Raw genomic sequence first — 57,671 nt, 5'->3', positions numbered from 1 at the left:
GATGGAAATGGGTCACGCCAGTGAGAACCCTGGTGTACTCCGAGATCCGCGAATATCACCGCCACTATCCCGAAAACCGCTTGCCTGACGAAGTGGCTGAGAAGCGTGACGCGGAAATCACCGCAAGGCTGGAAGCTATTGAGGCACGTTATCCGTGCGAGACTGATGGGGAGGCCCTCGCCAAATTGGAAGCGGAGTATGAAGCCCTCGAAAACGAGCGGGAAACGCTCACGGTGGAAGCCTTCTCAGACGAACAGATTGCTCAATCCGGTGTCTTCGTCACGATCAACCAGGCCGGGGAGCTTTTACTGGAGCGCGGGCTGGTTCGCCCTGAAGATCAGCCGGCCGGGCCAGAAGCCCCCTCCCCTGCTTCCACAGATAGTGAGGAAGCGTCTCGGAACGATGGACAGAACAAGGCTTATCGCCTTTCCAATCGTCTGGCTGAGGACATTGACCGGGCTCTGCAGGCGGGCATCCAGCACGCGATTATGGATGATCAGAAGACCGCGTTCCTGCTCTCCACGGCGCACCTGGCGAAAATCACCTTCCATCACTCACGCCGCACGATCACGATTTCCTCTGAAAGCCCTGGCAACAACGCCTCCACAATCGAGGTGATCACGTCCCGCAAAGCCTCTGACCAGTATGATGCCTGGTCGGACCGTCTGAAGAATGCCGAATGCCTGCTTGAAGAGCTGTCCAGCTGGCCTGAAGACGACATTCAGGCCCTTCACACGTTCTGTGCCGCACATCTCTATGTGCGTTCAACGTGCTGGGGCCGCAATAACAACCCCGAAAGCCACCAGACCCTGCGTACCCTTCTTGGCTTTAAGCCCGAGAACCATTTCTCCGCTGATGCGGCCTTCTTTGGCCACTTCACGAAGGGGCAGATCGCCGCGGCCTGCGGGGTCATGGATTCAACGATGACGCCCGCTTCGAACGCCAAGAAATCCGACATGATACCCGTAGCGGCCAAGCTGGCCGCCAAAAGCGGATGGCTCCCATCCGCTTTCACCGATGAAACGGGCTACGGGCTTATCGCTCCAACTCCAGCGTTAGAAGAGGCTTAGACGCTTCAAGTGCACCAGACAGGGCGGTTTGTGGTTCTCCTGGCGTGAACCGCCCTGCGTTGTGTTTGCAACTACACGCGACTCCAACTGATATGTGTGACGGTTGATAGTGTCCGATTGCCCGTTTACAAAGCACGCTAGCGGTAACAATGTTGCACATAGTCGCCTAAGTCGCCGTAGTACAACAGTGTTAATAGTGGCATTTGATGGTGACAATGTGCCCGGCGGTGTCATTGTGAAGCTGCGTTGCCAATGGCGTACAATCGCACCATTGTTGCCGTCGTGGCTAGTGTGCAACAACGTCGCTAATGTTAACTTAGGGGCGCATTGGTGCCGGTGTTACCTGTGGATCACGGTGTTAACGTTGCCATCCACTATCAACGCTGTTACCTTCCGTTAACGCTGGAATGTGATGTTACCAAGGTGTTACGGCGTAACCTGCGTACCACCATGTTTCCATGAAGGAGAGCGTCGAATGCCTCATAAGGTCATCAGTATCGCCACATCAAAGGGTGGCGCGGGCAAGACAACGCTTTGCATTAGTCTCGCTAGCGCCTTCGCCGAGCAGGGTGGGCGGATCGCGCTTGTCGATACCGATCCACAAGGCTCGCTGACGTCCTGGGCCGAGAAAGCCGATCTACCGGAATCCATTGCGGTTTTCTCGGAATCTACGGATGAAAACCGCGTCATCGATCTCATTGAGGCGGCGAGCCAAACTTATCATCTGACGATTGTAGATGTGCAGGGAACTGCCAACACGCTGGCTCATACTGCCATGGCCTTCTCCGATCTCGTCATCATCCCGATGAAGGCCTCGGAGTTCGATGCCAGAGCTGCTTTCGACACTCTGACAGCCGTTAGAGCAGTGTCACGCAGCCGGCGCAGCGAAATTGATTTCATGCCGGTGCTCAATTGCCTTTCACCCGCCATCGCTTCACGTACAGCTCAGGCTATTCGTGAAGGCTTCGAAGAAGCCGGTATTGCTGTCCAGACAGGGCTTTCGGAGAGAGAGGCTTTCAGGTGCATATCAGCTTATGGCGGCTCCCTGTTTCAGCTCTCTGATAGCCAGGCACCCGGTCTGACAAAGGCCAAAGCCGAAGCTCTCGATTTCGCCGGCCTGGTCGCTGACAGGCTGGGTATATCGCAGACACAAGCGGCGTAGGGGAGGGCAGTATGGTCGAGAAGCCCAAATTCACCTTTTTCGAGGACGCACCGGCTGATGCGAAAATCCCAGCCGCAAACAGGACACGCGAGGATGTCCTCGCTGCTACCCAGGTGATGAACAAGACACGCGGCATCACGCCAGTGAAGCCGCGTTCCAAATCCGGGCCCGTACCGAAAGAGCGGACCCGCACCGATCGCATCACGGCCCGCACCTATCCCGAGCATTCGGCTGTCGCAAAATACCTCTTTGACAAACACCGCGCGGCTGGGCCGGTGCTGGAAGCTGCCATTCTCCAGTTTGCACGGGAGGTGATCAAGCGAGGCAGCATCAATGACCAGCTCCTGTCCGAGCAGCAGATTGCTGATCTCCAGGCCCTTGTTGATCAGGCGGATGCCACAAATTGATCGGTTTAAAGTGCCATAAAATAGCCCATTAAAACAATGACATACAAAACGTACATTTAGCTTGTACTTAAATCAGCCGTGTGTTAGATCACTTGGCGTCAACGATGACGTTGACCATCCCACTTGGCCGGGCTGCTTGCCCATCCCCGCAAATCGGTGGCCCGGCCAATATCCTTTCCCGGTCCAGCCGTATCGATCGACCTCTTCACCGCCCGAAAGGGAAAAAGGGGAGGGGGCCTCCTGAAGCTTTTCAGGAGAAAGACGATGCACCAACAATCCTCGCTTACGCGGGCTGCCACATTGTTCGCTGGCACACCCATAGAGAGACCGCTATCGCGTGCCTCGATCAACGACATCATGGACGCCACCCATGAGTCTGGCAGGTGGGAATGGCGTGATGCTTACGACGCGATCGAAGCCGCCACCGTGCTGCGCATCCTTGCAAGCAATCCTGCCAGCTCCGTGGCTGAACTTCTGTCTATTGCCACCAGGCTCCAGCACTGGAAGCCCACGCAGACCATTCGTTCCATCGCCAGTCAGTCGCGCGAACTCTTTTCCACCCCTCCCATACTGGCAGCGGCGGCAACTGCTCTGCTTACTGCTCGCTCCGACATGCGTGTTATCGAACCTTCAGCCGGCAACGGCATGCTGGCAGCGTTTGCTGGCCTGAAAGGCGCCGCACTCACGCTCAACGAGCCTAATGCTCAGTCGCGTTCAATTCTCAAATTCCTTTTCCCCACAGCCGAAATAATGGCTGCTGATGCCGCCGTCCTTGACGCGTTGACCGCTCCGGACGGGCGGTATCACCGGGCCATCATCAACCCACCCTTCGCTCATGCCGAACGGCATCTGAAAACCCTGATCTCCTGCCTCGGTAACGAAGGTATTGCCGTCGCTCTGCTGCCAGCACGACTGACCGACGCCAGGGCATTGTCCGCCGTCCTGGGTGACCGGGCAGAGTGTGACGTTGTGATGTCTCTTGCTCCGAAGCTTTTCGCTCATGCAGGCGTTTCAACTGCTACCGCTCTGGTGCGCTTGACCAAACGCGCTCCGCGAAAGCTCCCCGATATTCAACCTATCGCCGACTATGACGCGATGAAATCTGCCATTCTGGACATCCTCCGCGCTTCCAATGCTCAACCAGGCGCGGCCCCTTCCAGCACCCCAGTTTCAGGACAACTTGGTCTGGATCTCGGCCAAGGCTCTGCCAACCGCCCGTCCAGAGTGCGGTCCTTCGGCACTTTCCGTCCTCCGCTTCCCGGAAAACCCCTGCACTATGGCACCACCGAACCTCAATCTGCCCAGCCGGCCGGAGACTCTGCCATCTTCGCGCGATACCGCCCCAGCCGTGTAGCTCTCGAAGATGCCAAGCCTCATATCACCCCGCTTGTCGAAACCTTCTCCATGGCATCCGTTCCGGCGCCCAAGCCTACCTACCAGCCGTGCCTTCCCGCCCGTGTAATCAAGTCTGGCATACTCACCGACGCCCAACTGGAATCCATCATCTACGCAGGTCAGGCCCACGAACGCTTCATTCCCGGAGCCTATCTGCCCAATGAAAGCGCTCTTGACGTCAATGAGCACCCTGAAGGCCACGCCTATCGCTATGGCTACTTCATCGCCGACGGCACCGGAGTAGGGAAGGGGCGTGAAATCGCCGGCATCCTGATGGACAATCTATGCCGCGGCCGCACCCGTCACCTCTGGATTTCAGAAAGCGCCACCTTGATCGAAGACGCCCGGCGAGACTGGACCGCCCTCGGTGGCCGTGCCCATGAGATCATCGATCTCAAAGCGATATCGGCCAACGACGATATCTCCAACGTCGAAGGGATCCTCTTTGCGACCTATGCAACACTGCGTATGGGCTCCACCCAGGCGCGCCGCGCCCGCATCGACCAGATCATCGAGGCGTTCGGTGCCGATTTCGACGGCTTGATCATCTTCGATGAGGCCCATGCCATGGGCTCTGCGATCCAGATCCAGGGCAAGATCGGTATGGGCAAGGCATCCCAGACCGGCCTTACTGGCCTGCGCCTGCAAAACATGCTCCCAGAGGCCCGCATCGTTTACGTCTCCGCCACCGGAGGCTCTCACGTCGAAAATCTGGCATACGCCACACGCCTCGGCCTGTGGGGTTGCTCCAAGACGCCCTTCGATACCCGTGAAGCCTGCCTTTCCAATCTCTCTGCTGGCGGTCCTGCAGCCCTTGAACTGCTGATGAGAGAGCTGAAGGGCAGGGGGCTCTACACCGCCCGTTCTCTCAGCTACGAGGGCGTCTCCTATGACCCTCTCACCCACGATTTCACACCAGACGATATCGCTCTGTGGGATGAATGGTCAGCCGCCTGGACCGTAATCCACTCCAATCTCCAGGCGGCCCTGGAATCCACCGGCATTGTTGATGAAACCAACGCCACCAATTCCAGATCAGCAAAAGCGGCCGCGCTCTCGGCCTTTGAATCCACAAAGCTCCGGTTCTTTGGCCACCTGCTTCAAACCATACAATCACCAGCTCTGATCCATGCCATTGAGGATGACATCGCCAATGGCCTAGCCCCGGTCGTGCAGGTCACATCCACCAATCAGTCCGTGCTCGAACGCCGGTTAAAGCATGCTGGCGAGATGGGCATCGAGAATATCGACATCACGCCCAAAGAGTATGTGATCGATTATCTTGAGAACGCCTTCCCTGTTGTGAAGCAACAGCCGATTTACGAAGACGGTGAAATCGTCGACACCACACCCCTGCTAGACGAGGACGGCAACCATGTCGTCTGTCCTGAAGCTGACGCAGCTCGTGAAGCCCTTTTGAACCGGCTTATCCTTCTCCCAGAGTGCCTGGGCGCGCTCGACCAGCTCGTTCTTCACTTCGGTCCTGATCGTCTGGCCGAGTGTACCGGCCGTTCCCGGCGTCTGGTCATGGCCAACGGATCCCGCACGCTTGTAACCCGCCCTGCCAGTTCAAACCCGGCCGAAGCAGCGCGCTTCATGGCAGGTGATGCCGATCTGCTCGTCTTCTCCGACGCTGGCGGCACGGGCCGCTCCTATCACGCCAGTCTCGACCACAAGAACCAGAAGCGTCGCAGCCATTACCTTATCGAACCAGGCTGGCGCGCTTCCAAAGCCATTCAGGGTCTTGGACGCTCGCACCGTTCAAATCAGGCGGTACCCCCGCGCTTCCGGCCGGTCTCTACAAATCTCGCCGGGCAGAAACGCTTCATTTCAACTATCGCGCGCCGTCTTGAAGTGCTTGGAGCCTTCACCAAAGCCGACCGACGTTCGGCTGGCGACCAGCTCTTCTCCGCACTGGACAATCTGGAAGGCCCATACGCCTTTGGCGCGTATCGCAACTGGGTTCATCAACTTGCCTCGGGCAAAGCGTGTATCTCTGCAGCCAAATTCGAGGAGCTGACTGGTCTCAAACTGACCGCTAACGCAGCCGCGATCTCTGACCTGCCTGCCATAACACGCTGGCTCAACAGGCTCCTGGCGCTGCCTTTTGCAACGCAGAACGCCATCTTTGCAGAATTCTTCGGCCTGCTGGAAGCTTCGCTCGAACAGGCAAAGTCACAAGGCATCCTCGATCACGAGATATCCATGATCACCGCCGATGAAATCCGTTTGCTTGAGCGCCATCAGCTCCCTGCCGACCCGGAAGGTTTCCTGCCCGGCTATGTCTCGGTCTATGAGACAACCGACATCCTCCATCCCCGCTCTCTGGATGCTCTCTCAATCGATCCGGACTTCATATCGGGCTATTTCAAGGACCGTAAAACGCATACGCCCATCCTCGCATCCATGCCCCGGCTGGCTGCAGGAGATAACGGCATTCCCTACACCGTCCTAACGCTCGACAGCCCCTCTTCACGCTGGCATCAGTCAGAAAACGCCCTCATCATGCGCTATGAGGAGATCGATCAGGAAGAGTTCACGCGCCTCTGGAAAGCCGCTCAATCCAAACCGGCTCAAATTCTGAAACGCCTGGTCCATATCCTCCACGGTGCCAGCCTCCACCTCTGGCGGTCTTTCGACTCCTCGGACATATCCGTCCGTCGCGTAATGGATGACAACGGCGATTCCGTTGTTGGCCGGCTGCTCACTGCCAACCAGGCCAAGATGCTGGCCGATATCGAAACCCGTCAGAAACCCGATCACCTAATCTCCCAGCTCAGAGAGGGCCGGTCCATAAGCCACACCGCTTCTCGCCTTCACCTTGTGCCCACTCGCTTCATGGACAAGCCCGTGATCGAGATTCGTGGCTGGAAAGCCGACGATCTTCCATTCTGGACCTCCCTTGGTGCCCAGGCGCAACGCCATGCCTACCAGATGCGCCTTACGGTGCCCGATCAGGAAGCCCTGGTCTTCCTTCAACGGCTTCAACAATCCCGGCCCGATCTCGTCTTGGCCGCCTGACACTGAACTCGCTGTGCGCAGCCCCGGCCTTGCCGCCGGGGCTCTCCAGCCTAACTCGCTGGTATATCGTTTACTCTTGCCCGATATATACGCCTGCTATAAACCGCCGACATGGCAAAACCTTCGTCCAAAATAAGCGTAAGGGTCGCTATCGCTGCCGCCCATCAGAAGCGGCACGAACAGTTTCTCTATTCCCTGTCCACGAAATACAACACTCCAATATATACCGCAGGCTCACTTCTCGTCACGCGCTGCACTAGCGTCGTTCTAGAAAGCATACCTCAGAATTTTTATGCGCCACCAAATGATAGCACCATTTATGTGATTTCAATCCCTCGTATTCTGCATACGCATGTTCAAGAAATCATAAACGTTTCCATTACGACATTCTTCTATCACACGATGCACCTGTTTTATACAGATTCACGTATTCAAACCGATGTCATGTATTCTCTCGCAGAATCGTTGGAAACTACCGTTTCTGAACTTTTCGCCTGTCTCCACGACAACACGCCGGTACCGCCCAGCGCGACCACCATGGGCAAAGTGTAGAAATCGCACAGCGGGACTGGCTGGCTTTGGCCAGAGGAAAAGGCCTCTGGAGCCTGCTCAGCGCTGCCGAGTTCGCGCGCCCGTCCTTCTATCGCACCTGCGCAGCCACAGAGATTAACCTGATGCTGACCCCTCCGGTGGCGACTTATGGGCGATGGAGAACAAGCGTAGCCCAACGCCCGGCATCGTTCGTGGCTTCCACCCAGCCATCGACAACCTCCGTCCCCTCGGCATTATCGTCTATCCGGATGCCAAGGCGTATCCGCTCCTGAGTTCCATCGAGGTGTCTCCTCTGCGCACAATCTCAGCGATGATCTCAGAGCTCTGACGGCTTCGAAGACGCTGGAACCAGGCGGTGCTGTCCGATGCCGCCAACAATTTCATGGCGGAGAGGAAAACGCGCCTCTGGTATCGTCGGATTAGTGTTCTACGACGTGATTTGGTCGCCTCGTCTTCCCATCGGCGCAATAAGAATGCATTGGTATAGCCTTAGGACGAACGAAGGAGATTGCCGCGCATGGCCGAAGGAAGCGAATACGATTTTTTCCGGCTTCGCAAACATGCCAAAACCTACATCTCGAAGGTCTTCACCTTCAATGAAAGGAACACCGAGCGGGTCCGCCAAGTGAAAATGGTGGTGGAGGGAAGCGACGAGCTTCATCTAGGCGAGATTGAAGGCGCGATGTGTCTTCGTCTGACGGGAAACACCCGCAAGACGCAGGTCACGGCTCTCGTCACACAAGACGACAAGCGCGTTAAGCGCCTCACGCTCCAAACATTCAAATCCCGCGCCGGCGATTGGTTCGAGGCGATGGAAAAGGAGGAGTTCACATTCCGACGCGAGGAGTTTACCCGGCTTCTCGACTTTCTCTCCCAAATCGAGTTCATCGACCTGTCGAATGAGGAGCGGTTTCCGATTGAGGACATTTCCACGAAGCCCGGACCGAAGGCGATCATCGATGCCTCAGATCGCAGGATAATCGATCAAATAAGATCGATGACAGACACTCAGCGAGACAGCCTTCTGCGCGGCTTGCATCAGTCGCTGACCGACGAAGAGATCAACATTCTGCTGGGCCGCCGGCAGGGGCTCGAAGCGTATGAAGAACATATGCGGCTGGGGGACTGGAGCGAGAGTCAGTGGCAAGACTTCTTCGACCGCGAAAAATGGGTCTTCGGGTACGGGCTGGACTATCGCGTCATGCGGCAGTTCGGACGGGAGATGACCGTGGGCGCAGGCGGCGCAGACAACCAGAACAAGCCCGTGATCGATTTCCTGATGACGTTCACCGATTATACGGTCCTGGTCGAAATCAAGAAGCCTGACACGCCGATATTTCGCACAAGCCGCGGCGGACGTGCGGGAACATGGGAGTTCAGTTCAGAGTTCATGAGCGCCGTTTCCCAAATTCTGGAACAGAAGGCGGAATGGCTCGCCTCGGCTGGCCATGGCGAGCATTTCAGCAAGGATGGGACCGAAACTCTCAAAGCCCGCACAAGAAATGCGAAGAGCATACTGGTCATCGGCTCAAGCCATGAGTTCACCAGCTCCGATAATCCTAGAGCGGCGATGTTGATGCGCGACACCTTCGAGCTGTTCCGCCGCGAGAACCGGAGCATAGATATCGTGACATTCGACGAATTGCTTGATCGGGCCCGCTTCATCACGCGCAGCGAATAATGGCGATGAATCATGACCTGAGGGTCTCAGGTCAAATGGCCGCTTGAGCATCTGCATTACCGCGTTCGCGCTATCGGCCTCGCAAACTCCTGTTTTCCCGATACTGCGCATATTCAGACCGGCCAACGGGTTTAGCACCCTGCCATCCCTGCACCGGCACCTTCTCCTCGCACAAGCGCGAGGGAGAGGCGCCTTCGGCGCTTTCAGCAAGGCTGAAAACCCACACGGGACCGCATAAGCACACCCATCAACACCTCCGTCACAAATCCATAAGCACCAATCTCAATCTATCGAATTGCCATCGCCCATACGTGCCAACCCGGATACGCATTTACCCCGGACGGTCCATCCCGCCCTCAAATTCAAAAAATGAGGGAATGAAGTTGAACCTGATGATCGAGAAGCAGTTGGCGATACGCGCCAGACGGTCACCAGGATCGACAGGAGAGACCAATATGAACCGCTTTGATATTACGGGTAATCTCGGCCAGAACGCTGTCATCCGCGAAATCGGCCGTGCCGACGGCTCATTCACCGAAGTCGCTTTCATCTCGATCGCTTCAAATGTCTATGGCGGCAAAGACCGGCAGGGCCAGCCGATCTACAATGTGAGCTGGTATGATGTGGCCACCTTCCGCAAGGATCTGATCAGCTTCCTGAAGAAGAACGGCAAGAAAGGCGCCATGCTGCAAATCAGCGGCGAGATGGACAGCGAACGCGTCCAGGCCGACGGCAAATACCTCACCGTCACCCGCTTCCGCGTTGGCCAGACCGGCTTCATGCAGCTTCTGCGCCCCGGTTCCGACGACAGCGCTGATGAGCGTCAGTCATCCACCGAGCAGCGTCCCGCATTCGCGTCCGATACGCTCGACGACGATCTTCCGTTTTAGCGATCACGCAGCCAGCGGCAGCGCCATCAGGCGCTGCCGCCCGCTTTCCCACATTACACAATCTGGAGGTTCGTCATGATGACGAATAGCGAGCGCGCCGAACGCGGCGAGGCTGCCGTTGACGGCTATCTGGCCTATGGCAGCGATCTGAGAGGCAGCTTCGACACCGAAGAACTGCTCCATGACGTTTTCACCGACCTGCATCACTGGGCGGTAGGGCAAGGCATGTCCCGGCGCGATGTCGAAACCACCTTCGGCAAAGCCGCCCAATCCTATCTCGACGAACTGGCTGAAGACGAAGAAGGCGGCTCCTAGCCGCCTTCATTCCTTCCTGGTTCCTCAATCCCTCAACCACACCTGCAGGGAGACCCGCCATGCAGACCGCCCTAGATCTCCAACACCCAGAATGCGGGTATGCGCCCCGGGACGCCGCAATCATCGCAGAGGCGCGCGCGGTGCTGCGCCGCTACATGACCCAGCGCCCCCAGATCACCAGCTTTGCCACGGCCAAGGATTATCTGCGTACCGCATTCGCCGGGAAGAAGCAGGAGGTGATCCGCGTGCTCTATCTCGATATCAAGAACAGACTCATCGAGGACCATCTTGCAGGCCGAGGCACAATAGCTCATGCGCCTGTCTATCCGCGCGAGATAATCCGCCGCGCGCTCGAAGTCGGCGCATCCGCCATGATCCTCGCGCATAACCATCCATCAGGTGAAATCTCGCCAAGCCAGGCCGATATCGAAATGACCCGCAAGATCCTCGATGTCGCTAAACCCTTCGATATCGCCGTCCATGACCACTTCATCGTGGCCGGTGACGCCGTAGGCTCCATGCGCTCTGCCGGCCTCATGTAGCACGGCGCGCCGCTCTCATCCTTCCTGCCCATCGCCGGACCACAAGCGCTGCGCTATCGCGCGCGCCCGGTCCTGCCCGAACTTGAAAGAGATCCGCACCATGCAATCGCTCAACCTCCCTGATGACCTGGTACACGACGCCCTGGAACGCCTGCGCTCTACCCTCGAACACACGTTCGAGGACATGCACGAAGACTGCACCCAGACAGAGAAAAGCCGGGCCGAATACGAGACGCTTATGCGCCGCTACTGGCCCTATCTGGGAATGACCGCGCCCCATCCTCTCTGGAATGACCAGTCTGTTCCGGCCTTCGAGCTTTCGCCCGAGGATCAGGAGATTCAGACTCAGATTGATGAGGCCAACGCCAATGAAGGCCCCATACGCCTCTGGTCAGCGCGCACCTATCGGCGCGAAATCATCATCGCGCGAGAGGACGTCCAGCTGCGTGCGCGTTCCGAACGCGAGGCACTCGAAATCATCCGGGATGGTGAGGTCCTGGCCGCCACCAATTTCGAAGTCAGCAATACGCTCGAAACCGAGCTGACCGAGATTTCGATGCTCTGTGAAGCCTAGCTGGCGCTTAAACGCTTTCAGCCTCAACAGTCGCCTCAATCGCGACACTTCCTCAACCCGTCCAAAAGGAAAACCGGGAAAGAATTCATGCTCATAAGGGCATGAAGTAAAGGCATGATGCCTGATCGGCCTCTTGGGCCCAAATAGGAGAGACCCATGAACAAGTTCATCATTTCCGGAAATCTCGGCGCCGATGCGGATATCCGCGAGCGCGAGCACAATGGCGAAACCCGCCACCATGCCTTCATCCGCGTCTGTTCGGAGACCTATACCGGCCAGAAGGAGGGCCAGCCCACCTACCGCAAAGACTGGTTCTCAATCGCCGTCTTCAATCAGGGCCTGGTCAGCTATCTTGAAAAGCACTGCAAGAAGGGCGCTTACGTCCTCGTGGAAGGCGAGATGGAATTGCGCCGTGTCGATGAAGCGCGTGACGCTGCCGTCGAGACGCTCTACCGCGTAACGCAGAGCAACGGCTCCATCGAGCTGGTGAACCGCGCCAACTAAGCTCGCCCTATCCCCCGGCCGGCATGAAAAGGGCGCTCCAGCGGAGCGCCCTTTTCTCTGGTACCGCGCCGCTCCGCATCAAAGTGAAAAATCAGACCGCCTCCATCGAACCTGCAATGGAGGAAGCCATGTCTGTCAACTTCGCCGCTATCAAAACCCGTCCCGCACAAGATCCTGAAACCGCTTATTGGTCCGACGCTGACCAGCTCTTCGAAGGCCGACGCCTGACTACCGGTAAAATCAAGCTGAGGAATGAATGGCGCTGCGCCCACTATGCCTTCGACGATATCGCCACCGATTTCGTAATTGATCGCAAGCGCTACACCGTCATCTTCAAAGGACCGCGCGGGGAAGCTTGCGCCGGCGGACTACGGCGCGCCATTACCGACTACCTGGTTGAGGCCTACGAGAAGACCGAGGATCCAGCCGTCTTCCGGACGTTCAAAATGCCGGTTCTCGTCACCGGCACCTGGAAGCCTCGCCACTGGCGCGATTCACGCGGCGTTTGGCGCCGCACGCACGAACTGATCGCCGCGAGCTGGTCCTATACCGATCCCAATACCGGCCAACACGTGGAAGAGGGGCGTAAGCCGCGCCTCTGACCGTTTCGGCAGCGAGAAGCGAAGCGCGGTGCCAGCCCGCGCGAGCCGTGGGAGATAGGCTCCCCGGTCTATGGCGATAAGCCTTCGCTGCTGAAGGGAGTGAAGCTGATGTGGTTTTTACCGTTTAGCTTCTCTCTGGACGTGAAAAAGACCCGGACGAGCTGGCGAGTTCGGATCCGGGTCTATCTCTTCACGTTCTAGAGAAACGGGGGTCGGGCGAAAGCTCGATCCCCACTCCCTCAATCTATCCCATCCCCAGCCTTTTGTGAACCCGCTCGCACGGGCGCGCCGCCATGCGCGCGCCCGTAGCGATGCTTCACCAGCGACAAGGATTCCCGTCATGGATCAGTCCGTCACCATTCCCGTATCGCCGCGCGATTTCGTCACGCTCGAATATGGCCCGCGCTTTGAATACGCAGCGACACACGGCCTCACCAGAGGTCATATCGGCCCGCCGCCTGCCGGCTTCCCGCCCCATTTCTGGGGCGTCTATATGCGCAGCGCTGATGGCCAAGCCGTCCATATCGACGACGTGGCCGATGAAGACATTGCCCGCGCCTATGGTCAGATCTCCGAAGATCTCCTGACCGACTCGGCCATGAGTCTCTGGGAAGCGGTCTGCACGGCCGAACCTGCATCCCGTCTCGCCAACCACGCCGATTCTGTCCGCTCCATCAATGGCACGGCCTATCTTCGCGATCGGGTAGGCGCGCTTGCCCGCGCCTGCCATATCGGCTGGATCGCCGCCCATAGGGGCGGCAATGGATATGATGACGCGTTCGACTGGGAGGTTCCTCCTGGAATGCTGCAGCTGGGACGACCACGCCGTCTCTCTCAAACCCGGCTGGCTGGATACCTGCCTCGCTCTCGGCCGCTTTGGCTGAGCGCGACAACGCACAACGCCTCCTCGATCTTCGAAGGTGTGTCTCATTTCTGGGATTCGGGCCGGGATGATAATTATCGCAATGGCTACGCCCATTCGAGACCGTCCGGCGGCAAGCCGGGAGCGGAAGCGAAGGGCAGGGGGCGCCGTCATCACAGGTGGCGGATCGATACCCCGCGCACTCTTTGAAGTGACCAGTAGTGAGAGGCCCCCTAATTTGCCCTTGGAGAGCCATACCGGCTCCGGGTGAGTCCCAGCAGCATCAATCCGCGCATACAGCGTCTGGCGGGCTTTATACGGGCCTTCCAGACCGGTTGGGTTTCTCTTCCGCCCAGTCTGGCTCCGTCATCCCTGCCTCTGCCGCCTTGATCAGACTTTCCCCATTGGGGCAGCTCTCGGGCTTTCCAGCTCTCAGCTCTCATCAGCTCAGACGGATAACGACAGCCATGGTCCCCCGATCAGGCCAATCATGCGTCCATCCTCATGGCAGTTCCCATAGCCCTTTCGATACCAGCGAGTGTGCATCGCGTCATAGATCCGGAGCCTGCAGCTTCGCGTTCCAGCCGGTGGCGTACCCGCCCATGCGTCCCGATCCTGTCCTGACCTCGCAGTGGCTCTGTCTATTGCCCTCCATCGGCGGTCCCATCATCGCCCGATCGCACTGATCAGGCCTCTGGCGTGGTTGAAGGCCATCCCCTGCCTGCAGCTCTGCGCGGGCGCACCTATGGCACCCATCCCGCGCGCGCCTCTTTGAAAGCCGGCATTTCCTCACAGAGCCAGCTTCAACCGCTGGCCGGCCATTCCGATGGCCGCTCGTCTGGCGGCGGCCAGGTGCGTAATCGCCAGCTTCGCGGGCAGGCGGGTTTCCTCTGTATCCCTCTCGAAACGTCATGCGGTGACGCAAGGGCTGCCGGACATTGGCTTGCCTTTTTCGATGCAGAACCGAACGGCCTCGAATGGGAAAAGGTCTGCCCGAAGGACGGCTTCGCCTCGACCGGCTAAGGCGCAACAGCGCCGGGCCGATTTTTTCCCCTGCCAGCGCTACGCGCTGTCATTCCTCGCGGAACAAAAAATAGTCCCTCTGCTGTCTAGCCGCTTCGCGGTGCGCCGCCGATCGCCTCCGGTCTCAAGACCACCCATCGAGGCCGCACGGTGCGCCTCAGACAGAAAAAGGAAAGAAGCCATGTACGACGCTCATGACACCATCACCGCCAATGACGGCTACTCACTCGTATCTGAAACCCGCGACATTCCCACCGAAGGCGCAATCGAGACGGCCTTTACCGCTATCGCCAACGAGCTGGCAGACCTTGGTGCCGGCAACGCGCTCGAACCCGTCATCGCCGAACTGCTGGCCCGCTTCACCGGTGCGCTCTACGGAACGGCCGAGAATTACGCCCGGCGCCATGGCGAGCTGCAATCGAAAATCGTTGACCTCATCCAGTGCCAGGACGGTTCTGAAGTGAAGTCGGTCGAACTGGAAGAGGCCCGCACTGAAGCTGAACGTCTAAACGAGCTGATCGACGCGGTGAACAACGCACAGGAGATCATGGCCCAGGGCTATGCCGCCCTGACCGGGGAACGCTGGAAGCCCGCGCGCGGCTCCATCTACTCCAGGCGCAAGCATGCCAATGCCGCCGTCATCGAGAGCCGCGAATACCTCGCCAATCGTGAGAAAGCCGAAGCGCTGCGCGCCGTGCCGGAGGGCGCCAAAGTGGCCGTCGTCGGCACCGCCAATTACACCGCTCACGAGCAGGCCTTCGAGAAGCTCGACGCCCTGCACGAAAAGGCCCCCGATATGGTCCTGATCACCGGCGGTCGAAAGACGGGTATCGACAGAATCGCCGCCATCTGGGCCGGTAATCGCGATGTCCCGGTTCTGGTCGTGCGCCCCGACTTCAAACGCCACGGCCAGGCCGCCGCCTTCAAGCGCGTCGATCACGTACTCGATACCTTCCAACCCGCCGCCGTCCTCGCCTTCCAGAAGCTCGATGACAAGGCAGGCCTCGCGCTCAACATGGTCCAGAAATCCGAAGAGCGCGGCATCTTCACCCGCCGCTTCACTCAGAAAGCCGGCTAGAAAGCCCAAGCCTTCCATCCGCCGCCCGGCTGCGCCGGGCGGCTTTTCTTATGGCTCGCGGGCGGACAAAGAATGAGACCGGCCAGCACAGCTGGCCGGTGTCTATTTTGCTTTTATCCCGGCCCGAAACCCTGACCCTATCCCTGTGGTGACTTACGATCGCGCATCATGCGTGAGCCCCGCTTATGGCCATGCTACCGGTTCCCGTTTCCACGCCAAACCTGCCTCCACTCTGATGGCCTCTTCCCGCATCGCCCAGAGCAGGAAATGAGACAGATAGGGTGATTGATCTTGGCGAAGATCAATCGGCTCCTTTCCCCTAAACTCCCGACCGCCCGTGGCTCACCAGCTCCGGGCGGTTTTTTTGCCATCCGGCCGAGCGCCCCTGTGTCCCGCTTTCGCGGTCTTTTCCGTCTTCGTTTCCCTTATCCATTTATCCCGAAAGCCCGGCCATGCCGGGCATTTTTTTGCGAAATGACCGAGCGCTTTCGCCTCTACGTTTCTCGCGCGAAGCGTGGGGCTTTCTGGTGCCGGTTCCGGCGCATTCTTCCTGTCACGGGTTTTCGGTTTGTCGAGCGCGACGACGCAGCCTCTTCTAGCTCGCGATCACCTTTCCGTCACGTCCGGTCATTTCGAGCTGGCGCATTCACATCCCGTAAGCGGGGTGTGATCCTCGCCCGTCCAGGCGGAGAGGTTGGTCGCTATGCGTACCGATCCAGTCTTCGCAACTGGCAGTATCGCGACAACGGTTCTGACGATGTGGCCCTGTTCCCCTTTGCGACTGTTAGCCGGTACGGGCGGCTGCGCCGCCCGCGCATCAGCGCATTGATTTTTTAACACACAGTATGCACGCCGTGCCGTCTGGCTGCGCAAGACGAAATACATCCATTAAACCAAATAGTTAGGAGCTGTGGACCATCTGGACCAAGGCGACAACGCCTTAAGGTCCGAATTGGACGCACTTCAAAATATACGCGAAATCAGAAGGTTAGCCACTGGCCATTGGCCTCAGCATAACTGGCCACTGGCCTTCCTCACCTGGCCACTGGCCTTTCCTCAAAACCTGCCCTCTTTCCTTGCAACGCGTGCTCGCAAATGGTGTAGTAATCAGGTCTCACTTCCTGGCGTCCTAATCTTCCGAGATTCAAGGACGTTCAAAATGGATAAGTTTCCAGAGTCAGGGCGCAGCCCTCAGCTTTGGCTTCGGCTCGAAACAGAGCTGCTCCAGCAAATCGATTATACCGTTCAGTCTGGCCAGGCCAGCAACCGAACAGAGCTGGTGCGTACGGCTATTCGCGAGCATCTCAAGGGCGCGTCCGAACGCCGGGAAATGCTCAAAACCTTGCGCTGGCTGAGCTTCGCGCTTATCGCCGCCCAGGTCGAAAACTGGCCCGATTCTCACAAGAAAGATGTGGTCCAGGCGGCCGTGAGAATGGGGGCCGATAACGTCCTCACGCCGCTCGAATTGTGTACCGCGATCAGCGCCCTCAATCCTGAAAAATGGATCGACGGGGAGGGCGCATAATGAGCCGTCACAACACCTCTCTTGGCAGCAATGCCGCTCATTCCTCGTTCCTGCGAGGCGGTCAGGTCTTTATCCACACAGCGCGCATGTCGCTCCAGATTCTGCGCCTCATGGCGGTGCTCTGCGTGATCACTACCATGGGCACCGCCTTCTACCTGATCACCCAGCGCGCAGATCCGGTCGACCAGCAAAACTGGATCACCGTCAACATGGCGCGCGTGAATACCGCCCTCGGCTCAACCCGCGAATATGCCGTCGCCCGTCATGACAGAACCCATGTGCGCATGCCCGCAGACCGCATCCTGGCCGACCCCTATACGCGCCAGTCCGCCGGCCGATTTGCCGCCTTCGCCAAGAGCTATATCTACAACGCCCTGGGCATAGGCGGTGCGCTCTTCCTCATAATGGCCGCCATCTTCATCGCGCACGGCCGGCGCCTCGGTTCCGATCGCACCATCCGCGGCGCGCTGCTCATTACCGCCAGGGAGCTCACCCGGCGCATCAAGGCCTTCAATCGCCAGCAAGCCAGGCTCTACAAGGTCCGCAAATACAAGCCCTACGAGATTGCCGGAGTGCCTTATCCCTTCCGGGCTGAGACCACCCATACGCTTCTGGCGGGCACTACCGGCTCGGGTAAAAGCCAGGTCATGCTTCGCCTGATGGAACAGATCCGCGAACGCGGAGACCGCGCCATCGTCTACGACAAAATGCGCACCTATGTGCCGCCATTCTACGATCCCGAACGCGGTGACCAGATCCTCAATCCACTCGATCAACGCTGCGCCAGCTGGTCGCCCTTCGCAGACGCCCGCTCACATGCCGACTTCCGCCAGATGGCCGCTGCCCTGATCCAGTCCAGAGGCAATGATTCCGATCCTGTCTGGGCTGAATGGGCGCGCCTCTTTTTCACCGAAACCGCCTACAAGCTCCATCGCATGAACAAGCGCTCAGTGAGCGATCTCATGTATCTCCTGCTGCGTGCGCCCTTACGCGACGTGGCTGATTTTCTAACCGATACCAATGCCGCCGCCACGATGGGGGCCGATACGCCCAAACAGTCTCAAGGCATCCGCGCAACGCTGCTCGCGAGCATGGCATCCATGCAGGCTCTGGCCGACAGCGAAGGCGATAAACCCGTCTTCTCCATCCGCAAATGGGTCGATGAAGACTCCCCCTCCTGCCTCTTCCTGACCTCGCGTTCTGACCAGCACGAAACGATCCGGCCGCTCATCACGACATGGATGGAAGTCGCCCTGTCCGCCATCATGGCGCAGACACGCGATCCCGACCGGACGATCTGGATCCTGCTTGATGAATTACCGAGCCTCAACCAGCTGCCCTCACTCCAGGGTGGCCTTGCCGAAGGCCGGCAGTTCGGAGCCGCTTTCGTGCTGGGCATTCAGCAGCTCTCGCAGCTGAAAAGCATCTACAAGGATGACATCGCCCATACGATCATGGGCCTTGCCCGCACCAAGATAATCCTGAACCTCCCGGATCCCGACACCGCCGAATACGCAGCCAGAACAATCGGCAAAACCGAAGTGCAACGCGCCCAACGCGGCGTTTCCTTTGGTGCTTCCAATGTGCGCGACGGGGCCTCCTATACCTTGCAGGACAAGCTCGACTTTCTGGTCCTGCCCGACCAGCTCATGCGCCTGCCCAACCTCTCTGGCTATATCGTCCCGGCCACAAACCTGCCCTCCGCTACGCTCTCGATCAAATACAAGGCGGCAAAGGAAAACCATCCCGGCTTCATCGAACGCCACGACGACACGAGCGAAATCGACTGGTCCACGGTGTTCATCAAGCGCCGCGCCAATACCACGCCCGGGGCAGGGGAGGATTCCACCAGTACGGACCCAAAATCTGCCGACCCATCCGCTTCAGGCTCAAGTTCGGCCGTCGCCCCGGCTCTGCTATCAGAAGACTCCCATCCGCCCGGTTCCACTGCTCAATCCAGCGACCCGCAGGCCGGTTCAGACGAATCCGAAGGCCGCGAAACACGTCAGGAAGCCGCGCCGGCCGCCCAACACGACGCGCAATACGCGAGCGCTTCAGCGGTACTCGGGCAGGACATGGAAGGAGCAGAACTCAACTCCCATTCTAAGTCCGATGCCCTGATCTATCAGCAGACGGCCGACCCGCTCGCCATGGTCATCCAGTCCGATGAGCCGGAGCGCTGATCCATGCTGTCCGGTTCCAAAGATGGAGGCGGCCTGTCTGCCGAATACTACAGCGCCGACAACTATTATGCGGCCGATGAGGGCACGGGTGAAAGCTCGCAGTGGTCCGGCAAAGGCGCCGATCGCCTCGGCCTGACCGGCAAGGTCGATAACGCCGCTTTCAATGGTCTGCGACAAGGCCAGCTTCCCGATGGAACACCCCTCGATCCGTCCAGCAAGCAGAACTCGGTCGAACACTCCCCGCAAACTGAAAAAGACGGCGCGGCCGGAAAGGAGCGCACGCCTGGCTGGGACATGACGTTCTCGGCGCCTAAGTCGGTCTCCCTCATGGCGCTCGTCGGTAAGGATGAGCGACTGATAAAAGCCGCTGAAAAGGCCGCCGCTACGGCCATGGCCTATATGGAGTCCAACGCCACAACCCGCGTGCGCGAGGGCAGGGTGGTCCGTGAAGTGAAGACCGCCAATCTGGTGACCTCACGCTTCACCCAGCACACATCGCGCAAAGGCGATCCCCAGCTCCATCTTCACAACTACATCCACAATCTCACCTGGAACCAGAACAAAGGCCAATGGCAGGCCGTTCATTCCCCGTCCCTGTTCGCAGCCAAGGAAGCAACCGACCGCATCTTCATGGCCAGTCTGCGCGAGGAAGCCCGTAAAGCCGGTTACGACGTCACACCCGTAGATCCACATGGAAACTGGGAAATCAAAGGCGTGCCCACGAAGGTCATGGAAGCCTTTTCCAAGAGGCGCGCCGATATCGAACAGGCTGCAAAAGCTACCAACGCACCCCTCAACCGCGCGACCATGGAACGCCTTGCTCTGATCACCCGCCCCACGAAGGATCAGAGCAAAATGCCCGGCAATAATACCGAGCGCTGGCGCGCCGAAGCCGGAGAGCGCAATACCCGCACCCTCGACGCGCTGGCCGGGCAGGCCCGGTTAAAAGCCACCACCATCAGCCCCCTGCTCAATTCCAGACCCCTGCAGGACGCCGGCAAGGCCGTCCACTCCATCATCAATCTGCTCGATCCGCGCCCGGCCTGGCAAAAACCCGCCCAGGGCATAGACGGGAAAACAGCCCTGCAGCGCGCCATATCCCACACGACCGAGAACTCGGCCGTCATGCACAATAGCGAGCTGATCACACGCGCCATCACCTTCTCCCATGGTGACACCCCACCCACCGAGATCCTGAAGGCCTTTAGCGACGCCCTGAAATCCGGCCAGCTGGTCGAAGCGGAGAAATACAAGCCCGGCCACGTCACCACGTCTGACATCCTGAAGGCCGAACGCGGCCTCATCAGCACCGTCAAGGACGCATCGCCCAGCTGGACAGCACTGGCGGGCCACGATGTGGCCGCACACGCTGAAGACCACGCACTGAGTAAAGACCAGAAGCAGGGCTTTCGCGCGATGCTGGACGGCACACAGCGCTACGCGCTCGTCCAGGGATTTGCCGGCACCGGCAAGAGCTACATGGTCCAGGCCGCCCACGCCACGCTCCAGAAGCTAAGCCCGGATACCAGGCTTCTCGTCCTGGCGCCCCTTCACCGCCAGGTGGAGGAGCTTCGCGACAAGGCCCATGCCACATTGTCACAGGATGGCAAACTACCCGCCAATTTCGAGGCGGCCACCATTGCCCGCTTCGTCACCGATATGCAGGCGCTGCAATCTGCCGGCAAAGAACTACCCGACATGTCCAACACCCATGTCGTCATCGATGAGGCCGGTCTCATGGGTAACAAAGACGCCCAGGCACTCGTCTCCATTCTCGAAAATGCCAATGCCGGCCGCGTCGTCATGATGGGCGACCCCAAGCAGAAATCCGCGCCCTCTGCAGGCGCGCCCTTTATTGCGATGCTCAAATCGGGCCTGAAATCAGCCCGGCTGGATTTTATCCAGCGCCAGAAAAGCGCCAATTACCTTCAGGCCGCACGCCTCGCCGCGACGGGAAAACCCGGACAGGCCCTCAAAGCTATCGGCTCGGCTCTGCTGGAAACCGGCAAGGACAGCATGGAGGCGCGCGCCGTGGCCGAGTGGAAATCCTTACCCGGCGCGCTGCGCTCCAACGCTCTCATAGTCACCACGACACGCGCCCGCCGTGACGAGATCAACAGTCTCATCCATGAAGCCCGCCTGAAAGACCTCTCCCTGACACCAGAAGAGCGCCTGAAAGGGGAGGGGGCCACCCACACCACACTCGTCTCGCTCAATCTCTCAGAAACCCAGCGCCGCCACGCTCTGGGGGTCCGCAAAAACCACGTCCTCGTCTTCAATCGCAATCTGCGCGCCATTGGCGTCACCAAAGGCGACCAGCTCAAAGTGCTCAAGGCAGATCCGCGGACTGGCCGGATGATCCTGCTCAAGGCCGATGGCACCAGGGTCCAGTATCAGGCGCCAGGCGATAAACACGCCCGTCCGCACTACGACGCCTTTCAGGAAAAATCCCTGTCCCTGCACGAAGGTGAAAAGCTCGTCTGGACGAAATCCTTTCCCAAGCACGGCGACATCAAAGCCAATACCGACACCACCATCGTGCGCATCGACCGCAGCCACATCACGCTTCGCGACGATAAGGGCATCGAGCAGACCTTCGAGCGTACCGATCCGCGCCTGGCCCATCTTAATTACGGCTATGCGCACACCTCAGTCGCCGCGCAGGGAACGACCGCCAATCCCGTCATCGCCGTCACCGGCGCAGCCGATCGATATGCCGGCGACCAGGCCCACAACTATGTCGCCTTAACCCGCGTTGGCGGCCCGGACGCCAAAAACGAACACCTCGTCTATGTCACCGACGACAAGGCAAAGCTAACCCAACGCCTCAATATGAACCGGCCAATCCCGGATTCCGCGCTCGCGCACCTCAAAGCCGAGCCTGCCAAAGAGACGCCCGCTGACGCGAAACAGCCGGAACCGGTCCTGCAATCCTCTCGCGACATGAACACGCCTTCGCGAGAACTCGATATGGGACGGGAGAAATAGCCATGACCGGTTTTCCAGAACCCATCACCATCATCGCGCTTGCCGCGCTGTTTCTGCTGACACTGGCCGGTGTCTGGCTCGTACTTCCAACAGCATGGCGCTTCCCACGGCCAGCCAGACCCGCTCCTGACCTGCAAAAGCCCTCACCTCTGCCCGACAGGGAAATTGAACCGGCTCACATATGGACACAGAACGCCGCGCCGCTCGTCGCACAGCTCATGGAATTACGCCCCGACCTCGCCTATCTCTGGGGGCCTCGCCTGGCCGATTTCCTTGGCGTCGAACCGCGCTATCGCGGCACCGGCAAAGCCATTGCGACAGATCTGCGCCTGCGTCAGACGCGTGTAGGCCTCGTGCTTATGGAGATCTCCACCATATCGCCCCTCGGAGTGCTCCTGATCGCCGGGCAGAATAACGAGCTTGCCATCTCACTTTTCAAGCATCTGAAGCTGCCCTATGCCGAGGTTCACCCGCGCGACCCGAATGCCGTTGCCAAGACTTTATCACTCTTCGGTCTTGAAGCGCCCATTACGCCTGCCACCCCACGACCTGCCCAGCCCTCCAAACCGCTATCTACACAGGCTATGCCCGCAAGTGCCGGCAGCCATGTTCCCGAGCCCAGAAAACCCGCACGGTCGAAATCGACACCAAAGAGCAATCAAGGGAGATCTTCCCAGACCGAGGCGGCTTCTCAAAAGCCAGCTTCAAAACCGATAGCAGAAAAGTCTGATCGTCCTGCTCCCGAAACCATTCCCTTGCCACTGCACACGCGAGGGGAGGAACCTGAAGACATGTTCGCTGCGCGGTCCGACGAGCCGGTGCCGCCAGATCCAACGTCCAGGCGCCCCTCATTACCAGCAGCCGCCAATCGGCCCGACATCGTTTAATCTTGCCATTTGGCGGGCATTGAGCTAGTTTGCGCCAAAGGGAGGTTTCGATGCTTGAAGAACTACGGCGCACCCGGGCGGCACCAGATCACCCGCGCATCACGGAAGACGAAGCTGGCGCACTCGCACGTGCGGCCGTCAAGCTGTTCCGCAAATGGGAGCTGAACGACGCTGAGGCCCGCGAAATTCTCGGCGGCATGTCACCACGTACCTATTCCCGCTGGAAGCAGGGCGAAACTGGCCGTATCGACCGCGATCTGGCTACGCGGCTCTCATTGCTCATGGGTATCCACAAGGGCTTGCGATACCTCTTTACTGATCCCGCACGAGGCTATGCCTGGGTGAAAAAACCCAATCAGGTCTTCGGGGAGCGCGCACCTGTCGAAATCATGGCGCAAGGCGACATCTTCTCACTCGCGCGCGTACGCGAGTATCTGGATGCCGAGCGCAGCGGCTGGTGATGGTGACGCTCGCCGAAGTGCCGGTGCATTGGCAGCACACATACCGCATCATTCGCTCGATCTACCCTCCGATTGACCTCTTCGAAGATATTGCCGACCCGGCCGACTGGGAGGCGCTAGCTTCAGCAGAATCCAAGACCAATCCCCGCATTTGGGAGCATATCGGCCGGTTGCAGCTGGTTCCGGCCAACCGAAGGGTAGGGGGGAACGGAGCCAGCTACCTCATGGCACCCTTCGTCCATGTCAGCACGGACCGGCCGGGACGCTTTACGGACGGCACCTATGGTGTCTACAGCGCGGCCAGCAGCGAGGAAGCGGCTATCCGGGAAGTCGCTCACTATCACGCTTTGACAATGGCCAGCAGCGCGGAAGAGCCCGGCTGGACATCACAGTTTCGCGCCCTGACAACCCCCCTGAATCTCGAATTGCATGACGCCCGCGCGCATCCGCAATTCCATGATCCAGAGGATTACCTGCCGTCGCAGGCACTCGCGCAGACTCTTCGCGCCAACGGCTCCAACGGAATCGTCTACAACAGCGCAAGGTGCCCTGGAGCTGAGTGTGCTGCCATCTTCTGGCCTGATCTGATGACCGTTCCCGTACAAGCCGATCATTACGATTATCACTGGGACGGCACGCGCGTCGACAAGGTGCGCAATTGCAGAACCAAACAGATTTTCGCCCTATGAGCAGATTCACGCCGGGATGATTGCTCGAAGTCCCTTACGGCCACTAAGATGGCCTGATTGGTTAACTCATGTAGGCGGTTTCTGACGATGAATTATTGGGGCGAGGGCAATCACCAGCAGCCGCCACCTACCGGCAAGGAAATGCGCCCATGGCTGCCAGGCGCGTTGTTTTATGGCGCGGCCGCTATCGCGATCATAGTAGCGCTTGCTTTAAGGTGGTTCTGGTAGGCCGCTGATCGTGGGCTAAAGGTGTACTTATCTTCGGTTTTCACTCAGCGCAAGTACATCGACTCCCATTTTTTGACCGTTAGTCATCCGCTAGACTAACGGTCGATCCCCCGCAGCAGTTGCATCACGAGGTGGCTAGCGTCGCGCTGGCGCAATGTGCGTTCTTCCCTTGTCTCGGCATCACCTCCCAGCTCGAATTTTGCGGCCGCAACCGGCCCGTCTTTCAGATAGCCCTCGGACCTTTCGTCATCAGCGAAACGTTTGCCTAGGATGTGCAGGGCAGTCCCGACGGCTTCCCTGTGCTTGCCTCCCAGCGCAGCTGCAAATGCCTTCGCGGCGGCCTCTGGCCCGCCCTCATAATGTTTGAGGCAGTAAACAAGATCATGCGCGTCCTTGCGCTCGTGCCGCTGGTCGAGCGCGAAGGCCTTTAGACAAACGAAGCTGACGATGTCCGCGTGCCGTATGGTTTCTGTCGCGTTGCCGTCATCTCCAAGCAATTCCGCGCTGATCTCCTTGGTTTCGTGATGGTCGAAGACCATGGAGGAATGAGGAATGTTGAGCGCGGAAATGTTTCCTTCGGTCGGCAGCGGCTGAACCTTGCCGCCAACCAGCTTCGGGTCATCGGCCAGCAGTTCCAAAATAGTTGTCGCCCCGCTCTCTGTGTTGGCCTGCCAACGCCAGGAGACCTTCTCACCTTTCAGATTCTCGCCACGCTCGAAACCGAGCTTTTTGAAGTTCTCCTCAAGCGAGTGATAGGCCTCGGTGTCGGCCAGCATTTGCAGCTCAACGACGATGTCGACATCGCCCGTTCCCGCGTGGGCAGGAACCTCCGGCGGCCTTGCCTTGATGAGATAGCGCGGTGTGAGACCGCCCACGAGGTAAACCGAATTTTTCCACGGGCCGAGGCCGCGCAGCAGCGTCACGAGAACCCGTTCGCAGTTCTCCGTGACCTCTTGTTTATAGCCGCTGGCCTGAGCGGGTTTGTTCATCAGAAGCCAATCCTTTCCTGCCGCAGGTGTTCGGCCATTTCCTTTCCGCGCCCGCCGCTGCGCAGCAGGTCGAGATAGACCTGCACGGGGCTTGCGAGCCAAAGATTTCCGACCCGTTCCCGGAACAGAAACTCTCCGCGCGAACGGGTCTCTATGACATCGAGATTCGCGCCTTCATTCACCGGCCTTGCTTCCAGGTCCGCATAGAGGTCGTTGGCCCGGCGGCCGGAGAGCAAACGGCAGGTCACGCGCGATACAGAGGTAAGGTACGGTGCATAGGCCTGTGCCGCGCTTTGCTCGGTCAGGACGTACTCAAGATCGAGGTGTTCGCAGGCATCGGCAAGCCGGCGGGCTATCGCCTCCGGATCGTGCGAGGGCAGGTAGAACCTACGGTAGCTTTGGCGCCGCGCCGCGAGCGTCTGTTTCTGCCACTCGTCCAGCAGTACGCCGGGATCGGTGAGCCTGCGTTCCTTGGAAGGGCCTTGCCCTTTCACGGTCAGCCACTCAAAGCGCTCAAGCGCCGTGAGCGTCTCGGAAACCGTCGCGGGCGACACTTCGGCCAGCTCCGATAGCTCCTTCACGCCGAACCAGTCGTTGTGTCGCATCAGCAGCGCGTGAAGAACCTGCGAGCGCTTCCCCCTGAACAGGCCGCGTACCGTTTTCTGAAGGGTCTTCGGAGGCGGCTTTTCGATATAGACATAAGCGCCGCGCGCAGGGATGAAGAGGCTTCCGCCCGTGTCAAAGAATCCGCAATTCTCGCTCTTGAGGAGGTCTTTGGCGCCGGGCGAGATCGATTCAGCAGCGAGCAGCGGAACCAGTTGTTTCTTGCGCTCGGTGTTACCCGCCGCCATATAGCGATCAAGCTGCCAAAGCACCTGCTGGGCATCCCGTGGATATACCGACCTTTTGATTTCGATGAGCAGGACGTATGTCTTGCCCCCTGTGCTGACTTCGATTTCGGCGTCTATCTGCCGGTCGCCCAAGGGCGCCGGCTGCATAACAGGAACGCTTACCTGCGCGTCCGGCAGCTTCCGAAGAGCCTCCAAAAGCCGTTCGGTCGTTTCCCTTTCAAATCTGTAGCCCTCAAAACCTGCCATTTCTGCCGTTTTCGCTGCTCAGTGAATATGCTAAAAATAGCGAATATTCGCCGAAGTGTCAATATTTGCTGTTCTGCGAAGATGGCGAATTGGCCGATCGACGCGCCTTGGGAGACCGCCCCTTGGTTTGTCGAACACAGCCTGCAATCGGAACAAAAAGAGTAAAGTGTAGCGTGTTGCGCAACACATGCTCCTGCGCTATGATGTCAGCAACATGGAGATGACGTTATGGCCAACTCACCCAAATATGCCGGACTCCACCCTGGCGAATTTGTTCGGCGAAGAGCCCTTGAGCCAAAAGGTCTCTCGGTCACTGAGGCGGCCAAACTCGTCGGCGTTGGCCGACCCGCGCTCTCAAATTTCTTAAATGGCAACGCCGACGTCACTCCAGAGATGGCGTCGCGGATTGAACGCGCATTTGGGGTCCCCACGCGGGAGCTTCTCGAACAACAAGCCGCATTTGATGCGTATGAGGCCGAGCAGAAAGGCGCGCCTACGACGGCGCGCCGCTACGTCCCTCCGTTTTTGGCGATCAAGGCTACTGAGATCGAAGACTGGGCGACCAATAATCACTCCGCGCGTACTAGATTGGCGGTCTTCATTCGGACGCTCGTTAACTCGACAGGCATTGACCTCACAGAGAGCGACTTTCCGGGGAACGAAGACGGCGAAAGACCTGGATGGGACGGGTGGACGCAAGCTTCACAAGGGACGCCTTGGGTTCCGGCGGGCAAGACCGGCTGGGAGTTTGGCGTAGATATGGAAGTTAAGGGTAAGGCGGACCGTGACTTTTCAAAGAGCTTGACCGCCTCCACGACTGCTGAGCGCGCCGAGACTACCTTTATTTTTGTCACCCCACGCAAATGGGCTGGCAAAGACAAGTGGGCAGAAGATCAGAGATTGAAGAAACTTTGGAAGGAGGTTCGCGCTTATGACCGAAGCGACCTCGAACAATGGTTGGAGCAATCAATACCTGGTCAAGCTTGGTTCGCGAACGAGACAGATCGCGCGAAGTCAGATGTTCGGTCACTGGATAAAGTCTGGGCAGATTGGGCTGAGGTATCAGATCCGCCGTTAACGCCGAGACTATTCGATACAGCGATCGACGCGGGCGAAAGGGCGATCTTAAAGTACCTCAAAGAGCCGCCGAAGCGCCCATTTGTTTTGGTAGCCGACTCCGTCGATGAAGCATTTGCGTTCTTGTCGGCACTTATCTCTCCTCACCATGAGACTCTTGGTCGCTACAGAGACCAGATCATCATTTTCGACAAGCCGGGCGCCTTCAAGAAGGTGGCTTCGTCCATAGCTGAGATAATAGCCGTCGCGAGTGATCACGACGTTCAACTCGAACTCGCACCTCATGTCACATCGATCCATACGATCATGGTCTACTCGCGTAATGCGGCGTCAAAGGATCCGGACGTCGTACTGGAGCCTCTCGGGAGCATCGCGTTCGAGCGAGCGCTATCAGAAATGGGAAAGGCACGCGACGAGATTCAAATGTTAGAGACTGAAAGCGGCCGGTCGCTTACTGTCCTCAGACGGCGGCTTTCTATGGTAGAGGCTGTACGAAAGCCCCGCTGGTCTGAAGATGCGGCGTTGGCAAAGGCGCTTGTCCCTTTGGCGCTCGTCGGCGCATGGGACTCCAAGACCTCATGGGATTGTGAGGCGATGTGCTTCATCGCGGGTGAGGGTTCATATGAGCGCCTGGAGCGCGATTGTCATGCTCTAAGCGCTCAGGACGACGCACCCATTTGGATGGTCGGGAGCTACCGCGGGCTGGTCTCTAAGATTGACGCCCTCTTTGCAGTAAGAAATTGGATCACGGCAAAGGACCTCGAGCGGTTCTTCGACATGGCGCGGTTGATCCTGGGTGAAGATGACCCGGCGCTCGACCTTCCCGAGGAAGACCGCTGGCTGGCATCAATGCGCGGAAAATCTAGAGATTTTTCGGGGGCCCTTAGGAGCGGTGTAGCAGAAAGTCTCGTGCTGCTCTCAGTACATGGTGAGAAGCTCTTCGGGGGGCGGCTGGGTATCGATTGTGGGCTGCAGGCCGTGCTCGTCGTGCGGGAACTGCTCACGAGCGACGGCAAGACCCTAGACCCAAGAAAACTTGAAGCGAACGAGCGTGACCTGCCCATCTATGCAGAAGCAGCGCCGGACGAATTTCTTGACATCTTGGAAAGAGATCTGCGGTCCCAGGCTTCAGCCACCCTCGGATTGATGCGGCCTGCAGTTGCCGGAATTTTCGGAGGCGGCTGTGCACGGACAGGGTTGCTTTGGGCGCTTGAAGGACTTGCTTGGAACGTGGAGACGTTCCCTAGAGCCGTATTCATTCTCGCTCGCTTGGCTGAAGTCGAGATCAACGACAACTGGGCGAACAAGCCCATAAATTCACTTCAATCAATATTCCGGTCGTGGATGCCGCAGACATCTGCGACGGTGGGGCAGCGAATAGAGATGGTCAAAGCCTTGGCCACTAGGCATCCGACGATCGCTTGGCAAATTGGCGTCGCCCAGTTCGAGAACTATTCACAGACAGGTAGCTATTCGCATAAGCCCACTTGGCGCCCGGATGGATTTGGACACGGTGAGCCGGAAAAGTCGTGGGAGCCAGTTCAGAAGTTTGTTCGGGCGATGGTCGATTTGGCACTGTCCTGGCCCTCGCATGACGGCGATACGCTTTCTGACCTCGTTGAGCGTATTGATGGTTTGACGAGCAAAGACCAAGAGCGTGTATGGGAGAGCATCCACGCTTGGGCTGAAGCGGGTGCCGGGGAAGAGGACAAGGCATGGTTGCGGGAACGCATACGTGTGACCGTGATGTCATGGAGGGCGGCGCGGAAGAACAAGCGGACTGATCACGAAAAAATACGGAGGGCGGCGCAGAAAGCGTACGAGGCTTTGGAACCAGAAGATCTGTTCGCGAAACATGGGTGGTTGTTCCGGACATCTTGGGTCGATGAGTCCGCGGAGGAAATTTACGATGAGAAACTGGACATTCGCGAGCGCGATGAGCGCATCTCAAGACTGCGCACAAATGCTTTGAACGAAATCCTGCAGGAACGCGGGACCGAGGGCATCATAGAATTCGCCTGCATGGGTGACGCAGCATGGGAAATCGGCTGGCTGATCTCAAAACGGATCCTCCAAGGAGACGAACTGGCTGACTTTCTCATAAAGCTGATCTCTGATGAGCACGGTGAGCTGCCGACGGCCAAACGAAACTTGGTTAGTGCAGTGCTACATTCGATGGAAGATGTAACAAAGCGTACATCGCTGATCAAAAGAGTCTTGAAGAAGGCGGGAGAGCGGCATCGAGTTGCGCTGCTGAAGCTGGCCCCATTTGATCGGGCAAATTGGCAATTCTTGGATGAATGCCCCTCTGCCGAACGCGACAAGTACTGGTTAAGTGTCATACCGAGCGGGCGCGCAAACGGCGCTGAATTGCAAGAAGGCGTTAAGCATTTAATGGATGCGGGCCGCCCCCGCGCTGCTTTCGCTTACTCAAGATTTCAACGCGATGAGCTGAACGTTAAGGTCTTGTTTGAGCTTCTTTCGGCTATGGCGCGCGAAGGGGGTAATGATCGCCCTGGCGAGTACCAGCTCTCACACTACGACATCGCGAGCGCGTTCGAGATAATTCAGGAGTCGCGTGATTACACGGTAGATCAGAAGGCGGAGCTCGAATTTGCTTACCTAGAGATACTCTCTGACAGGGGCGGATCACGAGGTCGCGGAATTCCGAATCTGGAAAAATATATTGAGGCCCATCCGGAATTCTTCGTCCAGGCGGTAGCTTGGGCTTTTCGCCGCGATGACGGGGGAGAAGACGAAGAGCCTTGGCGCATTGAGCCTGGCCGGGAACAATTCTTCGCTGAGCGAGGCTATCAGCTGATCGATAGGCTCAAGCGACTCCCTTGCCATGATGACGAAGGTAATCTTAGCTCCCAGAAGCTCATCAAGTGGGTCGAAACGGCGAGAAAGATCGGCGAAGAGATCAGTCGTTTGGAAATGACCGACCATTCCATTGGGCAGCTGCTATCTGCGTCACCGGACGGCGAGGACGGTGTATGGCCATGCGAAGCGGTAAGAGACGTTATGGAGCTCGTACAGTCCGAGGCCATGTGTAGTGGCTTCACAACCGGCAAATATAATCGCCGGGGTGTGACCTGGCGTGGGGAGGGTGGCCAACAAGAGCGGGAGTTGGCGACACGATATAAGGGCTGGGCCAATGCCATCCGTTACACTCATCCCTTTACCGCTACCCATGTCCTGGACCAAATGTCTGAGTCGTATACCCGTGACGCGAACTGGCATGATTCTGAGGCGGATATCCGCAAGCGTCTTCGATAGGCGCGCACCTGAGGACTGGGTCACGAGCGGAAGACGCCAGTCTCAGACGATCGAGTTTTTCGGGAGCAGAGCAGATCAACCGGGGACCTGCGCAACGGCCGGGTGAAAGCTGGGACCGTGTGGGGCAGTTTGCCTTGCCAACCGCAGTATCGGTGTGTTCCCTAGAAACCCTAAGTTTCAAGGGGGAAGGCGGTGACACATGTTCGAGACAGAGAGTGAAGCAGGCAATTTCGCAAAAGCATTTGTTGAGCAGTATATCGCGGTTGGTTTTGGCGCGCTAACAAAGCGCGAAATTGATCTCCTCGTGCTGAAACTACTTCACAAACACGCGAAAGATTTCAGCCATCTCACCGATTTCGATGTCGCTCGAAAATTGCGGACGACCAAAAGAAAAATCCGCAGCCTGCGGGATGAGCTATCGTTTCGCGAAGCCGGTGAGGACGTCGAACTTAGCAAACAGCTGCGTGAAGTGTTGAAGCATGCGGAAGTTCTTAAATCGGATAACAGCATGGTGATGGTCCAGGTCGATGATGCCGTTCTTAGAGGATATGCTGAGAGGATACTAAGATCGCAGTTTGCCATTGTGGACACGTCTTTCAATAGTGCGATATTGAGACTTTCAGGCGAAAAGTTCCTGAGATTGGCATTTGAAGTACTGGATGAGAATGAGCGCGAAGAAGCTAAGAAGACAATTGGGGGTTTGCAGTCCTATCCATCTGATAAAACACACAATAGCGAATTTAAAATATTTATAGACGCTTTTATTAAGGGAGCTGGCGATAAGGCGGGCAAGCTCTGCGTTTCTGGGGCGTTTGCGCTTTTAACCGGTGGTGCAACCCTCGTCGTGGAGGGGGCGGAGTATGCAAAAGGTACAGTCAAAGGTCTTGGTGAAGCATTGGGTTTTCTTCGCAAAAAACACTCGGGTTGAACTTAACACCGTAACGGCAATTCACAGGCTTCGTTAATCTAGCACCTAGGACAATCGACTGCCTCGCTGATGTGTTCAGTGTCTTAGCTGGGTCGCGACAGCTCACACTTTCTAGCCTTTACCGCGGATGCGGGGTCACTCCCGGAAACCGCTCACCCAGCTCAGCCAAGTATCATATGTACATGTCGCTCGCAGGCGCTGGCTCTCGTCCCTAGAGAGTTCGGTGAAGAAGGTTAGGCCGGTGACGGCTTTGATGTCCTCAACTGCCACAATGCATTCTGTTGGAAATCGTGATTGTTCAAGACTGCAGCCCCCCGGCACGTCGTTTTCGTGATCGAACAGGAAGCCGACCTGACCTGAGACCCTCGGGTCCCTCACCTATTTTGAGAGTCTGATCCTTTGATAGTGCATGGTTTGAGGGCTGGCGAGCGCGCCGGGAGCGCGGCCCCCAGCGAGCTTGAGGTCAATCGTATACGATTGACGGCGCGCTGCGGACGTGAGCCCGCCCCAGCGATGAGTGAGGCCGGCGTTATTGTAGTCGTGGCGCCAGCGTGCCAGCACCCGGCGGGCATAGGCGAGACTGTCGAAAGCCTCCTCAATGAGGCATTCGTCGCGGAGCCTGCCATTGAAGCTCTCGACGAAGCCGTTTTGCTGGGGTTTTCCCGGGGCGATGTAGTGCCAGGCGATCCCGGTCTGGTTCTGCCATTCCAGGATGGCCCGGCTGGTCAGTTCGGTCCCGTTGTCCAACACGATGGTGTCAGGCCTGCCGTATAGCCGGATGCAACGCTCCAGCTCGCGCACGACACGCGCGTCAGACAGCGACGTGTCGGCCACCAGGGCGAGACACTCGCGCGTGTAGTCATCGATCACGCACAGCATGCGGAACCGGCGGCGCTTCACCGACAGACCCTCGTCCCTGTACAGCCGTCTGAGCTTCTTGTGGTTCATCACGATCCCCTCGCGCTCAAGCAGCATGGAATACCCCTTGTGACCTTCACCGGGGTTTTTGATGTCAGAGCCTTTTCCAAACTTTCTTGGTACACGCATGTTGGGCGGCAGCGTGATCTGCTCATCATCCACGTCGACGCTGCCGCGAAGGTCGCGGCTGCGACACATGCGCCTTCGGCACTGAAAGAGAAAGGCGAGGGTGGATAGAGTAAGCCCTATCGGGTAGAGTCAAATCTAACCAAGGAGGTCATCATGTCTAGGCGCAACTCGGATGCCCCAATCAGCTCTGCAACCAATATGTATCCGCATGAGCAAGACCAATTTTTCGGCAAGCCAGATCCTAATGATCAACGCGCATTGCCGTTTATCCTTGCAGGCTTTGGCTTCATCGCACTTCTGTGGATAGTTGCTTTTGTCTTCCTATGATCGGCGGTAATTTCAGGCCGAAAAAGCCCCGGTGCTTACACCGGGGCTCTTTTTGCAGCACCTTCTATGTTCGAGGCACACGCATGGTGGGCGGTAGCGTGAACCGCTCATCATCCACATCAACGCTTCCAGGCGGCGCGCGGTTATCTGCAGGAGCCGCTAATCTCGGGCCTCCACCAGAACCTCCCCAGTTCACGCCTGGCCGAAAGCCAGCCTGCGCATCAATCAAATCACCCGGGCTGTTCCCGCCGCCACCTCCGGAATCACCGGACATGCCAGAGCTATTCAACTCCGCTCTGCGCTGCTGTTCGGCATAGAGCTCCTGAAGATTCGCATCACCATATCGGTTCTGGGGATCCCAACTGTCACTACCCGCATGACCAAGCTCATGGATACGGATCCCATAATTCACCTCCTGGTCACTCCAACCGCCATAAGGCGATCCTGAGTCCGTTCTCTGATCGCCATTATCCCAACCACCCATATCTCGCGAACCTTCACGGCTCGACTGGATCGGCTCCGGCATTTCCGGCGCTTCCCTTCTCGCCGTTAGTCCGGTTTCGTGAGCGGACGAAACACTCTCACCTGGATTTGGACCACTCCATCCAACGCCCCCGTCAGGCGCCAATGGAAGGTTCTCATAGCCGGCAGTCTCCCAGTGCGGATCGATCCGTTCCGGATTAATCCCCTCATTGATAGCGCTTTCAATCCGATCCCTGCCGCCCTGGATCGCTCCCATATCCCAAAACCCGGAATCCATCATGTCGCCCGCCCGGGCCATATCGCCGCCTATACCCGACTCTTGCGGCGCTAATCCGGCCTCCTGGGCCACCTGCTCGCGCATGAAGCCATCAGCGTAGTTCCCAAAAGCCGCCCGGTCCTGATGGAACAGCGCCATGACATCGTCATGCGATCCTATCGCTTGGCCGTTCACGCCTTCGCGTCCATTCATCCAGTTGAGGAACACATCATCAGAGGGCATGGAGTAGCTATGCTCGTTGCTCTCCATCTGTTCGGCCATACGCTCAAAACGCTGGCTGACTTCGCTCATACGGGCGGCCTGCTCGTTCTGGGAACGTGCCATGCGGAAGGCTTCGTTGATCGAATGGCCTTCGCTCGTCTGATCGGCTTGTGAGAAGCTGATATCGCCTCGCCGATGCGCTTCACTGACCCGGCTATAGATTTGAGATAGCTCTTCGCGCTGGCTTTCAGACAATGCATTGTAGACATCCCTCGCTTGCGAGTCCGACGCGCTCCATTGATGCTCTCCCGAGGCCCTCATCACCGCCTGGAAGAACGCCCCACCACCATTGCCTAAAAACTCCATTCCAGCGCTTCCGCGAACACCCGCTTCCGCGTTTGCTCCTAAAGTCACAGAGGCCCCACTACCGGACGATGATGTCTGTCCAGCTCTCTGCGCGGCATCCCTTATTATGCTATTTGCCCGCGACAGATCCTCTACTGACCGTTCGCCTTGCGCGCGGTTCACATTAATCGCACCGGACAGATCGTTCGAGCTGTTGGCCGCGCGCGTGTAAATCGCATCGAGTGCCTGGGCGGTATTGACCGCCGCCGATTGTGAGTAGCTCTCGCTCTGACTTTGTGCATCAGAGGCCATCGTCCTCGCGGTCTGGCCCCAGGCCTGCCGGTTCTGGAAGCCGAATGGCGTGCGCGATACACCGCCGCTCATATCGCTATAAACACCGCCATCCTCGTGGTGAGCCGTGCGCACACCGCCCCGGCCGACCACATTCCAGTGGCCCATATTCACATCGCCGCTGGTGCCGTGCTGATTGCCGAAGGTCTGGTTGAAGCGGTGCGTATCGAACGCCGTCGTCCCCAGATTCATATTGCCGACCGTCTGGTCGGCCGCCGCCTGCTGAGCGGCGCCGGATACCGAGTTCAGGAGCGAATTGCTCTGCATCGCCAGCCGATCGACACCGAAGGCCAGCATGGTGGCCATCACCGGGATCATCATGGTCATCCAGCCTGCGATCGAGGCCAGATCTCCGTTGATCCCCGCAACTCCGTCCATTGAAGCGAGGGTCACGCCGGCATAGCCCTCATTCGCGTCATAACCGGCCGCACGGCTCGCTTCGGCGATATGGTGCATCATAATCCCGTTCAGGATCACGAAGAGCGGCCCCCAGGCCTGCAAGATCAGGAAGCCGGAGAAATACTTCTTGAGCAGCTGTGGCCCGAATTTCGGCAACAGGAAGAAAGGCGCCATCAAGGGGAACATCGAGTAGAAGATGATCTCCAGCACCACCCGCAATAGCGGAATCCATTTATGGGCCATCTCGGCCGACATGAAGTTCTGCGTCCGGGACTGCTGCTCCGCTCGCGTCATCGAGTACGCTGAAATATCCACGCCAGACTCCGCCGCCGCCGATAGCTGCGCATCGCGCACCGAGTTGATCGTCATGGCCTGAATGAACACATCAGCGGCCGTGCGCGACTGGTCCATGATGAAGGCGTGAGCACCCTCGACATTTACCCGGATCGTCGTTTCCGCCAGCGGACCGGCAAGTTCAGGATGGACTACCCGGCCGAAACGGTTCGCAGCCCTGTCAGCCATGGCCTCGCGGCCTGCTCTCAGCTGATTGGCGGCTTGCACACATCCGATCGTCTCGCGCGTCCCGTCAGGACTGATCCATTGGGTCGCCAGTCCGCCGTGCGGCGACACCGTGATGAAATCAAACAGATCCGGAGCCGTTCCCAGATCGTGCATCGAATAGTGGTGTGTGTGCAGGTCGTGCATCACGCAGCGCACGACATAGGAATCCATGTTCGCGGCGAAATACTGGTCCGGCCATCGCAGCATCGTCGTTTCGCGAAGCACCCGGCTGCCATAGATCAGGCCTGTTTGCGAATACTGCGCCGCTTCCGGGTGAGGGAACACCGTCTCGGTGAGCTGGGTGGCCGCATCCCCGATCGTACTCGATAGCGAGAATACGAGGCCGACAGCCATGGGCACGTTGTCGACAGCAACAGGCGCGCCCACGCTCAGCCTGTCATGGATGACGACCGTAGTCCGCGGGACCAAGATCACCGCCATGATCAACAAGGCGCCGGCGAACCACATGACCGTTTCCTTGAGATTCAACGAAAAGGCCGCCGACACGATCACCATCACCAGGCCGATCAGCATGACCAGCCGGATCAGGCTATCGATCACCGAATTGCCCATCATCATGGCAATCGCGTTGAACGCGTTCACATAATGATCAAGCCCACCATAAACGAAGCCCTCCATCGCCCTTACCAGCCTCCCCGCGTCGCCATGGCCTGGCGCATGAACCGCGTCTGCAGCCGGTTCGAGAGGATCTGGTCCATCCGGACATAGTGATCGATGAAGGCTTCATCGCGCGCCGTTTCGCCAGCAAGTTCGATCCGCTTCTGATGGATGAACTGGCGGACCTGGCGCACCTGATCACGCCACTCGCGATATTCGTTCTCGCCTGACGCCAGCTCCATGCGTGATCGCGACCGCTGCGTTTCTGCGAGTGCTGCGTCGATGAACATGTGCACCATGTCCACAGCGATCAGATCGATCAGCCGTTCATCGACCTCCACGATGCCGAAATTACCGGCCTGTACCTCGTGGGCGTGCTGTACCGACAGCATGCGGTAAATCGGAATGCTTGTGGTGTTCAGGAAGGCCAGCTCCTGCGTTGTGAGCGGCGCGCGCGTCACCAGTTTCTCAGCCATGGAATCGACCACGTTGCGCACGCGCGCCCGCAAGCTCTGACTCTCAGGGATCGTCACCTGCTGGGTCTGGACCACCAGGCAACTCTCATGGCCGTCCGCGCAGCGATAGTAATCAAACTCCCCGCCCTGCATGAGCGCGCTCAGCGCCCTGTCGGTATCACCGGCCGGAGGAAACCAGTGGTATTCAGGCTGCGCATTTGACCCCGTTCCCATCGTGATGACGGCCGTGCCGGTCATGGACATCAGGAACTCCGCCGTCGAAATGTCCTGCGACGTGCCTTGCATCCATGGCAATTCTGTCAGGGCCGCCCAGGCCAGGTTCACATTCGTGAACGTGCGGCCCTCTGCCTCGGGATGATTGAGAACATTACCCGTCTGACCGCCAAGGCCGCACCCATGACGCGCCGAAACAAAGTCGGAGAAAATGCCTGAACTGGAACCTGCCATCTGGCACACCGCACGCGATCCGCTTTCATGGCGCGGCCAGACCGACCCCATGAGCTGCTGCGCCGCCTGACAGGAGTTGAAATTCTGCGAATTGATCTCCTGGGCGAGATTATTCATCTCGCTGATCACGTCAGAACACATCGGGCAGACCGTGCTCAAGGCCAGCTGGAACGCTACCCCGGTGGCATTCGCGCCAAGCGCTTGCATCATCGCCACCAGCTGATCGGAATCAATGAAGCTGAAACCGCCCGTGTAGATATCGATCCCGCCGCACCCAGCCCTGATCGACGGACCCGTCATACTCAAGGGCTGAATGTTGCGTTGAGGCGCACGCATCACCAGCGATCCGCCTGTAAAATACCCGCCAGCCTGACCCATGCCAGCGCGTGGGCTGGTCACATTGACGTTCACTCCGTCCCAGAACTCATCCAGCTCGCGCCCGACATTCTGGCCACTGGCGGCCGATACGCTCATCATGGCCACACACGCGGCCGCGCCGGCCATGCCAGCGATATTTCTGATCAGTTTCAGCATTAGTAATCCTCTCCGGGCTCGCGTGACATCGTGACAAAGATCCGTTGCGCCAGCTCCTGACCGGAGATCGCGCCGAAACTCACCCAATGCGTGGTGTTGGTCTCAGTGTTGAGCAGCATGACGGCCGGAACGACCGCTTCGCGACCGCCAAGCAAAAGCTCGAACTGGCCGGTATCCAGCCGCGCGTCTGGAAACTCAGGGGAGGGGCCTCCATCGACTGAGACCGCCCTGACCTCTACGCCATGGCTATCGGCGAAATAGCGCAAGACGGGGGAGAACCGCGCGCAATAGGGGCAATCGCTCCGGTAGAAGTAAAAGAGACCATAGCGTTCACTCAAACCCGCCAGATCAGCCGTCATTTCCATCGACCGCTGATCGATCCACTCGCTGCGCGCATACTGAGCGACCGGCCTGCGAACCGAATAATCCAGCGCGGGATCTGACCAGACATTGCGGCGCCAAAAGTCCGAAAATAGTGCCGCGCCTTCCATGGCCCGCCATTGCATGGCCTGGTACTCGCGCACACGCTCCTCTGTGGGCGCATACGCTGCCATCAACCGCAATTCATCCAGCCTGCGCTGGAAGGCTTCTGCCTCTGCCAGAAGCGCGGCTTCCGCGCTCATTGGCGGGGCAGGGGGCACCGCCTCATCTTGCTCCTGGTCCTCAGGCTTTGGCTCCGGCCGTGAGCAGTAAAACCAGTGTCCGAGACCGCGCTCTGCGCAGTAGAGATCATCCCTATCAACCGTTCTGGCCGACACAGGGGCCAGGCCAGAGAACGCCAAGACGCACGCGCAGAGCGCGCGTGTCGCAAACTCAATCATCACCGTCTCCTGGAGGAATGTCGGTATTGACGCCCGACGAGTAGAAATCGCTCACGCGCTGCTGGATGCGCGCGCTGACAGAGCCTTCGCCTTCAGGCGCAAAGCCCTGCATCATTTCCGCCATCATCGGCGTGAAATCCATCAAAGAGAGATCAAGCTGCGCGAACTGCTCCGGCGTCAGCCCGTCACAATCAGCGTCTGCCGGTTCTCCAAAATCTAGCCCCAGCTGGGCGCGGCCCTCTTCATTGATGACCCGGGCCAGCACCGATCCAAAGCAGCACGATGTGCGGCGTTGCTGCCGGCATCCAAACCAGCCTCGCCTATGGCAGTACCAGCCAACATCGACACACAGATCGGCCTCGCGCGCCTGTGCCAGGCGTTGCTCTTGCTCGTTACAGGATCCGTTGAGCCAGTTGATGGCGATCCCGCCGCCGCTGCAACAATTCTTCCAGATCCCGGTCTTGTGACATTGCAGCGCTTCGCCCGCCATCAATGTCATTTCATCGAAATTGTGCGCTTCAAAGAGCGCGGCCAGCTGCGCCAGGGCCCACGGAGCCTGCGCTGCCGCGTTATCGCGTTCAACTTCAATGCATACACCGTTCGTGCAGCTTACCGTGCGGCACTGATCCACCTCCTGGACATATTCGCCCGGCTCCACGCACTCATAGACCATGGTGCGCGACCGACAATCGTCGTCCATGCACTCTTCAGACTGAAGCACACAGCTCGGATCAGGGTTACAATCGGTGACCGTTTCTCCCACGCCAGGGCAGATGTAATCGGTGCGCTCATGCCAGCACTCCGAATAGACCTCGACATCATCGATAAGCTTCGTGCCAGGCCCATCCAGACAGACGGTATCCTGTTCTTCGCACTCCCACTCCGGATCTAGCTGAGGGCAGCCAATCTCACGCCATTCCGGCTCGCCAATATGGTCGATATAGCCGTCGGGCGGAGGACCGGCCGGATTGTCGCAAACATAAGTCCGCTCCCGGCCGACACACCCGGCCGGATCACCCCAGCAATCATAGACGTGCTCAACCCTGTCACACTGGCCATTCGCATTAAACGCAATGCACCGCTGCGTCGGACTTGAGCAGTACGGGGGCGGGTCACAATCAGAATCGGGCACCCGAGTGACGCATTCATACCGCCGCTCCCGGCGAACACACCCGTACGGAGTGTTCTGCACGCAGGTCGTTTGAACAATCCCGCAATCTGGGTTGCCGCGTGAGGAACACCCTGCTTCCCACTGCCAGGGCCCAAGATTTACGTGCTCAATCACGTCAATAGGCGTGGCGCCTGAAACTGGAGCATCACACCGGTAATCCTGACGCTCCTGGCTGCAATAGCTGCCTATTTCGCACCGATACTCACGCCGCCATGTCGAGCACTGCTCGAAAGGGGCTCCCGAATTCACATTGCCGTTCAGGTCCGTCCCGCAATATTCGACAATCTCACAGTGGGAGACGTCCTCTGTAGGGAATGAGCCCGGCAAGCACCCAGCACCGATGCAAGTCATCCCGCCGTTGCAAAGATTGCCGTGCGGTCCATACCCGAAATGCCCGGTCTCAGGGTAACCGACGATAAAATGGCAATTTGTGTCTTCGTAGATCCGCGTTGTCGCTGTACAAACCGACCCGCCTTGCGGAACACATCCCCCCGTGTTTTCTGCCCCGCACGAGTTATTCTGGCTTACGACATTGCCATTTTCGTCGAGCGTGCGCACGCAGCGATAGACATATTCCTCCTCCACTTCGAGATCGCGCGACTGGTAGCAAAGCTCCTGGCTGACTTCCTCATCGTGCCAGTCATAGCAGGTGTAGCTATCAGGAAGCGCGTCGGCTTCTTGAGTGCATTCCTCCCCTTCGAGCCTGCAGTCTTCGTTGCTATCGAAGCCAGAGCACTGCGTTGACCAGCTCGACACCGTGCGCGGCCGGTTTTCCTCGCAGCGATACACATAGTCGCGATCAACCGGATAATGGACAACACGCTCGCAGGCCGGTTGATCGATACCTTCGCCATTATCGATCGAGCAGTGATAGGTGGTCGGGGTCTCGTAATCGCGTACCACTGTCTCGGTGGTGCATTCCTCGAAACTGCCGCCAGGATCGGTAATCCATTCGTCAAAATTTTCGACCTGGTCCAGCATGCCGGCAACCATGTCGTCAAACTGGCTGCCGCCTTCGTACCGGTTCCCCAGAATGGCTTCGTACTCAGGCTTCGTGATCGGCTCCAGATACCGGCCCATCACGTCATTACCCATCTGGGCAGGATTGTTCCCGTAATCCAGAAGATGCGCGGGCGGCTCAGCTGCCCCGCCAAGGTCAGACGGTCTGAACGCACCGAAATCGACATCCGGTGGCTGAACGGACCGCGCAGCCTGCGCCGCGTCCTGATTTCTCTGAGAAGGGAAATTGAACTGCGGGCCATCGGCCATGGCCGCGCCGTGAGAAAGCGCCATAACACAAGCGCTTACGCCAATTACAAAACGTATGAATAACGGGCTCACGGGCTCTTTTCCGCCTGTCATAGCGCAGCACAGCCCCTATGGGGCTGCGCATACAAGAAACTGGCGGCCGAGATATTGCCCATACGGCCAAGAGCGAGAATGTAGGAAATGTAAGGTTTAGTCAACAGGTTAGCGGGAAAAAAGGGTCTCTGACCCGTTAACCTGGTGGCTTCCTTGCGGCAAACGTCCTGAGGCCGCTCCGCTTGCGCTTGAGAGTAACAGATACAAAACGTATATAGCTTTCGATTTGCCGGGAGCACATCACAGAAGGGCTCACCCGTTGAAGTCCATGGCGATCACGGTTCGACCAGGAGCTATCCGAATGAAGCCCAGCTTTGCGAGGCCGAGATCGGGCTGACGGACTGGCGTGAACTCGCGCGCGCGTATCTAGCGGGCAGAAAACGTCCGCGCACAGATCGCGGCCGGGTGTCTAGGCGATTTCGGGATCGGCAATGCCAAGGCCCGCAACCACGCCGAACTGGCCCTGGATGCCCGCTTCGCTACCATCCGGCGTGCCCAGGTCGCCAAAGGCTGCCCCACATCGTAGATTGCCACTACCGGCAATGCCTCAGCGCCGCCCGGAAGGGCGGCGCATTCATTTCCTCCACCCCTATACCGGAGTCCTGTCCATGGCGATCATAGACCGTTTGCCTATCTACGATCTGCGCACAGACCTCGTGACGGATCTGTAACGCTCCGACTGTGAGCCCTCTATGATCGAGCTTTGCTCCAGCATTGATCGCTACCAGGGCGCCGATCTGTCCGACCTTGGTGTGCGTATCGCCATGCAGTCAATTCCGGCACAGCCAGCTCACTCCCGCGCCTTTCCGAGCATTGGCGCCACACTTCCGCTTCGTGCCTTCGCCATCACGCGAAACGAAAAAACAATCGCCCTCGGTATAGTCTGCTGGGACGACCAGTTTCTGGATGACGCCTGGACGCTCATCTGTCAGCAGGGCCTTCATCACGCAGTTAGAGCTCACACCAGCGATAATCCGTTCGCCCACCATTATGGCCCTGCCGGCTTCATCTTCCGGACGGCCGGATGGGACGAACTACAAGCGCCTCTGGGCGGCGAGCTGAATTACTATCTCAACCACCTCGTCTTCGCGCTTGCTGAGAGGCCCCGCCTCTTGGCCGAAGGTAGGGTCTGATCATGAATTCTGGTCGTTGGGGTGAACAAGATATCAGGCTTTAAGTTGCCCATCCGACATCTCCAAAACCCGGTTAACATACGCGATCGCCTGAGGCCGGTGAGCGATAATGATCTGTGTGACGGGGATCTGGGAAAGGGCTTGTGTTATCCGCTCTTCGCTCTGCTTGTCGAGATTAGCCGTGCCTTCGTCCAGCATGAGGATCGAAGGCTTGTTATAGAGCGCGCGGGCGAGGAGAATGCGCTGTATCTGCCCGCCTGAGAGCGCTGAGCCCATATCGCCTACCAGGCTGAGATAGCCCATGGGCATGGCGGTGATCTCATCATGGATGGCTGCAGCCTTGGCGCACCACTCGACATGGCCCATATCCAATGCCGTGTCGAAAAACGAAATGTTCTCCGCAAGCGTGCCGGAGAGCAGGCGGTCATCCTGCATGACGACGCCAATCTGGGATCTGACTGCACGCCGTCCCAGATGAAAAAGGTTACGGCCATCATAGCTGATGCTGCCTTCCTGCGGCGTATAGAGGCCAAGAAGCAGCTTCATCAGGGTGGATTTGCCGCCACCTGACCGGCCTACGATGGCGACCTTCTCGCCTGGCGCGATATCAAGGTTGATGCCGTCGATAACCCAAGGCTCCTGGTCGCCATACCGGAATCGCAGATTCTGTACGTGGATTGCGCCTTGAAGCCTCTGGGGCAGGGTGGGAAGCTTTTCCTGCGGCTCTTCCGGTTCGGTCTGCGCAATGTCGGCCAAGCGTTCAAGATGGAGGCCGACAAGCCGCCAAGAAAAGAGCGTATTCACCAGCCCGATCGCAGCGCCAGTAAACGATGATCTGTAGGACTGGAATGCGAACAGCATGCCGAGCGTCATGTCTCCGGCAATGACCGCGCGTGCTCCGAGATAAAGAACGATAAGCGTCTGCGCACCTGACAACAGAGCATGCCCAGAGCCGGACCAGATCCCGAATCGTTCCAGCCGGATACCGATATTCATGTTGGTGGCGAACAGGTTCTGCCATCGATTATGGCGTTGCTCTTCCCGGCCGAAGAGTTTGACCGGGCGGATCGAGCGGATTGTTTCCAGAAAATGCGACTGAACGTCTGCCGAGGTCTGGATCTGTTCCTCGGTCATGCGCCGCACATAGGGAAAGCTTGCAAAGCGCGCGATGAAGTACAGCGCCAGGAAACCCAGCACCACCATGGTCAGCGTCGGTGCGTAGAAGAACATGAAGATGAGCGTGCCGATGGCCATCAGACCGTCTAGGGCCGCCCCGATGACTCCAGATGTGATCAGGCTTTGAATGGGGTTGATGGACCCGAACCGGGTGACGATGTCACCTACATGGCGCTTTTCGAAGAAGTCAGCCGGCAGGCGCATGAGGTGGCGCAGCAGATTGGCCTGCATCTGGAAGGTCATCAGATTGCCAAGATACATGGCAACGAAGCCGCGTATGGCCGTTATGGCGACCTGCAGGAGTGTCAGGATCAGGAAGCCGATGATCACGGTATTGAGAAGATCAAGATCGGCTTTGGTAATCGCTTCATCGACGACGATCTGGTTGACCAGCGGCCCCACGATCACGAACAGTTGGAGCAGCAGTGACAGGAAAAAAAGCTGCCATAGACTACCCGACAGCCCGCGGATGCGTGACCAGAAATCGCCCAGTTTGAGCGTGGTAACGGTACGCTTGGTTTCGAAAAAGGGCGTCGGCGTCAGCTCCAGGGCAACGCCGGTAAAGCTCTTTGACACTTCAGCAAGAGAGAGCTCGCGCCGACCCCGTGCCGGGTCATGGATAAGCGCCTGTCCGCGCTTGACCGAGGCCAGCACCACAAAATGGTTCATATCCCAGTGAAGGATCGCGGGCAGGCGGAGCTGATCGAGTTCCTCCAGCTCGCACCGCACGGCCCGGCAGGAGAACCCCATACCGTCAGCTGCCTGCATGAGCCCCTGCAGCGTCATGCCCTTAAGGGATAGTGACAGTGTCGCGCGCAATTCAGCAAGGTTGGTCCGGCGTCCATGCCGAGATGCCACCATGGCTAGGCAGGCCAGCCCGCATTCAGAGGCTTCCGACTGCAATATCGTTGGCATCCGTCCGCGATGGAACAGCTCGTCAATCATGGGTGGTTGGTTTCTCGTATTGCCCCGCTGGGTAGATTGCTACATCCTGAAGGTGCAAGGTCAATACGGGAGAGCCGGGCCGGATGCTGTTTCGCCGCGAGGTTCTGGAAGCGAGATCCGATACCGGGATGGGCGAGGTGGTCATTGTCCAGCCGCGCATACTGGCCGTGATGACCATTGTTTTCAGTGCCATCACCTTTGGCGTTGCCATTTTTGCCTTTTTTGCCGAGTTCTCCCGCCGGGAAACGGTTGTCGGCTATCTGGCGCCCGAGGGCGGTATTGCTACGATCACCCCTGTTGGCGGCGGTGTGGTGGCAGAGCTCTTCGTCGACGAAGGTCAAACGGTTTCGGCGGGTGATCCGGTCATCCGGCTGAGTACAGAGCTTTTCGGAGCCGAAGGCGGCTCTGCGTCGTCTCAGCGCGCTGAAATTGAAAGCCGGATCAGCGAACTGCAATTGCAGCGTGAAGCCCAGATCCAACAATTCAGCCAGCAGCAAGAAAGGCTGCAAGCGCGTCTGATTTCACTTGCCTCGGAGCTGGACCGTCTTACGGTTCGCGCAGCCCTTGCGAGCGAGAGTGTTGAAGTCGCCGAGGCGCAGCTTGCCCGCTGGCGTGATCTCGCCGATCGCGGCTTTGCTCCGCGCGCTGATGTCGATCAACGCAGGCAGGGCTATTTGGCGGCGCTCACATCGAAAGAGGACATCGACGCGCTGATCATCCAGCGGCGCAGCGAGCGGCGCGAAGTCCAGCATGCACTCGAACAACTTCCTTTAGAGCGCGATATCGCTCTGTCGCGACTTCGTAGTGAGGCGGCTGCCCTCTCCCAGGCTCGCCAGGAGCTGGACCGCGCCGCCGGCTATGTGCTCAGCGCGCCCGTGAGCGGACAAATCACAGCCATACAGGCCCAACTGGGTGCTACGGTGCGCCCGGACCAACCCCTCGCCGCCATTCTCCCCGAAGGCCAGGTCCTCCAGGGCTACCTTCTGGTGCCGACGAGTGCTGCGGGCTTCATCGCCAACGGCCAGGACGTGCGCCTTCGGGTCGACGCCTTCAACTATCAGCGCTTTGGTACGCTGAACGGGCATGTGATCGAGATTTCGACATCGGCCTTGTCACCAATCGAAGTTGCGGGCCCTATTCCGGTAAGCCAGCCGGTATATCGGCTCCGGGTGGAGCTTGGGCAACAGGCATTGTCGGCCTATGGCGACGAGCGCTCTTTGCAAGCCGGTATGACCGTGATGGCCGACGTGATCGTGGACCGGCGCCCGTTATGGCGATGGTTTGTCGATCCAGTGGTCGCCATGAGGGGGCAGTGAAGGTCTACCGATACAGCCGGTGTTTGTGGTGCGGGGACACAAAGGAACTGAAACTGTCTTGACACGGCAAGTCTTGTGCACGACCCTCAGTTGTGTCTTGGGTGAACGCCCACCCTATGGATGCGAATTGTTGCCATTGATTCAGAACGGAGTGTGAAATATGCGCAAACTAAGTTCAGCAGAAATGGAAATAGTCTGTGGTGGAGAGAAAGGGGACGTCAAACCGCACGACAATGGCCCCATTAGCCACGATCAATTCAAGGGTCAGGAGCCATGGGGGCCATTTGAGGCTATCGGTACTGTGCTTGATAATCCATTCAGCACCGGCGGTGCGATTATAGATTGGCTCTGGCAAGATCGTGCAGACAGAGCTGCCGAACAACGAGAAGATGGAGAGTGGATTCCTCATCTAGAGCCTGTAGGAATGTAGATATTTCAGCCGCTGTGATTTCTATTTTATACAGAAATCACAGCGGCTGATGAGGGTCTCAATATGAAGAAAATGACTATTATATTAGTTATAAGTTTTATATTTGGCATGATTGTCCGTATCGTATCTGCGTTATTTGTATTATTTTTTCATAATGTGTCGTGGCAGTAGGCATTATGGATTATATTATATATGTACTGGATTCGATGATTTTTTCACCATTAATTGAATCTTTTCTTATAATTGCATCTTACAGTTTGTACTCACTTATTCTGAAGAGCATCTTTAACAAAATTACTATTTGGCATTATTTTCCAGCAGTGCTATTAGCTGGTTTTGCTTGGGGTGTTATTCACGGCGCATTGTATAACTCTTTCGTTTTTGGATTGGCTGCATCATTCGCATTTTCTGCATTTTACATGCAATACATGTTTTTGAGGCCACGTTTCAAATTCAATATTTGCGTAGCTTCATTATATATAAGTCATGTGGGCGCTAATGCGATTCCATTTATTAGATATAATATTACCTATTTTAAAGCTGACAGCGACTTATTAATTAAAGGGCTGACTTATATTTACTGATTTGAGATGCTTGGCATGGTCCGAGAGGGGGCCATTGAAGCTCTCGACGAAGCCGGTCTGCCGGGGCTTGCCCGGCGCGATATAGTGCCAGGCGATACCGGTTTGGTTCTGCCATTCCAGGATCGCCCGGCTGGTCAGTTCGGTCCCGTTGTCCAACACGATGGTATCAGGCCTGCCGTATAGCCGGATGCAGCGCTCCCGCTCGCGCACGACCCTTGCGCCAGACAGCGACGTGTCCGCCACAAGGGCGAGACACTCACGCGTGTAGTCGTCGATCACGCACAGCATGTGGAACTGGCGTCCGATGCCGAACACATCAGATACGAAATCCAGACTCCAGCGCTGTAAAGGGGCGTCTGGTGCCAGCATGGGTTCGCGTGTGCCGGTGGCACGCTTGCGGCCCCTGCGGCGCTACACCGACAAGCCTTCCTCCTTGTAGAGACGCCGGAGCTTCTTCTGGTTCATCACGATGCCCTCGCGCTCAAGCATCAGCCCGATGCGCCGATAGTCGAACCGGCGGCGCACGATCGCGGTCTCGCGCATGCGCGAGCGCGACTCCGGATTATCCGGGACGGCCTCACGTCTGACGGCCTTTGGATCGACGCTGACCAGTCAGCAGGCCCGGCGCTGGGAGATGTCGTAGGTCTCGGTCACCCGTCGCGCCGCAGCCCGCTTTGTGACAGATCTCCATTCAAATGCGGGACCAAACGGGGCTCAGGTCACTGTAGCAGCCCACACCAGCGACAATCCCTTCGCCCACCATTATGGCCCTGCCGGCTTCATTTTCCGCTCGGCCGGATGGGACGAACTGCAAGCGCCTCTGGGCGGAGAGCTGAACAGCTATCTCAACCACATCCTCTTCGCGCTTGCTGAGAGGCCGCGCCGCTTTACGGAAGGGCGGGCATGAGCAATTCCATGAACGCTGGGCTAGCTTGACGTCTCACCTTGTTGACATGTACGCCGTAACTTGACACCGTACACTTAAGGGATTAGGAACTGCCATGAAGATCAAAAACGTGATCCACAAGGGATTGCGGCGGTTCATCGAGGATGATGATGAAAGCGGGCTTCAGCCCGCTGTTATCGCCAAACTTCGGCGCATGGTCACTTTCCTTCAGGACATGGAGCGCGAGGAAGAGCTGCGCACCGTGCCAAGTTGGAAAGCCCATAAGCTGACAGGCAACAGGAAAGGGACGTGGAGCCTGTTCGTGACCAGGAACTGGCGCATGACGTTTCGGATCGACCGTGACGAGATTGAGATTATCGACCTCGATTACGAGGATGACCACTAGGAGGCAGCCATGGCCGCGATCACAGGCATCCGTTTGAAAAGCCCGGCCCATCCCGGCGGTTTCATCAAGCATGAGATCATCGAGCCGCTGGGTCTGTCCGTTACGGCGGCAGCGGAGGTTCTGGGTGTGACGCGCGCGACGCTTTCCACCTTGCTCAACGAGCGCGCGCACCTGTCGCCGGAAATGGCGTTGCGTATCGAGAAGGCGTTCGGTGTGTCGATGGACACCCTCATGCGCATGCAGAACAGCTACGACATCGCGCAGACCCGAAAGCGCGAGGGTGAGATCCATGTTGCGCCTTTCAGGGCGCGCGCTGACGGGGCACCGGCGTCAGTTTGATTAATATTCGACGCTTTCCAGACTTGATTCCTGCCGTATCTCCATCACCAGCGCCGTACTAGCTGCTCTCCTTCTCCCATTATCGGGCCCTTGACCGGGTAGATATCCAGCATTCCCATGAACGGGACACATATCTCTACAGGTGCCCCGCCGCGCATCCATTATTCTCGTTGGTTTTCGCTCAAGGTCACCGGCATACGGTCGTGAACCGGCTCGACCTGGGCATTGGCCGGACACGTCACGATCGTGAAACTTGTCACCGGATCGCCATCCTTCATCGCACTTGCCCATAGCCCAACAAATACCAGCAGCGGCGCGCTGGGATGACGGATGAAACGGGGTTGGCGCTTACCCTTTGGCCCGGACCACTCTTTGAAGCCGATGGCGGTACGAGACAGCGCCCATTACAGCAATGGCGCATAGAGGCGCGAGCTTTCCAGCCCTTCTGTCCGGGCTGGCATGACCACGCCCTACGCCCTTGACGATAATTTCACCAGAATTGCGGCGTACGTGGTGGTTGTAAGTGGATAGATTGTTCGTATAAGTAGCATAATGGCAGTGAGGGGTTGCGAGAAAAGCAATTTGCTACAAATGATTGATTCTCTAGGGGCAGCTGACCGGGTTGGGGATTTGGCCGGACGGGGTGAAGAGGCAGCCAAAAAATTCTCGTTACCCAGTTTCGGGGCGAGCGTTCAGCTTATTGCATCACATCGCGGTCTCGCTGCGGAGCAGGAGCTGATCGAGTTCCTGGGGCTTGCCCGCCTCATGCAGATTTATGATGGCGCCGATCCGAGCTTTCCTGAAGCGGTGGAGATTGCGCGCATCCTGAGTGTGCCGATCACCTCTTTTGTGCCGGTTGACCCTGGCTCCATGCGTGAGCTCGATATTGCTTATGCTGAGTTGCTGTACGCTGCAGCGCCGCTTACAGCCGGGCAACGATCAGCGTTGGCCGCCCGTCTGACGGATCTGGCCGGGGAATTACTCACTGGCGGACTGAAAGCAGGAGCCGCGGAATCGGGACGGTCTCAAGCCTGCCTGAACGGAGGGCAGGGCCATGAATGATGCCCCTGTCATCGCGCTGGTCTGTTCGGACGGCGACCGCGCCCGTGTCTGGGGGCTGGCCGCCTGGCTGATGCGCCAGGGCAGTTCGGTGGTCGTGGGCTGGAATGCCGGGACCGATCCCGTGCCGGGCTGGCTTGTCGTATGTTATTCAGACGCCACGGTGGAAGACCTTGCGGTCAGCCGCGCCGTTACGGGGTTTCTAAGGTTCGCTCCACGCGAACGCCTTCTGCGTGTGGAGCTTGGAGGCGCCAGCGAGGGGGTCCTGCCGCCGGTACTCGTCTGCGATCGCGGACCGGACGGGCTTCTGGTATCCCTCCCGCCACCATTTCTCGCCGGGTCCATCTGCCCCGACCGGGAACCGGCAGATATCGATGCGGTGGGCAAGAAGCTTCTGGACATGGCAGGCAGGTCTGCGCCCCAGACGCGGCGCGGTCTGTATCTGCGCAGCTCCTTCATCGCGCTGACGGCCGCCGTGGCCATCTGCCTGACGCTTGGCATCTTCAATGTCCAGCTGGGTCATGAACTGGAACGCGCCCGCGCTGCAGAGGCCGAAGCCATCCGCTTTGCCGACAGTCAGCTGATCGAGATCGCTACCCCCTTGCAGGCCGGTGCCCGCCAGAGCGTGATGATTACGGCGGGTGAGGCCATCCTTGATCGCGGCATGCCTCATGCGCCTAACGATGCTGACAGGGTCCGGCGCATCCGGCTCCTGACCTGGCTTGCCGAGGCGCGTGATCTCGCCGGTGACCCCTCTGGTGCGATGCAGGCCTATTCGACGGCCATGGAGATGGGCAACGAATGGCCCGCCGGCCCGCCGGATACGGACAGCCTGCTGGCCCTGGCGGAGCTGACCTCGTCCGCCGGCGTGTCCGCCTATCGCGCCGGAGATATTGAAAGGGCGCGGTCCTCGCTGGATGCGAGCCGGGAATATGCCGATGCGCTCCTGGCACTTGCACCGGACAGCCGTGATGCGCGCCAGCGTGCCGCCAGCGCCCATCTGAACTCGGCCGTGATGTCCCTTGAAAGTGACGAGCCTGACCTGGCACTTGCTTCCCTTCAGGCTGCCATCAGCGGATATGAGGCGCTCCAGCGCGAATATGGCGAGTATGCTGGCGAGCTCGCGAACGCCCTGGGCTGGGCTGCCGACGCGTATAGAGCCAATGGCCAGCTGGCCGAGGCTGCTGACACACGCGGGCGCGAGGCAGATATATTTACCGGTCAATTGAGAGACGATCCTGACAATAATCTGACCGCCGTCCGGCTGGCCAATGCGGCGCATGCCGAAGCGGCACTACGGGTGGATGTTGGCGAGACTGCCAGGGCCGCAGAGGCACTGGAGCGCGCCGCCGCCATCCTGGAGGGGCTTGTCGCTCTGGATCCTGAAAATGCACGCTATTTGCGGCTATTGTTGAGTGTCCAGCGTGACCGGGCGGAACTGGCGCTGTTCGAAAGCGCACTTATCCGCGCTCAGCTGCTGATCGACAGGGCGCGGCGGCTGCGGGTAAGCCGGGATCCGCAAGGCAGCAATGATGGCCGCGTACTCGAGAATGCAAGCTTTGACATTCTCTCCGGTCAGGTCGCGCTAGCGGCCGCGGCTTATGATGAAGCCGCCGTGAGCGCGGCCAATGCCCTTGCCGGTCTGACCCCGGAGCTGGAATCGGGCCGTGCCAATGCGCGCCTGCTCGCCCTGAGAGCTCAGCTTCTCCGGTACGATGCATTCATCGCGCTTGGCAGGCCAGAAGCGCCGCGGGTGGCGCGTGAAGCGCTGGCGCTGACTGGCGATATCGAGACGGTTCGCGACCTGCGGACGCGCGATCTGGTGTCGCGTGTTTACTGGCTGGCCGGTGAGCGCGATCAGGCGTTGACGATCCGCGCAGAGCTTGAAGAGGCAGGCTATGCGCGCCCCGATTATGTGAGTTTCTGGGCGCGTCCGGAGGCTCCAGAGACAGCTTCGACACTGAACAGGGAGAGGACAGGAAATGACGGCTAGAAGCGACACAGAGATTTTCACCGGCGCTGGCCATGAAGGCCCCAATGTCCTGCACATACTGGTAAGGGTCTTACCCTATCAGGAGGTCGCTTCCGGTGCCGCCCAGAACGCCCACAAGGTCTATATTGGTGCGGGTTCGGGTGACTTCCAGGCAACCTATCCCACGCGCTTTATCTTTGCGTTGGCCGATGAGGACTGGGAGTTCCACGAGTTCGAGCTGGACGGGAAAACCTGGCCCGGACTTGCCATATTTCCGCAATCGGATGATTTCGAGGTAAGCTTCGGTGATCCGGAACGCAGAAGTGTCGTACTTGATGATGCGTGCGAGATCATGAAGGCATACCGCTATCAGATAATCGTCAGGCACAGGCAGACCGGCGAGCTGGCATCCTGTGATCCGGCCATTGAAAATAGCGATCGCGAAAAGGTGTAGGGACGAAGAGGCACATCATGGCAAGCAAAGACAGCCCGCGATCACCCAATTTGATTGACCGGCATGTGGGTATCCGTATCCGGCTGCGCCGCCGGGTCATGCAGATATCCCAGCAGGCACTCGCGGCCAGGCTTGGGATTACCTTCCAGCAGCTTCAGAAATACGAGAACGGGGTCAACCGGATCGGGGCAGGCCGGCTTTATGAGCTGGCCCGCGCCCTGGAGGTGCCTGTTGGGTATTTCTACGAGGACTTTGACCAGGCGGTAGACCCCTCGAAACGCAGCGAGGAGGAGGCCACTATAATCTCGGCCTTCGTGGGAAGCCGGGAAGGGGTGCAACTCGCCCAGGCCTTCAATCGTATCGAGGATCCCAAAATCCGCCGGCACCTCTTGAAACTGGCGGGCTCTCTGGGCGAGGCACCGGGAAAAGAAAAATAGGCCCCTGATGGCCAACCCTTTCGGCAGCTTGGCTGTTGGCTAAACCTCCCATGTTGCAGGTGATGCCGGGCAGGAGACTGTCACGCTCGCGCGGTGGCGGCTTGCCCGGCGCGCAACCCTGAAAGTCCCGCGCCCGGCCGTTCAGCCTGTAGCCTCTCAGTTGTTAATGTTCGTGCAAGTGGCGCAAATGGCTGCCACCGAATACAGCGCTGATATCAGATTGGTCAGTGCCGTGCGCCGCCATCTTGATGCTACGGTCGGCCTGCTCAAGGCTTTGGTTCCGGTGGGTGCTAGGAAATACTAGCCCATGCCCTAAAAGGACAGGGCACTGGTCACCCAGCAAACCCGCCTATTGGGGTCTATTGTCACTTTGACCGGTATCCTGGTTGGGGCTCTGCACAGATGCCGGGGTGAGCCCCGTCTGGGCGATAGAGGCTACGGCTCGGGTCGTGTCTGCCCACATTGTCTGGATGGTGTCTTCTGACAGCTGACCGTTCAGGCTGATCTGGCATAAATAGAAGTAGGCGATATTGGCAAAAGCGGTCTGACCATTGGTCGCATTCGTCAGCATGACCGTCTGGGCCTGACGGCTGGCAATTCCCACCAGCTCTTCCGCCTGCTCTGAGAGGGCGGGCGATTGCAGAAGGGCAAGTGCGCGATCACTGACGCCCATATCGAGATTGGTCTCGCTGGCGCGTGCGGTCAGGGCGCCCTGTGCACAAATCCCATCCTCGGTTGCGATACCGGCCGAGTAGTCTGATCGCCAGATGAAAACACGCGATTGACTTGGATCCCGGTAAGCGATTCCGGTTGAATGTAGCTTGGCACACCCAGACAGAGCCAAGCCGGCTATTAGCGCCGCGATAGCGATACGATTCATGTTAATTTCCCCGCCACAATCAATAATTGAATAATACAATCTAGAATGTGAAGTCTGGCAAGCAGATTTCTCGAAAAATTGAAATCTCGAAGTGGGGCAATAGCTTGCGCGCAGGCTCCTTGAGAAAAGAGCTGCTGCACATCCCGATCGGCCTTGCCGCGAACGCCGGTGCACTGCGCTCATACCATCGGAATTTGCTGGCGAGGGTGGTGCAGGCAGGGCCCATCAAGCGCCGGTACGGCCAATTCAGTAGCGAAATACCGCGCCAATTGGACAATGGTCAGACGGGTGGGTGTCGCGCGGGCCGGAGAAGGTCGTCTCGAAGAAGGAGCCCTCAACCTTGCTGCGCCCTGCCGCCTCGTTGAAGACGATAAAGTCAATGAACTCACGGTAGCGCGGATTGCACCTCGGGCCGATGCCCGCACCCGCAATTGCGAGCGGGGCAGGATTACCGTCATTGAGATCCAGCCAGACGGCATCGCCATCGGTCTCGAGTCGGCGGTTGAAGTCGCCGCCGACGATCACGGCCCGGCCAGCCGCGCTGCGCTCATCGATCCAGCTTTCCAATACCGGTACCTGGTCCAGGAGAACCGGGCAGGCGCTGGCATCACTCCCGCTAAAACAGCCTGATTTCAGGTGAACGCTCATGATGTCGGTGGGGGTTTCGCCGGGAAGGGTGATGGCAACGCCCCAGCGAAGCCTGTCATTGCCCTCGACATCGAGCGCCTGCAAGGCGGGCAGTGGCTGGTGCTCAATACCGTTTCGCACCGCGATGGCCGTCGCCTGCATGGTCAGGCGCGTGCCGTCATAACGTCCCCGGCAGAGCGGGTAATCGTCTGCCGCACCAGCTGGACGCGCCTCGATGTGGAAGGTCCACTCATCCGGGTTGAAAACCCGTGCAAGCGCCACCTCGTTCTCGACCTCCTGCAAGAGCCAGATGTCGGCATCGATGTCATCAATGACCGCCGCAACGCGTGCATAGCCCTCATCATCGCGAGGGGCACAGCCATGCCCATTCTCAGCGGCAAGGTGCTCGATATTCCAGGAGGCGATCCGCACGCCCTCTGCCGGCCCAGCAGAGGGCGTGGGAGAGCCAGCATCGCAAGCTGCAAGGCTGAGCGCAGAAAGACCGGCCATTACCCATTTCATGTCGAGCACCTCTGAAACTGACCGGGAAGGGGCTTAAGGCGGATAATCCCCACTCCTGGGGAGGTGCGCAAGCTCGCCGGTGGCTGGGAATAATGACGGGCAAGACGGTCATTTGAAATAATCGAGTAGCCTGCCAGCGCGCAAGCGGTGGAAAACTGTCCAGCGCCTATGCGCGCCCGCCGGGCTTGCAGGTAAGTTCTGGCCCATGACCAATATGTTTGTCTATGCGGCTCTGTCAGAATGTGCCCGGTGCGGGCGCCGGGCGGGCATGCGCCTTGATCCGGCCATGTCATCGCACGCCACGGTGGCCCTGTTTGCGCGGTTGCGGCGCAAGGCCGTGTGCGCAGAGTGCGGCTACCGCCCGGACATTCACACGCTCTGGAGCGGCCCGCCTAACGCCATCCCGACACAGGAAAGCGAGGTGGCGCGGTGGAAGTCGTGCGAAAAGAGCTTCGCCTATCACTGCCAGACGCGCGGACCGGTCAAGGGGTGGGCACAACCTGATGCGGACCATCCTCGCGCCTGAGTGGCTGCACCGGGTAGATCTCCAGCATTCCTGTCCATGGCTCCAACGCGCTTGCCGGGTCTGCCCCGTCCATCCATGCCTCGCGCGTCTTCGCATCCAGAATGACTGGCATCCGGTCATGGATAGGGGCCATCTGGGCATTGGCCGGGCAGGTGATAATGGTGAAGCTCGCCGCCGGCTCACCATCCTTCATGGCGCTGGTCCATAACCCCGCAAACACCAGTAGCGGCTCGCTTGGATGCCGGATGAAATGGGGTTGGCGCTTACCCTTTGGCCCGGTCCACTCATAAAAGCCCACCGCAGGTACGAGACAGCGCCCGCTTGCCAGCAAGGGCGCATAGAGGCGCGAGTCGGCCAGCCCTTCTGCCCGGGCGTTGAAGGTCGAAAGGCGTTTGCCGTCCATCCATCGGTGCCAGATGCCCCACCGCCCGAATGTCAGCTTACGCTCCCCGTCTGCTTCCATGGCGAAGGGCGCTTGCACAGTAGGGGCGATATTGAAACGCGGCTCCAGATTGGAGCGGGGCGGCTCACCTGTAAGATTGAGCCAGGCCCGGTATTGTTCCCATGTTGTCTCGCCGGTGGCGTAGCGTCCGCACATCACGCGACGCTAGCGATTCTCTCAAGTACCGGGAAGGGCGCGAGGGCAGGGGGCATTGACCGCTTTCAGGCGCGACTATTGGCGGTGGGGCGGGGGAGTTCTGGTGGGCGCCGAGCCGGATGAGTGGCGTTTCCGGGGTTGCTTTTATAGCGGGACTTTTATTGTTTTCGGGTGGTTATAAAAAATATTCCCGGCGGTGGTGTTTTTTGTTTGACGGGTCTCTGCGGTTGCATGACGCTTTGGGGTGTTCGGTTACGGGGGCGGGATGATGATTGTTCTGTCGTGTGTTTCGCCGCTTGTTCTGGCGGTTTCTGTGGCTGTTTCGGCCCAGTCGGGTAGCTCGACGACAGAGAGTTACACTTACGACACCCGCGGCCGTCTGGTGGATGTCCAGCGGTCTGGCGGTGTCAGCCACGGTATCCGCACCGAGTATGAATATGACGCGGCTCACAACCGCATCCGCAAGAAGGTGACCGGGGCTTAGGGGCTCCGGTTTTTTTGTGTCCGGGCGCGCGAGCGTGCGTCCGCCTGTTCAATTTCAGATTGGTTTTACTGTCTGGTTTTACATCGGGGATTGTGAAAATGGGGCATAGGGGCGGTGTGCTGGCCAGGGCGGAGCTCTGCCTGAACGGGGTTTCAGTCAGGCGGCTGGCGGGCCTTCTTGGCGCACTTGTCCTGGTCCTGTCATCGCCTGCGGCCTGGGCACAAGGCGGGATAGCGCCGGTTTTCAGCGCGGTTGATGAACGCGGGATCGATCTGCTGACCGGTCAGATCCTGTCGGGCACGCCGGGCATCTCCATCGGCGATCCGTCATCGGGCGGGCTGTCCTATGCCAACAGCCTGACCAGCTCGCTGGCCGATGACTGGGCCCACAGCGTCATGGGTACGGTCACGGTCGATGGGAGCGTCTACACGGTGGCCGTTGGCGGCCAGGTGGAAACCTTCACCCTGTCAGGCTCGGTATTCGTGTCTGACCAGCGGCGCGGCGCCACGCTGACGCGTACCGGCACCGGCGCGGGCGCGACCTATACGTTCGTGATGCGGGATGGATCGACGGCGGTCTTTGCGCTGGGCGGTTATCAGTCGGGCTATGCGCCGGGCAGCCTGAAATTCCTGATCACCAGTCTCGAGCACCCGTCAGGCGAGATCACCACCTATCACTACAATTTCCTGCAGGTCCTGCAGCAATGGTTCGGGGGCGAATACCAGACCCTGGCGCTGGTGGCGCGCCTTCAGTCCGTGACCAATAATTTCGGCTATCAGCTGCACTTTTCCTACGGATATAACGCCCACAACATCCTGATCCCGTCCCATCAGAGCTATGAGGATGTGGCCCATCTGCGTGAGGCGTGGGAGCGCACTGACAGCGTCATGGCGCTCAACAATGCGGTGGACGCGTGTGCGCCATCAAGCTGGACATGCACCGGTCTTACGCAGGACTGGCCGAGCCTTGATATCGATCAGCCCTCCAGCAATGTGCGCACGTTGACCGATAATCTCGGCCGGGTGACGCGCTACACGTTTTCGGGCGGGCGGATCTCGTCGATCCGCGTTCCAGGCTCTTCGTCCAACGATGTGAGCTATGCCTATAACGGCGCGGGCCGGGTGTCCTCCATCACCTATGGCGGCTCTCAGACCTGGACCTATGCCTATAGCGACTCTGGCGGCCAGCGCACGACGACGGTGACGAGCCCTCTGGGCCATACTGACGTGCTGGTCTCGAACCTGTCGACGGGCCTGCCGGTCTCGAGCACGAACGGTGTGGGCCAGACGACGAGCCTTGAGCATGACAGTCATGGCCGGGTGACCAAGGTCATTTACCCGGAAGGCAATGAGGTGCGCTACGCTTATGATGCGCGCGGCAATGTCACCGAGGTACGCCGTGTGGCCAAGCCGGGCACAGGCCTTCCCGACCTGGTGACCAGTGCCGGCTACCCGTCCTCGTGTTCGAA

48 protein-coding genes and 2 pseudogenes (1 of these 50 running past the window's edge) are annotated in these 57,671 nt (G+C 58.7%); 37 read left to right on the top strand and 13 right to left on the bottom strand.

All coding sequences use genetic code 11. From position 1 onward, the window contains the following. From IEV75_RS10965 to IEV75_RS10865, 21 genes are all read left to right on the top strand, one after another. Window positions 1-1,070, top strand: the 3' portion of a protein-coding gene (locus IEV75_RS10965) for a ParB/RepB/Spo0J family partition protein (RefSeq protein WP_188452617.1). The gene continues 802 nt to the left of window position 1, outside the view; only the last 1,070 of its 1,872 coding nucleotides appear in the window; its start codon lies beyond the left edge, outside the window; its stop codon occupies window positions 1,068-1,070. Between the two features lie 475 nt (window positions 1,071-1,545). Further along, entirely contained in the window at window positions 1,546-2,232 is a 687-nt protein-coding gene (locus IEV75_RS10960) for a ParA family protein (protein WP_188452616.1), read from the top strand. A gap of 11 nt (window positions 2,233-2,243) precedes the next feature. Further along, entirely contained in the window at window positions 2,244-2,639 is a 396-nt protein-coding gene (locus tag IEV75_RS10955) for a hypothetical protein (protein ID WP_188452615.1), read from the top strand. Window positions 2,640-2,996: 357 nt separating this feature from the next. Continuing rightward, window positions 2,997-7,055, top strand: a complete 4,059-nt coding sequence (locus tag IEV75_RS10950) for a strawberry notch-like NTP hydrolase domain-containing protein (RefSeq protein WP_188452614.1) — start codon at window positions 2,997-2,999, stop codon at window positions 7,053-7,055. A 111-nt stretch (window positions 7,056-7,166) separates the two neighbouring features. Beyond that, a complete protein-coding gene (locus tag IEV75_RS10945) occupies window positions 7,167-7,607 on the top strand; it encodes a hypothetical protein (RefSeq protein ID WP_188452613.1) in 441 nt (146 codons plus the stop codon). A 517-nt stretch (window positions 7,608-8,124) separates the two neighbouring features. Further along, on the top strand, window positions 8,125-9,288 hold the full coding sequence (locus tag IEV75_RS10940) for a Shedu immune nuclease family protein (protein ID WP_188452612.1): 1,164 nt from the start codon (window positions 8,125-8,127) through the stop codon (window positions 9,286-9,288). Window positions 9,289-9,743: 455 nt separating this feature from the next. Continuing rightward, a complete protein-coding gene (locus tag IEV75_RS10935) occupies window positions 9,744-10,178 on the top strand; it encodes a single-stranded DNA-binding protein (protein ID WP_188452611.1) in 435 nt (144 codons plus the stop codon). Between the two features lie 75 nt (window positions 10,179-10,253). Beyond that, entirely contained in the window at window positions 10,254-10,493 is a 240-nt protein-coding gene (locus tag IEV75_RS10930) for a hypothetical protein (protein ID WP_188452610.1), read from the top strand. Window positions 10,494-10,552: 59 nt separating this feature from the next. Next, window positions 10,553-11,035: a JAB domain-containing protein gene (locus IEV75_RS10925; RefSeq protein ID WP_188452609.1), complete on the top strand. Its 483-nt coding sequence runs from the start codon at window positions 10,553-10,555 to the stop codon at window positions 11,033-11,035. Window positions 11,036-11,135: 100 nt separating this feature from the next. Further along, window positions 11,136-11,609 (top strand): hypothetical protein, encoded by a 474-nt coding sequence (locus IEV75_RS10920; protein WP_188452608.1) that lies wholly within the window; start codon window positions 11,136-11,138, stop codon window positions 11,607-11,609. A gap of 156 nt (window positions 11,610-11,765) precedes the next feature. Further along, entirely contained in the window at window positions 11,766-12,113 is a 348-nt protein-coding gene (locus IEV75_RS10915; protein ID WP_188452607.1) for a single-stranded DNA-binding protein, read from the top strand. A 128-nt stretch (window positions 12,114-12,241) separates the two neighbouring features. Beyond that, a complete protein-coding gene (locus IEV75_RS10910) occupies window positions 12,242-12,715 on the top strand; it encodes a hypothetical protein (RefSeq protein WP_188452606.1) in 474 nt (157 codons plus the stop codon). A 340-nt stretch (window positions 12,716-13,055) separates the two neighbouring features. After that, window positions 13,056-13,787 carry a hypothetical protein gene (locus IEV75_RS10905; RefSeq protein WP_188452605.1) on the top strand — a complete coding sequence of 244 codons (732 nt, stop codon included), beginning with the start codon at window positions 13,056-13,058 and terminating at the stop codon, window positions 13,785-13,787. A 489-nt stretch (window positions 13,788-14,276) separates the two neighbouring features. Next, entirely contained in the window at window positions 14,277-14,600 is a 324-nt protein-coding gene (locus IEV75_RS10900) for a hypothetical protein (protein ID WP_188452604.1), read from the top strand. A gap of 181 nt (window positions 14,601-14,781) precedes the next feature. Further along, on the top strand, window positions 14,782-15,678 hold the full coding sequence (locus tag IEV75_RS10895) for a DUF2493 domain-containing protein (RefSeq protein ID WP_188452603.1): 897 nt from the start codon (window positions 14,782-14,784) through the stop codon (window positions 15,676-15,678). Window positions 15,679-16,837: 1,159 nt separating this feature from the next. Then, complete coding sequence (locus IEV75_RS10890) at window positions 16,838-17,203, top strand: ribbon-helix-helix domain-containing protein (protein ID WP_188452602.1); 366 nt, start codon at window positions 16,838-16,840, stop codon at window positions 17,201-17,203. Next, window positions 17,203-19,386, top strand: a complete 2,184-nt coding sequence (locus tag IEV75_RS10885; RefSeq protein ID WP_188452601.1) for a type IV secretion system DNA-binding domain-containing protein — start codon at window positions 17,203-17,205, stop codon at window positions 19,384-19,386. The genes IEV75_RS10890 and IEV75_RS10885 overlap by 1 nt, the downstream gene beginning before the upstream one ends. Before the next feature lie 3 nt (window positions 19,387-19,389). Beyond that, window positions 19,390-22,374: a MobF family relaxase gene (gene mobF, locus IEV75_RS10880; RefSeq protein ID WP_188452600.1), complete on the top strand. Its 2,985-nt coding sequence runs from the start codon at window positions 19,390-19,392 to the stop codon at window positions 22,372-22,374. A 2-nt stretch (window positions 22,375-22,376) separates the two neighbouring features. After that, entirely contained in the window at window positions 22,377-23,261 is an 885-nt protein-coding gene (locus IEV75_RS10875; protein WP_188452599.1) for a hypothetical protein, read from the top strand. Between the two features lie 50 nt (window positions 23,262-23,311). Further along, window positions 23,312-23,722, top strand: coding sequence for an MbcA/ParS/Xre antitoxin family protein (locus tag IEV75_RS10870; protein WP_188452598.1), 411 nt, complete (start codon window positions 23,312-23,314; stop codon window positions 23,720-23,722). Further along, window positions 23,722-24,411, top strand: coding sequence for an RES family NAD+ phosphorylase (locus IEV75_RS10865; RefSeq protein ID WP_188452597.1), 690 nt, complete (start codon window positions 23,722-23,724; stop codon window positions 24,409-24,411). Before IEV75_RS10870 ends, IEV75_RS10865 begins: the two co-directional genes overlap by 1 nt. A 323-nt stretch (window positions 24,412-24,734) precedes the next feature. On the opposite strand, the gene IEV75_RS10860 is transcribed toward IEV75_RS10865, so the two are convergent. Continuing rightward, the gene (locus IEV75_RS10860) at window positions 24,735-25,628 is read right to left on the bottom strand and encodes an antitoxin (RefSeq protein WP_188452596.1); all 894 of its coding nucleotides are present in this window, start codon (window positions 25,626-25,628) and stop codon (window positions 24,735-24,737) included. Further along, window positions 25,628-26,725, bottom strand: a complete 1,098-nt coding sequence (locus IEV75_RS10855) for a type IV toxin-antitoxin system AbiEi family antitoxin (protein WP_188452595.1) — start codon at window positions 26,723-26,725, stop codon at window positions 25,628-25,630. The genes IEV75_RS10860 and IEV75_RS10855 overlap by 1 nt, the downstream gene beginning before the upstream one ends. Window positions 26,726-26,953: 228 nt before the next feature. Between IEV75_RS10855 and IEV75_RS10850 the strand changes: the two genes are divergently transcribed. Both IEV75_RS10850 and IEV75_RS10845 read left to right on the top strand, forming a co-directional pair. Further along, the gene (locus tag IEV75_RS10850; protein WP_188452594.1) at window positions 26,954-31,081 is read left to right on the top strand and encodes a HigA family addiction module antitoxin; all 4,128 of its coding nucleotides are present in this window, start codon (window positions 26,954-26,956) and stop codon (window positions 31,079-31,081) included. A gap of 199 nt (window positions 31,082-31,280) precedes the next feature. Next, window positions 31,281-32,009, top strand: coding sequence for a hypothetical protein (locus IEV75_RS10845; RefSeq protein WP_188452593.1), 729 nt, complete (start codon window positions 31,281-31,283; stop codon window positions 32,007-32,009). Window positions 32,010-32,387: 378 nt separating this feature from the next. Here the strand turns inward: IEV75_RS10845 and IEV75_RS10840 are convergent. Then, window positions 32,388-33,002 (bottom strand): annotated as a pseudogene (locus IEV75_RS10840) (integrase core domain-containing protein); the annotation flags it as partial. Between the two features lie 207 nt (window positions 33,003-33,209). On the opposite strand from IEV75_RS10840, the gene IEV75_RS10835 reads away from it, so the two are divergent. After that, window positions 33,210-33,383 carry a hypothetical protein gene (locus tag IEV75_RS10835; RefSeq protein ID WP_188452591.1) on the top strand — a complete coding sequence of 58 codons (174 nt, stop codon included), beginning with the start codon at window positions 33,210-33,212 and terminating at the stop codon, window positions 33,381-33,383. A 64-nt stretch (window positions 33,384-33,447) separates the two neighbouring features. Here IEV75_RS10835 and IEV75_RS10830 read toward each other — a convergent pair whose 3' ends face one another. From IEV75_RS10830 to traN, 4 genes are read right to left on the bottom strand one after another with little or no spacing between them, the layout of a single operon-like run. Next, window positions 33,448-36,639 (bottom strand): conjugal transfer protein TraG N-terminal domain-containing protein, encoded by a 3,192-nt coding sequence (locus IEV75_RS10830; protein WP_188452590.1) that lies wholly within the window; start codon window positions 36,637-36,639, stop codon window positions 33,448-33,450. 5 nt (window positions 36,640-36,644) lie between these two features. After that, window positions 36,645-38,075 carry a conjugal transfer protein TraH gene (locus tag IEV75_RS10825; protein ID WP_188452589.1) on the bottom strand — a complete coding sequence of 477 codons (1,431 nt, stop codon included), beginning with the start codon at window positions 38,073-38,075 and terminating at the stop codon, window positions 36,645-36,647. After that, window positions 38,075-38,896: a conjugal transfer protein TraF gene (locus IEV75_RS10820; protein ID WP_188452588.1), complete on the bottom strand. Its 822-nt coding sequence runs from the start codon at window positions 38,894-38,896 to the stop codon at window positions 38,075-38,077. Before IEV75_RS10820 ends, IEV75_RS10825 begins: the two co-directional genes overlap by 1 nt. After that, window positions 38,889-41,360 (bottom strand): conjugal transfer protein TraN, encoded by a 2,472-nt coding sequence (traN, locus tag IEV75_RS10815; RefSeq protein WP_188452587.1) that lies wholly within the window; start codon window positions 41,358-41,360, stop codon window positions 38,889-38,891. The genes IEV75_RS10820 and traN overlap by 8 nt, the downstream gene beginning before the upstream one ends. Window positions 41,361-42,121: 761 nt before the next feature. On the opposite strand from traN, the gene IEV75_RS10810 reads away from it, so the two are divergent. Continuing rightward, window positions 42,122-42,562 (top strand): hypothetical protein, encoded by a 441-nt coding sequence (locus IEV75_RS10810; protein WP_188452586.1) that lies wholly within the window; start codon window positions 42,122-42,124, stop codon window positions 42,560-42,562. Between the two features lie 33 nt (window positions 42,563-42,595). On the opposite strand, the gene IEV75_RS10805 is transcribed toward IEV75_RS10810, so the two are convergent. Beyond that, window positions 42,596-44,683 carry a peptidase domain-containing ABC transporter gene (locus IEV75_RS10805; protein ID WP_188452585.1) on the bottom strand — a complete coding sequence of 696 codons (2,088 nt, stop codon included), beginning with the start codon at window positions 44,681-44,683 and terminating at the stop codon, window positions 42,596-42,598. Window positions 44,684-44,766: 83 nt separating this feature from the next. Here IEV75_RS10805 and IEV75_RS10800 point away from each other — a divergent pair, with 83 nt between their 5' ends. Further along, complete coding sequence (locus IEV75_RS10800) at window positions 44,767-45,999, top strand: beta-barrel domain-containing protein (protein WP_188452584.1); 1,233 nt, start codon at window positions 44,767-44,769, stop codon at window positions 45,997-45,999. 160 nt (window positions 46,000-46,159) lie between these two features. Continuing rightward, complete coding sequence (locus IEV75_RS10795; protein WP_188452583.1) at window positions 46,160-46,429, top strand: hypothetical protein; 270 nt, start codon at window positions 46,160-46,162, stop codon at window positions 46,427-46,429. 602 nt (window positions 46,430-47,031) lie between these two features. Here the strand turns inward: IEV75_RS10795 and IEV75_RS13930 are convergent. Further along, window positions 47,032-47,706 (bottom strand): annotated as a pseudogene (locus IEV75_RS13930) (DDE-type integrase/transposase/recombinase); the annotation flags it as partial. Here IEV75_RS13930 and IEV75_RS10780 point away from each other — a divergent pair. The 3 genes from IEV75_RS10780 (at window position 47,690) to IEV75_RS10770 (ending at window position 48,644) form a co-directional block, all read left to right on the top strand. Continuing rightward, window positions 47,690-47,920 (top strand): hypothetical protein, encoded by a 231-nt coding sequence (locus IEV75_RS10780; RefSeq protein WP_188452580.1) that lies wholly within the window; start codon window positions 47,690-47,692, stop codon window positions 47,918-47,920. The pseudogene IEV75_RS13930 and the gene IEV75_RS10780 sit on opposite strands and share 17 nt — an antisense overlap. Before the next feature lie 94 nt (window positions 47,921-48,014). Further along, window positions 48,015-48,305 (top strand): type II toxin-antitoxin system RelE/ParE family toxin, encoded by a 291-nt coding sequence (locus tag IEV75_RS10775; RefSeq protein WP_188452579.1) that lies wholly within the window; start codon window positions 48,015-48,017, stop codon window positions 48,303-48,305. Window positions 48,306-48,314: 9 nt separating this feature from the next. After that, window positions 48,315-48,644: a HigA family addiction module antitoxin gene (locus tag IEV75_RS10770; RefSeq protein ID WP_188452578.1), complete on the top strand. Its 330-nt coding sequence runs from the start codon at window positions 48,315-48,317 to the stop codon at window positions 48,642-48,644. A gap of 161 nt (window positions 48,645-48,805) precedes the next feature. Here the strand turns inward: IEV75_RS10770 and IEV75_RS14070 are convergent, their stop codons facing one another. After that, window positions 48,806-49,027, bottom strand: a complete 222-nt coding sequence (locus IEV75_RS14070) for an SOS response-associated peptidase family protein (protein ID WP_373290531.1) — start codon at window positions 49,025-49,027, stop codon at window positions 48,806-48,808. Window positions 49,028-49,196: 169 nt separating this feature from the next. Between IEV75_RS14070 and IEV75_RS10760 the strand changes: the two genes are divergently transcribed. Genes IEV75_RS10760 through IEV75_RS10745 form a run of 4 tightly spaced genes read left to right on the top strand, consistent with a single transcriptional unit; the run spans window position 49,197 to window position 52,566 of the window. Beyond that, window positions 49,197-49,706 carry a hypothetical protein gene (locus IEV75_RS10760; RefSeq protein ID WP_188452577.1) on the top strand — a complete coding sequence of 170 codons (510 nt, stop codon included), beginning with the start codon at window positions 49,197-49,199 and terminating at the stop codon, window positions 49,704-49,706. Continuing rightward, window positions 49,699-51,696 (top strand): tetratricopeptide repeat protein, encoded by a 1,998-nt coding sequence (locus IEV75_RS10755; protein ID WP_188452576.1) that lies wholly within the window; start codon window positions 49,699-49,701, stop codon window positions 51,694-51,696. The genes IEV75_RS10760 and IEV75_RS10755 overlap by 8 nt, the downstream gene beginning before the upstream one ends. Continuing rightward, on the top strand, window positions 51,686-52,129 hold the full coding sequence (locus IEV75_RS10750) for a hypothetical protein (protein WP_188452575.1): 444 nt from the start codon (window positions 51,686-51,688) through the stop codon (window positions 52,127-52,129). The genes IEV75_RS10755 and IEV75_RS10750 overlap by 11 nt, the downstream gene beginning before the upstream one ends. A gap of 17 nt (window positions 52,130-52,146) precedes the next feature. After that, window positions 52,147-52,566 carry a helix-turn-helix domain-containing protein gene (locus IEV75_RS10745; protein ID WP_188452574.1) on the top strand — a complete coding sequence of 140 codons (420 nt, stop codon included), beginning with the start codon at window positions 52,147-52,149 and terminating at the stop codon, window positions 52,564-52,566. Window positions 52,567-52,915: 349 nt separating this feature from the next. On the opposite strand, the gene IEV75_RS10740 is transcribed toward IEV75_RS10745, so the two are convergent. Both IEV75_RS10740 and IEV75_RS10735 read right to left on the bottom strand, forming a co-directional pair. Then, window positions 52,916-53,446, bottom strand: a complete 531-nt coding sequence (locus IEV75_RS10740) for a hypothetical protein (protein ID WP_188452573.1) — start codon at window positions 53,444-53,446, stop codon at window positions 52,916-52,918. A 246-nt stretch (window positions 53,447-53,692) separates the two neighbouring features. Continuing rightward, window positions 53,693-54,595 (bottom strand): endonuclease/exonuclease/phosphatase family protein, encoded by a 903-nt coding sequence (locus IEV75_RS10735; protein ID WP_188452572.1) that lies wholly within the window; start codon window positions 54,593-54,595, stop codon window positions 53,693-53,695. A gap of 205 nt (window positions 54,596-54,800) precedes the next feature. Here IEV75_RS10735 and IEV75_RS10730 point away from each other — a divergent pair, with 205 nt between their 5' ends. Next, on the top strand, window positions 54,801-55,121 hold the full coding sequence (locus IEV75_RS10730; RefSeq protein ID WP_188452571.1) for a hypothetical protein: 321 nt from the start codon (window positions 54,801-54,803) through the stop codon (window positions 55,119-55,121). Here IEV75_RS10730 and IEV75_RS10725 read toward each other — a convergent pair. Then, the gene (locus IEV75_RS10725; protein ID WP_188452570.1) at window positions 55,078-55,719 is read right to left on the bottom strand and encodes an SOS response-associated peptidase; all 642 of its coding nucleotides are present in this window, start codon (window positions 55,717-55,719) and stop codon (window positions 55,078-55,080) included. The two genes, IEV75_RS10730 and IEV75_RS10725, sit on opposite strands and share 44 nt — an antisense overlap. Window positions 55,720-55,984: 265 nt before the next feature. Between IEV75_RS10725 and IEV75_RS10720 the strand changes: the two genes are divergently transcribed. Together IEV75_RS10720 and IEV75_RS10715 are read left to right on the top strand one after the other, a co-directional pair. Next, window positions 55,985-56,203: a hypothetical protein gene (locus tag IEV75_RS10720; protein WP_188452668.1), complete on the top strand. Its 219-nt coding sequence runs from the start codon at window positions 55,985-55,987 to the stop codon at window positions 56,201-56,203. A gap of 98 nt (window positions 56,204-56,301) precedes the next feature. Next, window positions 56,302-57,671, top strand: a 1,370-nt coding sequence (locus IEV75_RS10715) for an RHS repeat domain-containing protein (RefSeq protein ID WP_188452569.1), incomplete at its 3' end; no start/stop codon positions are given.

It is taken from the genome of Glycocaulis albus (genome assembly GCF_014639075.1).
GTDB classification, from domain to species: domain Bacteria; phylum Pseudomonadota; class Alphaproteobacteria; order Caulobacterales; family Maricaulaceae; genus Glycocaulis; species Glycocaulis albus.
The sequence above is the reverse complement of the archived record's forward strand: the minus strand, read 5'-3'. Positions and strand labels throughout refer to the sequence as shown.

Bases quoted from the DNA above. Each gene is read 5' to 3' on its own strand.
- IEV75_RS10720 (WP_188452668.1), top strand. From the start codon at position 55,985: ATGATGATTGTTCTGTCGTGTGTTTCGCCGCTTGTTCTGGCGGTTTCT.
- IEV75_RS10730 (WP_188452571.1), top strand. From the start codon at position 54,801: ATGACCAATATGTTTGTCTATGCGGCTCTGTCAGAATGTGCCCGGTGC.
- IEV75_RS10830 (WP_188452590.1), bottom strand. From the start codon at position 36,639: ATGGAGGGCTTCGTTTATGGTGGGCTTGATCATTATGTGAACGCGTTC.
- IEV75_RS10860 (WP_188452596.1), bottom strand. From the start codon at position 25,628: ATGAACAAACCCGCTCAGGCCAGCGGCTATAAACAAGAGGTCACGGAG.
- IEV75_RS10955 (WP_188452615.1), top strand. From the start codon at position 2,244: ATGGTCGAGAAGCCCAAATTCACCTTTTTCGAGGACGCACCGGCTGAT.
- IEV75_RS10760 (WP_188452577.1), top strand. From the start codon at position 49,197: ATGGCAGTGAGGGGTTGCGAGAAAAGCAATTTGCTACAAATGATTGAT.
- IEV75_RS10825 (WP_188452589.1), bottom strand. From the start codon at position 38,075: ATGCTGAAACTGATCAGAAATATCGCTGGCATGGCCGGCGCGGCCGCG.
- IEV75_RS10740 (WP_188452573.1), bottom strand. From the start codon at position 53,446: ATGAATCGTATCGCTATCGCGGCGCTAATAGCCGGCTTGGCTCTGTCT.
- IEV75_RS10845 (WP_188452593.1), top strand. From the start codon at position 31,281: ATGTTCGAGACAGAGAGTGAAGCAGGCAATTTCGCAAAAGCATTTGTT.
- IEV75_RS10875 (WP_188452599.1), top strand. From the start codon at position 22,377: ATGACCGGTTTTCCAGAACCCATCACCATCATCGCGCTTGCCGCGCTG.
- IEV75_RS10930 (WP_188452610.1), top strand. From the start codon at position 10,254: ATGATGACGAATAGCGAGCGCGCCGAACGCGGCGAGGCTGCCGTTGAC.
- IEV75_RS10890 (WP_188452602.1), top strand. From the start codon at position 16,838: ATGGATAAGTTTCCAGAGTCAGGGCGCAGCCCTCAGCTTTGGCTTCGG.
- IEV75_RS10935 (WP_188452611.1), top strand. From the start codon at position 9,744: ATGAACCGCTTTGATATTACGGGTAATCTCGGCCAGAACGCTGTCATC.
- IEV75_RS10745 (WP_188452574.1), top strand. From the start codon at position 52,147: ATGGCAAGCAAAGACAGCCCGCGATCACCCAATTTGATTGACCGGCAT.
- IEV75_RS10820 (WP_188452588.1), bottom strand. From the start codon at position 38,896: ATGATTGAGTTTGCGACACGCGCGCTCTGCGCGTGCGTCTTGGCGTTC.
- IEV75_RS10735 (WP_188452572.1), bottom strand. From the start codon at position 54,595: ATGAAATGGGTAATGGCCGGTCTTTCTGCGCTCAGCCTTGCAGCTTGC.
- IEV75_RS10885 (WP_188452601.1), top strand. From the start codon at position 17,203: ATGAGCCGTCACAACACCTCTCTTGGCAGCAATGCCGCTCATTCCTCG.
- IEV75_RS10805 (WP_188452585.1), bottom strand. From the start codon at position 44,683: ATGATTGACGAGCTGTTCCATCGCGGACGGATGCCAACGATATTGCAG.
- mobF (WP_188452600.1), top strand. From the start codon at position 19,390: ATGCTGTCCGGTTCCAAAGATGGAGGCGGCCTGTCTGCCGAATACTAC.
- IEV75_RS10775 (WP_188452579.1), top strand. From the start codon at position 48,015: ATGAAGATCAAAAACGTGATCCACAAGGGATTGCGGCGGTTCATCGAG.
- IEV75_RS10865 (WP_188452597.1), top strand. From the start codon at position 23,722: ATGGTGACGCTCGCCGAAGTGCCGGTGCATTGGCAGCACACATACCGC.
- IEV75_RS10915 (WP_188452607.1), top strand. From the start codon at position 11,766: ATGAACAAGTTCATCATTTCCGGAAATCTCGGCGCCGATGCGGATATC.
- IEV75_RS10725 (WP_188452570.1), bottom strand. From the start codon at position 55,719: ATGTGCGGACGCTACGCCACCGGCGAGACAACATGGGAACAATACCGG.
- IEV75_RS10810 (WP_188452586.1), top strand. From the start codon at position 42,122: ATGATCGAGCTTTGCTCCAGCATTGATCGCTACCAGGGCGCCGATCTG.
- IEV75_RS10895 (WP_188452603.1), top strand. From the start codon at position 14,782: ATGTACGACGCTCATGACACCATCACCGCCAATGACGGCTACTCACTC.
- IEV75_RS10960 (WP_188452616.1), top strand. From the start codon at position 1,546: ATGCCTCATAAGGTCATCAGTATCGCCACATCAAAGGGTGGCGCGGGC.
- IEV75_RS10925 (WP_188452609.1), top strand. From the start codon at position 10,553: ATGCAGACCGCCCTAGATCTCCAACACCCAGAATGCGGGTATGCGCCC.
- traN (WP_188452587.1), bottom strand. From the start codon at position 41,360: ATGGCGCTTTCTCACGGCGCGGCCATGGCCGATGGCCCGCAGTTCAAT.
- IEV75_RS10870 (WP_188452598.1), top strand. From the start codon at position 23,312: ATGCTTGAAGAACTACGGCGCACCCGGGCGGCACCAGATCACCCGCGC.
- IEV75_RS10945 (WP_188452613.1), top strand. From the start codon at position 7,167: ATGGCAAAACCTTCGTCCAAAATAAGCGTAAGGGTCGCTATCGCTGCC.
- IEV75_RS10750 (WP_188452575.1), top strand. From the start codon at position 51,686: ATGACGGCTAGAAGCGACACAGAGATTTTCACCGGCGCTGGCCATGAA.
- IEV75_RS10940 (WP_188452612.1), top strand. From the start codon at position 8,125: ATGGCCGAAGGAAGCGAATACGATTTTTTCCGGCTTCGCAAACATGCC.
- IEV75_RS10800 (WP_188452584.1), top strand. From the start codon at position 44,767: ATGCTGTTTCGCCGCGAGGTTCTGGAAGCGAGATCCGATACCGGGATG.
- IEV75_RS10910 (WP_188452606.1), top strand. From the start codon at position 12,242: ATGTCTGTCAACTTCGCCGCTATCAAAACCCGTCCCGCACAAGATCCT.
- IEV75_RS10795 (WP_188452583.1), top strand. From the start codon at position 46,160: ATGCGCAAACTAAGTTCAGCAGAAATGGAAATAGTCTGTGGTGGAGAG.
- IEV75_RS10850 (WP_188452594.1), top strand. From the start codon at position 26,954: ATGGCCAACTCACCCAAATATGCCGGACTCCACCCTGGCGAATTTGTT.
- IEV75_RS10855 (WP_188452595.1), bottom strand. From the start codon at position 26,725: ATGGCAGGTTTTGAGGGCTACAGATTTGAAAGGGAAACGACCGAACGG.
- IEV75_RS10950 (WP_188452614.1), top strand. From the start codon at position 2,997: ATGGACGCCACCCATGAGTCTGGCAGGTGGGAATGGCGTGATGCTTAC.
- IEV75_RS10770 (WP_188452578.1), top strand. From the start codon at position 48,315: ATGGCCGCGATCACAGGCATCCGTTTGAAAAGCCCGGCCCATCCCGGC.
- IEV75_RS10835 (WP_188452591.1), top strand. From the start codon at position 33,210: ATGTCTAGGCGCAACTCGGATGCCCCAATCAGCTCTGCAACCAATATG.
- IEV75_RS10905 (WP_188452605.1), top strand. From the start codon at position 13,056: ATGGATCAGTCCGTCACCATTCCCGTATCGCCGCGCGATTTCGTCACG.
- IEV75_RS10755 (WP_188452576.1), top strand. From the start codon at position 49,699: ATGAATGATGCCCCTGTCATCGCGCTGGTCTGTTCGGACGGCGACCGC.
- IEV75_RS10920 (WP_188452608.1), top strand. From the start codon at position 11,136: ATGCAATCGCTCAACCTCCCTGATGACCTGGTACACGACGCCCTGGAA.